Source organism: Ilyomonas limi, from assembly GCF_005233845.1.
In the GTDB taxonomy this organism is placed as follows: Bacteria; Bacteroidota; Bacteroidia; order Chitinophagales; family Chitinophagaceae; genus Ilyomonas; species Ilyomonas limi.
This window is the reverse complement of the sequence record NZ_SZQL01000007.1, coordinates 173,015-230,685: the sequence shown is the minus strand read 5'-3', so window position 1 is coordinate 230,685 and position 57,671 is coordinate 173,015. Positions and strand designations below refer to the sequence as shown.

General features: G+C 40.6%; 44 protein-coding genes and 1 other RNA gene (2 of these 45 running past the window's edge). 24 read left to right on the top strand and 21 right to left on the bottom strand.

All coding sequences use genetic code 11. The features are described from left to right. Together FC093_RS11035 and FC093_RS11030 are read right to left on the bottom strand one after the other, a co-directional pair. Positions 1 to 118: the beginning of an NAD(P)/FAD-dependent oxidoreductase gene (locus tag FC093_RS11035; protein ID WP_137261830.1), read on the bottom strand. Its footprint begins 941 nt before the window's first position; only the first 118 of its 1,059 coding nucleotides appear in the window; the start codon lies at positions 116 to 118; its stop codon lies beyond the left edge, outside the window. A 141-nt stretch (positions 119 to 259) separates the two neighbouring features. Further along, positions 260 to 1,024, bottom strand: a complete 765-nt coding sequence (locus FC093_RS11030) for an oxygenase MpaB family protein (protein ID WP_137261829.1) — start codon at positions 1,022 to 1,024, stop codon at positions 260 to 262. 289 nt (positions 1,025 to 1,313) lie between these two features. Between FC093_RS11030 and FC093_RS11025 the strand changes: the two genes are divergently transcribed. From FC093_RS11025 to FC093_RS11015, 3 genes are all read left to right on the top strand, one after another. Further along, positions 1,314 to 1,802, top strand: coding sequence for an RNA polymerase sigma factor (locus FC093_RS11025; protein ID WP_137261828.1), 489 nt, complete (start codon positions 1,314 to 1,316; stop codon positions 1,800 to 1,802). A gap of 23 nt (positions 1,803 to 1,825) precedes the next feature. Further along, a complete protein-coding gene (locus tag FC093_RS11020) occupies positions 1,826 to 2,902 on the top strand; it encodes an anti-sigma factor (protein WP_137261827.1) in 1,077 nt (358 codons plus the stop codon). 73 nt (positions 2,903 to 2,975) lie between these two features. Continuing rightward, positions 2,976 to 3,881 (top strand): outer membrane beta-barrel protein, encoded by a 906-nt coding sequence (locus FC093_RS11015; RefSeq protein WP_137261826.1) that lies wholly within the window; start codon positions 2,976 to 2,978, stop codon positions 3,879 to 3,881. A gap of 271 nt (positions 3,882 to 4,152) precedes the next feature. On the opposite strand, the gene FC093_RS11010 is transcribed toward FC093_RS11015, so the two are convergent. From FC093_RS11010 to FC093_RS10985, 6 genes are all read right to left on the bottom strand, one after another. Then, positions 4,153 to 5,790, bottom strand: coding sequence for a UxaA family hydrolase (locus FC093_RS11010; RefSeq protein ID WP_137261825.1), 1,638 nt, complete (start codon positions 5,788 to 5,790; stop codon positions 4,153 to 4,155). A gap of 249 nt (positions 5,791 to 6,039) precedes the next feature. After that, positions 6,040 to 6,879 carry an amidohydrolase family protein gene (locus FC093_RS11005; RefSeq protein WP_137261824.1) on the bottom strand — a complete coding sequence of 280 codons (840 nt, stop codon included), beginning with the start codon at positions 6,877 to 6,879 and terminating at the stop codon, positions 6,040 to 6,042. A 299-nt stretch (positions 6,880 to 7,178) separates the two neighbouring features. Then, positions 7,179 to 7,598: an NADH-quinone oxidoreductase subunit A gene (locus tag FC093_RS11000; protein WP_137261823.1), complete on the bottom strand. Its 420-nt coding sequence runs from the start codon at positions 7,596 to 7,598 to the stop codon at positions 7,179 to 7,181. A 102-nt stretch (positions 7,599 to 7,700) separates the two neighbouring features. Further along, positions 7,701 to 9,386, bottom strand: a complete 1,686-nt coding sequence (locus FC093_RS10995; RefSeq protein WP_137261822.1) for a tetratricopeptide repeat protein — start codon at positions 9,384 to 9,386, stop codon at positions 7,701 to 7,703. A gap of 65 nt (positions 9,387 to 9,451) precedes the next feature. Next, entirely contained in the window at positions 9,452 to 10,384 is a 933-nt protein-coding gene (locus FC093_RS10990; protein WP_137261821.1) for a PstS family phosphate ABC transporter substrate-binding protein, read from the bottom strand. Beyond that, positions 10,384 to 10,629 (bottom strand): hypothetical protein, encoded by a 246-nt coding sequence (locus FC093_RS10985; protein WP_137261820.1) that lies wholly within the window; start codon positions 10,627 to 10,629, stop codon positions 10,384 to 10,386. The genes FC093_RS10990 and FC093_RS10985 overlap by 1 nt, the downstream gene beginning before the upstream one ends. 334 nt (positions 10,630 to 10,963) lie before the next feature. Here FC093_RS10985 and FC093_RS10980 point away from each other — a divergent pair, with 334 nt between their 5' ends. Further along, entirely contained in the window at positions 10,964 to 13,786 is a 2,823-nt protein-coding gene (locus FC093_RS10980; RefSeq protein ID WP_137261819.1) for a M1 family metallopeptidase, read from the top strand. Between the two features lie 3 nt (positions 13,787 to 13,789). Next, positions 13,790 to 14,710, top strand: a complete 921-nt coding sequence (locus FC093_RS10975; protein WP_137261818.1) for a hypothetical protein — start codon at positions 13,790 to 13,792, stop codon at positions 14,708 to 14,710. Here FC093_RS10975 and FC093_RS10970 read toward each other — a convergent pair. Continuing rightward, positions 14,699 to 15,367, bottom strand: coding sequence for a 2-C-methyl-D-erythritol 4-phosphate cytidylyltransferase (locus FC093_RS10970; protein WP_137261817.1), 669 nt, complete (start codon positions 15,365 to 15,367; stop codon positions 14,699 to 14,701). The two genes, FC093_RS10975 and FC093_RS10970, sit on opposite strands and share 12 nt — an antisense overlap. 169 nt (positions 15,368 to 15,536) lie before the next feature. Between FC093_RS10970 and FC093_RS10965 the strand changes: the two genes are divergently transcribed. Together FC093_RS10965 and FC093_RS10960 are read left to right on the top strand one after the other, a co-directional pair. Continuing rightward, positions 15,537 to 17,540 (top strand): ABC-F family ATP-binding cassette domain-containing protein, encoded by a 2,004-nt coding sequence (locus FC093_RS10965; RefSeq protein ID WP_137261816.1) that lies wholly within the window; start codon positions 15,537 to 15,539, stop codon positions 17,538 to 17,540. 156 nt (positions 17,541 to 17,696) lie between these two features. Then, positions 17,697 to 18,116 carry a hypothetical protein gene (locus tag FC093_RS10960; protein ID WP_137261815.1) on the top strand — a complete coding sequence of 140 codons (420 nt, stop codon included), beginning with the start codon at positions 17,697 to 17,699 and terminating at the stop codon, positions 18,114 to 18,116. Between the two features lie 306 nt (positions 18,117 to 18,422). Here FC093_RS10960 and fsa read toward each other — a convergent pair whose 3' ends face one another. From fsa to FC093_RS10945, 3 genes are all read right to left on the bottom strand, one after another. Then, positions 18,423 to 19,079 (bottom strand): fructose-6-phosphate aldolase, encoded by a 657-nt coding sequence (gene fsa, locus FC093_RS10955; RefSeq protein ID WP_137261814.1) that lies wholly within the window; start codon positions 19,077 to 19,079, stop codon positions 18,423 to 18,425. A 190-nt stretch (positions 19,080 to 19,269) separates the two neighbouring features. Next, an RNA gene (gene ffs, locus FC093_RS10950) (signal recognition particle sRNA small type) lies at positions 19,270 to 19,369 on the bottom strand. Between the two features lie 51 nt (positions 19,370 to 19,420). Continuing rightward, positions 19,421 to 20,704: a type IX secretion system plug protein gene (locus FC093_RS10945; protein WP_137261813.1), complete on the bottom strand. Its 1,284-nt coding sequence runs from the start codon at positions 20,702 to 20,704 to the stop codon at positions 19,421 to 19,423. 454 nt (positions 20,705 to 21,158) lie between these two features. Between FC093_RS10945 and FC093_RS10940 the strand changes: the two genes are divergently transcribed. The 6 genes from FC093_RS10940 (at position 21,159) to FC093_RS10920 (ending at position 25,934) form a co-directional block, all read left to right on the top strand. Continuing rightward, the gene (locus tag FC093_RS10940; protein ID WP_137261812.1) at positions 21,159 to 21,521 is read left to right on the top strand and encodes a YciI family protein; all 363 of its coding nucleotides are present in this window, start codon (positions 21,159 to 21,161) and stop codon (positions 21,519 to 21,521) included. Then, positions 21,521 to 21,901 (top strand): sigma factor, encoded by a 381-nt coding sequence (locus tag FC093_RS24225; protein WP_240743266.1) that lies wholly within the window; start codon positions 21,521 to 21,523, stop codon positions 21,899 to 21,901. Before FC093_RS10940 ends, FC093_RS24225 begins: the two co-directional genes overlap by 1 nt. Positions 21,902 to 21,907: 6 nt before the next feature. Next, positions 21,908 to 22,744: an RNA polymerase sigma factor gene (locus FC093_RS10935; RefSeq protein WP_240743265.1), complete on the top strand. Its 837-nt coding sequence runs from the start codon at positions 21,908 to 21,910 to the stop codon at positions 22,742 to 22,744. A 258-nt stretch (positions 22,745 to 23,002) separates the two neighbouring features. Then, the gene (locus FC093_RS10930; RefSeq protein ID WP_137261811.1) at positions 23,003 to 23,518 is read left to right on the top strand and encodes a hypothetical protein; all 516 of its coding nucleotides are present in this window, start codon (positions 23,003 to 23,005) and stop codon (positions 23,516 to 23,518) included. Between the two features lie 58 nt (positions 23,519 to 23,576). Beyond that, positions 23,577 to 23,813 carry a hypothetical protein gene (locus FC093_RS10925; protein ID WP_137261810.1) on the top strand — a complete coding sequence of 79 codons (237 nt, stop codon included), beginning with the start codon at positions 23,577 to 23,579 and terminating at the stop codon, positions 23,811 to 23,813. Positions 23,814 to 24,548: 735 nt separating this feature from the next. Next, the gene (locus tag FC093_RS10920) at positions 24,549 to 25,934 is read left to right on the top strand and encodes a sulfatase-like hydrolase/transferase (RefSeq protein ID WP_137261809.1); all 1,386 of its coding nucleotides are present in this window, start codon (positions 24,549 to 24,551) and stop codon (positions 25,932 to 25,934) included. A gap of 316 nt (positions 25,935 to 26,250) precedes the next feature. Here the strand turns inward: FC093_RS10920 and FC093_RS10915 are convergent, their stop codons facing one another. From FC093_RS10915 to FC093_RS10890, 6 genes are all read right to left on the bottom strand, one after another. After that, positions 26,251 to 27,306, bottom strand: a complete 1,056-nt coding sequence (locus FC093_RS10915; RefSeq protein WP_137261808.1) for a flavin reductase family protein — start codon at positions 27,304 to 27,306, stop codon at positions 26,251 to 26,253. A 275-nt stretch (positions 27,307 to 27,581) separates the two neighbouring features. Then, the gene (pyk, locus tag FC093_RS10910) at positions 27,582 to 29,078 is read right to left on the bottom strand and encodes a pyruvate kinase (RefSeq protein ID WP_240743264.1); all 1,497 of its coding nucleotides are present in this window, start codon (positions 29,076 to 29,078) and stop codon (positions 27,582 to 27,584) included. Positions 29,079 to 29,122: 44 nt separating this feature from the next. Beyond that, the gene (gene pfkA / locus FC093_RS10905) at positions 29,123 to 30,106 is read right to left on the bottom strand and encodes a 6-phosphofructokinase (protein ID WP_170971059.1); all 984 of its coding nucleotides are present in this window, start codon (positions 30,104 to 30,106) and stop codon (positions 29,123 to 29,125) included. Positions 30,107 to 30,410: 304 nt separating this feature from the next. Continuing rightward, positions 30,411 to 31,295 carry a T9SS type A sorting domain-containing protein gene (locus FC093_RS10900; protein WP_170971058.1) on the bottom strand — a complete coding sequence of 295 codons (885 nt, stop codon included), beginning with the start codon at positions 31,293 to 31,295 and terminating at the stop codon, positions 30,411 to 30,413. A gap of 283 nt (positions 31,296 to 31,578) precedes the next feature. Continuing rightward, complete coding sequence (locus FC093_RS10895; protein ID WP_137261806.1) at positions 31,579 to 32,673, bottom strand: hypothetical protein; 1,095 nt, start codon at positions 32,671 to 32,673, stop codon at positions 31,579 to 31,581. A 233-nt stretch (positions 32,674 to 32,906) separates the two neighbouring features. Next, complete coding sequence (locus FC093_RS10890; RefSeq protein ID WP_137261805.1) at positions 32,907 to 34,157, bottom strand: DUF2130 domain-containing protein; 1,251 nt, start codon at positions 34,155 to 34,157, stop codon at positions 32,907 to 32,909. Positions 34,158 to 34,447: 290 nt separating this feature from the next. Between FC093_RS10890 and FC093_RS10885 the strand changes: the two genes are divergently transcribed. Both FC093_RS10885 and FC093_RS10880 read left to right on the top strand, forming a co-directional pair. Continuing rightward, on the top strand, positions 34,448 to 34,846 hold the full coding sequence (locus tag FC093_RS10885; RefSeq protein WP_137261804.1) for a nuclear transport factor 2 family protein: 399 nt from the start codon (positions 34,448 to 34,450) through the stop codon (positions 34,844 to 34,846). A 576-nt stretch (positions 34,847 to 35,422) separates the two neighbouring features. Then, complete coding sequence (locus FC093_RS10880; RefSeq protein ID WP_137261803.1) at positions 35,423 to 36,034, top strand: c-type cytochrome; 612 nt, start codon at positions 35,423 to 35,425, stop codon at positions 36,032 to 36,034. An 85-nt stretch (positions 36,035 to 36,119) separates the two neighbouring features. On the opposite strand, the gene FC093_RS10875 is transcribed toward FC093_RS10880, so the two are convergent. Then, complete coding sequence (locus FC093_RS10875) at positions 36,120 to 40,091, bottom strand: T9SS type A sorting domain-containing protein (protein ID WP_137261802.1); 3,972 nt, start codon at positions 40,089 to 40,091, stop codon at positions 36,120 to 36,122. Positions 40,092 to 40,742: 651 nt separating this feature from the next. Between FC093_RS10875 and FC093_RS10870 the strand changes: the two genes are divergently transcribed. Next, a complete protein-coding gene (locus FC093_RS10870; protein WP_137261801.1) occupies positions 40,743 to 40,982 on the top strand; it encodes a hypothetical protein in 240 nt (79 codons plus the stop codon). A 282-nt stretch (positions 40,983 to 41,264) separates the two neighbouring features. Here the strand turns inward: FC093_RS10870 and FC093_RS10865 are convergent, their stop codons facing one another. Beyond that, complete coding sequence (locus FC093_RS10865; RefSeq protein WP_137261800.1) at positions 41,265 to 41,723, bottom strand: hypothetical protein; 459 nt, start codon at positions 41,721 to 41,723, stop codon at positions 41,265 to 41,267. Between the two features lie 635 nt (positions 41,724 to 42,358). Here FC093_RS10865 and FC093_RS10860 point away from each other — a divergent pair. From FC093_RS10860 to FC093_RS10845, 4 genes are all read left to right on the top strand, one after another. Next, positions 42,359 to 43,054: a hypothetical protein gene (locus FC093_RS10860; protein ID WP_137261799.1), complete on the top strand. Its 696-nt coding sequence runs from the start codon at positions 42,359 to 42,361 to the stop codon at positions 43,052 to 43,054. A 440-nt stretch (positions 43,055 to 43,494) separates the two neighbouring features. Beyond that, a complete protein-coding gene (locus tag FC093_RS10855; RefSeq protein ID WP_137261798.1) occupies positions 43,495 to 43,983 on the top strand; it encodes an Lrp/AsnC ligand binding domain-containing protein in 489 nt (162 codons plus the stop codon). A gap of 84 nt (positions 43,984 to 44,067) precedes the next feature. Then, positions 44,068 to 45,882: an ABC transporter ATP-binding protein gene (locus tag FC093_RS10850; protein ID WP_137261797.1), complete on the top strand. Its 1,815-nt coding sequence runs from the start codon at positions 44,068 to 44,070 to the stop codon at positions 45,880 to 45,882. Between the two features lie 27 nt (positions 45,883 to 45,909). Further along, on the top strand, positions 45,910 to 46,866 hold the full coding sequence (locus FC093_RS10845; protein ID WP_137261796.1) for an ion channel: 957 nt from the start codon (positions 45,910 to 45,912) through the stop codon (positions 46,864 to 46,866). 43 nt (positions 46,867 to 46,909) lie between these two features. Here the strand turns inward: FC093_RS10845 and FC093_RS10840 are convergent, their stop codons facing one another. Next, positions 46,910 to 47,617 (bottom strand): porin family protein, encoded by a 708-nt coding sequence (locus FC093_RS10840; RefSeq protein ID WP_137261795.1) that lies wholly within the window; start codon positions 47,615 to 47,617, stop codon positions 46,910 to 46,912. A 722-nt stretch (positions 47,618 to 48,339) separates the two neighbouring features. On the opposite strand from FC093_RS10840, the gene FC093_RS10835 reads away from it, so the two are divergent. The 4 genes from FC093_RS10835 to FC093_RS10820 all read left to right on the top strand — a co-directional run. Then, positions 48,340 to 51,531 carry a SusC/RagA family TonB-linked outer membrane protein gene (locus tag FC093_RS10835; RefSeq protein WP_240743263.1) on the top strand — a complete coding sequence of 1,064 codons (3,192 nt, stop codon included), beginning with the start codon at positions 48,340 to 48,342 and terminating at the stop codon, positions 51,529 to 51,531. Between the two features lie 12 nt (positions 51,532 to 51,543). After that, complete coding sequence (locus FC093_RS10830; RefSeq protein ID WP_137261793.1) at positions 51,544 to 53,457, top strand: RagB/SusD family nutrient uptake outer membrane protein; 1,914 nt, start codon at positions 51,544 to 51,546, stop codon at positions 53,455 to 53,457. A gap of 103 nt (positions 53,458 to 53,560) precedes the next feature. Further along, positions 53,561 to 56,941 (top strand): VCBS repeat-containing protein, encoded by a 3,381-nt coding sequence (locus FC093_RS10825; protein ID WP_240743262.1) that lies wholly within the window; start codon positions 53,561 to 53,563, stop codon positions 56,939 to 56,941. A 263-nt stretch (positions 56,942 to 57,204) separates the two neighbouring features. Then, on the top strand, positions 57,205 to 57,671 hold the beginning of the coding sequence (locus FC093_RS10820) for a vanadium-dependent haloperoxidase (RefSeq protein ID WP_137261792.1). It continues 880 nt past the right edge of the window; 467 of the gene's 1,347 nt are visible here — the first part of the coding sequence; its start codon is at positions 57,205 to 57,207; the stop codon falls past the right edge of the window.

The following is a 57,671-nucleotide window of genomic DNA, read 5'->3' as shown; positions in this document are numbered from 1 at the left end:
TGGCAGTATAGGACTGTGGCGTATCTATCACCAGTACGGTTTTGCCCTGCTGCTGCAAATAATAACTCAAAAAAGTGCCGCTAATGCCTTGCCCGAGAATAATATAATCAACCTGCATACGGCTGCTAAGAAACGCAATATTTTGTTGAGAATAGTCAGTTGTGAATGGACAATTAGGAATAAGGAATTACAAGTATAAAAACACTTTGGACTATTATTCACAATTGACAACCTGTCTGCCAACGGGCAGGTTCACCATTCACAAGTTCGCTGCATCCAATGCTTTTATCTGCGCCTTATAAGCGGGCGGCAGCACCAGGCTCTTTAAGAACCAGTCTAACCTAAACAGGCGGAAAAACTTGTAAATTGCTACAATAGGCGACAACAAGGAAAAGTTCTTCAGGTGCAGTAACTTTTTTACCTGCGGCGGTACTACCAAAGCTTGCCCTTCTTTCAGCAAGAAAAAACGAAATGAGCCCAAATGCTTTTTATATTGATTAAATAAATCTGTAGTGAAGTGACTGTAAGCCAAATGATTGTTTAAATGATCTTCGCGCATGAGGAGCCAGGCCGGTAAGGTTGCAGGCAAATCTTTTACGCCCATGCGTGCGCCCACTCTGTAAAAAGTATCAAATATTTCAGCTTTTTCTTCGTTGGTTAATTTTCGCTGCATTACCTCAAAAGCACGTATTGAATAATCTATCAGCATAAACAATACATCGCGGTATGCCCAATCAGGAATTTTCATTTCGCGCCTGGCTTCTACAGCAGAATGGATGTATGCCATTTTATCTATTACCGCATGTGCTTTTTCTTTCTCCGAAAAAACAATCAGTTTTGCGTACGCCACGGTAGAAAACAGCCTGCCCAATGGGTCGGCTGGCAAGCGTCCGGTAAAATAGAGCCAGTCCACGGCCTTGTTCAGGGCAAACTCGGCAGCGGCTCCCGCAAAAATGAACATAATAATATCGCTGCTGCCCCAAATGGTGCGTACTACAGAATTTTCTTTTACAAAATATTCCATTCTCAAATTAACGAACAACAGCCCAAAATATATTGTTATTTTAGTAAGTAAAACAGCATTACGCCAGCTATCCGCACGTCGTTTCGCCTGTACCAAATACCGCCATTATATACTTGTATTGAATAATTTTGTTTTTTTAAGCTACTGTTGTGTGAGTAAAGGATTACAAAGGAATTATAAAGAACACTTCGTGATTTTAAAGTAAAACCTGAATAAATTTTGAATAAAGCTGTAACAAAAAATGCCATCAAACGTATTATTTTAAAACCTGTACTACCCACACCTGTTTATGACCGACAAAGAATATAATGAATGTGTAAGCCTGTATGCAGATAATGTGTACCGGTTTATTGTAAAAAATCTGCGGCACGAGGAAGATGCAAGAGACGTGGTGCAAACGGCATACGAAAAGCTGTGGCGAAACAGGGATATGGTGGAATATGCTAAAAGTAAATCGTACTTATTTACGGTAGCATACAACCAGATGATTGATCATTTGCGCAAGAACAAACGGGTGGAGTACAAGGAGAGTTTTGGCGGCGATACGCAGGCTACGCATCAACCGGTAAGCAGTGATACAAAAAAAATATTGAATGAGGCATTGAACAGATTGAGCGAAACACAGCGAAGCCTGGTGATGCTGAAGGATTATGAAGGATATAGTTACGAAGAAATAGGAAAGATTATGAGCCTGAACGAAAGCCAGGTGAAGGTGTATCTGCACCGGGCAAGGCTTATATTGAAAAGTTATTTAGTGAGTAAAGAACATGTACTGTAAGAACAATAAAACGAGGTAGCACGATGATTAACTTAAGCAATTACGAAGAATATTTTCTACTGTACATAGATAATGAACTGAGCAAAGAACAATGCGAAGCGGTAGAAACTTTTGTGCTTCAGCACCCGCACCTTGCAGCAGAACTGAATATGTTGCGGGAAGCTAAGTTGCCATTGGAAGATGCCATTGTATATAGTAATAAAAACGCTTTATATAAAACAACAGGCAGCAGTATAAATAGTAGTAATTACGAAGAATATTTTTTACTGCATACCGATAAGGAATTATCTGTAAATGAAGAAGCTGTGGTAGAGCAATTTGTATTGCAGCATCCGCAATTGCAGGAAGCGTTTTTACTGCTGCAGCAGGCAAAGCTTACGCCTGAAGTTATAGCATGTCCTGATAAGCATAGGTTGTATAAGCAACCTGCTAAAAGGATTATTCCGCTGTATATTACAAGAATGGCAGTTGCAGCAGCAATAATGGGTGTGATAATATTGACAGGAAATTATTTGATAAACAACGATCCGCAGCCGCAGGTGGCAGTTAATACGCAGCCTATTCAACATCAACCTGTTGAAAAAAATACAGCATTAGAAAAAGAACCGAATGTGGTTTTGCCCGAAAAGAAAAGCAATGATAATAATATTGTTGTTGCAAAAAATGAAGTAAAGCAAAGTGTAAGTGCGCCGGCGAAATCAACTGTAAACACTGGTAAATCAACTGTATTGCCCGATACGAAACAACAGGAAACGGAACAAATAGTAGTTGCGCAGATTGAACCGCTGCCTATAAAGCAACCTGCACCACCTGCGCCGGAAGAATTGGTTGCAAATAACAGCACCACGCCTAAACAAAAGCAACCAACTGTATTGAAGCCGTTGGAAGAGGTAGATGAAAATGCGGTTACATCAACCGTGGCATATACATCCAACGATTATACAACAACAAAACCCGCTGTGTATAAAGAATTGAATACAGAGGAAGATGACCGGATATTGTATGTAGGTTCGTTGCAGTTGAATAAAAATAAAGTAAATGGTTTATTAAAGAAAGCAACGCACCTGCTGGGCGGCAAAGCAAAAGAACAGAACCTTTAGGAATAGTTGTTGACTGTTATTTTTACAACATTCAACACATACATTGTACACATTTTTTCAAATCAACCATATTATGAAGAGAACTTTTATGGCGCTGGCAGCTATGCTGCTTGCTGCGGGCACCTTTGCACAAACTACCACCGATAGCTCGTATAATGCAGTGGCTGATACTACCGGCAGGGGCGGCCCAGATACTTTGCGGGTGGGCAATTTTATAATTGTAAAGCAAAGTAGAAACAGAGGTGCCAATAGTGAAGAAACCAACGGGAAACATCGCATGATTGTTGTTCTTACGAGTCCGCACGATTATGATTCTAATTATTACTCCAGGCACAACACTTTTACCACTAACTGGCTGGTATTTGATCTGGGCTTTGCCAATATAAATGATAAAACCAACTATGCGGAAGCCAACAGCAGCGACTATTTGCATAGAGCCAGCGGAGATGCAAAGCCTTTTGGTAAAAGCGATTTTAAACTGCGCACCAAATCGTCCAACGTAAATATTTGGGTGGTGACGCAACGGTTGAATATTGCAAAGAATGCTTTAAACCTGAAATATGGTTTAGGATTAGAAATGTTCAACTTCCGCTATGAGAATGATATTAGTTACAATAAAACGCCGGCTTATGTATATCGCGATACGGTAGAATTTTCAAAGGATAAATTGTATGCAGGCTATATTACCGCTCCATTGATGATAAATATTAATCCTTGGCCAGATAAAAAACGGCTTACGATAAGCTTTGGTGCAAGTGCCGGCTATCTTGTAGGCAGCCATACGAAGCAAATAAGTGATGAGCGCGGAAAACAAAAAACACGTGGCGATTTTGACCTTAATAAATGGCGCTTTGCTTATGTAGCCGAATTGGGTATAGGACCAGTACGATTATATGGTTCGTACAGCATCAATCCGCTGCACGGGCACGATTTAAAACAATATCCTTATGCAGTGGGCTTACGTTTTAGCAGTTGGTAAATTAAGCTGCAAGTTGTGAGCCATACGCCGCAGGCAGAAATTATGTAAAGGCTGCTACTTAATAGCATACATATATGCTGCCTGCGGCGTATAGCTGATACAATGAAGTGATTGAGTGGTGCAAACGTAACCTGTATGGTTCAGTCACCGACACAGTTAGCATCCAACAATATTTTCATTGCCTAAAATCTAACCAGTTATTAGCTAATTCGTCTTATAGCCAAAATAAGTTTTATTGCTAAAAATATTTTCCAGGCTCATTTTCTGATCATTACAACGACACTCCTCTAAACCACGGAATAAAGTCGTCCTGGTTCAACTGAACGGCTTTTGGTATCACTTCGCCGCTCGCCGCTTTTATGCAATATTCCAGTATTTCTTCACCCATTTCCTGTATAGTTTTGGTGCCTTCTATAATGCTGCCGGCATTAATATCTATAATATCACTCATCCGTCGGGCAAGTTTGGAGTTGGTTGCCACTTTTATCACCGGGCATATAGGGTTGCCGGTAGGCGTGCCCAGGCCGGTAGTAAATAAAATAAGTGTGGCGCCGGCTGCCGTTTTGCCCGTAGTAGCCTCCACATCGTTGCCGGGCGTGCACACAAGACTAAGTCCGGATTTGGTGGCCGGCTCGGTATAATTGAGTACATCGCTCACAGGTGCGGTTCCCCCCTTTTTGGCAGCACCTGCGCTTTTTATCGCATCGGTTATTAATCCGTCTTTGATGTTGCCGGGCGAAGGATTCATGTAAAAGCCGGAGCCCGCTGCGTGTGCCTTACTATCGTAGGTTTGCATTAAATGAATAAACTTTTGTGCAACAGCTTCATTCACACAACGATCCACTATACTTTGCTCTACGCCGCACAGTTCAGGAAATTCGGCCAGCAGCACTTTTCCGCCTAAAGCAACAACCATATCGGCACAATAGCCTACCGCCGGGTTGGCAGAAATACCACTGAAGCCATCGCTGCCACCACATTTTACACCCAGTACCAATTTATCTAAAGAAGCGGGTTTACGCTCCTGCTTGTTTAATTCTGTTAAGCCAATAAACGTTTTATAGATAGCCTGCCTTATCATGGTTTCTTCACTCTGCATGGACTGCTGCTCAAAGGTGAGCAAAGGTTTATCGAATGCAGGATTTGCCGCTTTTACGTCTACCAATAACTCCTGCATCTGCAAATGCTGGCAACCCAGGCTCAGTACCGTAATGCCACCCACATTGGGATGATTGGCGTAGGCTGCCAGCAGTTTTGCCAGCACTTCCGAGTCTTGTCGTGTGCTGCCACAACCGCCCTGATGGTTTAAAAATTTAATGCCATCTATATTCTTAAAAAAGCGCTCCTGGTGATGATTGTTGGTGAATGCGATATCGGGCGAAAGTGCTTCTCCTTCTTCATACGCTTCTACCAGTTGCCGCGTAAATGCTTTGTACTTGGAAGTAACCGCATAACCGAGCTCGTTGTAGAGCGCTTCGCGGATCACATCGAGGTTACGGTTTTCGCAAAAGACGGTAGGGATAAACAGCCAGTAATTGGCCGTGCCCACCTTTCCATCGCTGCGGTAATAGCCGTTGAAAGTACGGTTTCTAAACTTCGATACATCGGGGGGCTGCCATTGGTAATGCACACCACGGTATGCATAACCGCCTGCTGCATGGTGTGTGTTTTCGGTAGTCATGCGGGCGCCTCTTTGTACAGGTTGTACTGCTTTTCCCACGAGCACACCGTACATAATTATCTCATCGCCAGGCTGCAGGTCTTGCATAAAAAATTTGTGCTTGGCAGGTATATCTTCCAGCAGAAAATACTCTTCATCATTAAAAACAATGATTTCATATTTCTTTAAATCGTCTAGTGCAACCAGCACATTGTCTTTAGGGTGTATATGAATAACACGTTGTTTCATGGGATATCAACTTAAAAGGAATAGAGGCTTATAGCTACATTCAAGATGGTTTATGACATGCAGGCATGAATAGGAAGCAAATAATATTGCATCATTAAAAGCGTAGCTTGCGTTTTTTCTCTGTCAAATGTAACCCCTTTGTGCCGGGTATATTTTACAAGCCTTACCTGATGTTTGTGATATTTTATCTTCTTACTTTTTGCATTTTTTATGCCGTTTAATGTGAGGCAAATAATTGGTTTAATGGTTTTAATCTTCAGAAAGGTTATAAAAGGAAATGGCATTGCCGCCGAAAAACAGTTGTTGCTCTACAGTGCTGAACGATGAAAAATACGCTTGTACAATATTCAGTACCTCTTTGTACGAAGCAGCTAAAAGGCATACCGGCCAGTCGGAGCCAAACATAATTCTATCCATCCCAAAGGCATCTACAATCACATCTAAGTAAGGTATAAAATCCTGGTAAGTATGCGTGTGCCAGCCTGCTTCGGTAACCATGCCCGAAACTTTGCAATACACATTGCCAAAAGCTGCAATTTCTATCATGTGTTTTTTCCAGTGCAACAGATCCTGCAGCTTTATATTGGGCTTGGCAATATGGTCTATTACAAAACGTTGCTGCGGAAAACAGGCAACCAGCTTTTTGGCATAAGGCAGGTGTCGGGGATAAATAAGAATATCGTAGGTAAAGTTGTATTTGTGCAGCAGCGAGATGCCATACATAAATTTAGTGCCCAACATAAAGTCATCTTCCGGCTCGCTTTGCACAATATGCCGGAAGCCCTTTACCAACCTGAATTGCGAAAAATATTCGAGCCGTTCTTCTATATTACTTGCCTGCAGGTTTACCCAGCCTACTACACCTTTGATGAAGGTATTTTCGCTGGCGATTTGCAACAGGAATTTTGTTTCTTCTTCACTCTGGTCGGCTTGTACAGCCACACAGCCATCTATGCCATTGACTTTTAGCAAATGATGCAAATGATTGGGCAAAAAATCTTTTCGTATAGCAGACATTTCATCGGTCATCCAGCTATCGCGTATGGGATTATACTTCCAAAAATGCTGATGCGCGTCTATGGTGAGCATAGGTAAAAACTTTTGCCAAAATTACTTGACTAAAGGTCGCGATAGTTACTATTTTTTAGATGGGGATTATAACTGATATTTTGCGATGAGGCTAATGGAAAAATCCTCTGTGCATAACTCAGGTGCCTCTGTGGTGAAAAAACGTACTTGCATAAAAGCGTATAGTTATTCAACTGTTGAAGTGAGTGATGGCGCTTTTAGCGCCACAGACTACACCAATAGCTACATGGTAGCACTACAGCTCGTACCAGAAAAATGATAACGGGTGATATTACTGGCGGGTAATTGTATAAAGGATGCTAATCCTCCCAAATAAGTGCACCTTTTTTGATGATGTAAATGAAGCCAATGAGAAAGAAAGATACAAACAGCAACACTTCACCAAAGCCCTGCCAGCCTAAATCGCGGAAATTGACTGCATAGGGATAAAAGAAAATCACTTCCACATCGAAAAGTACAAACAAGATGGCAACTAAAAAATACTTGATAGCCATAGGCTGACGCGCCGTGCCGTGCGATTCGATACCACTGGTGAAGTTTTCGAGCTTATCGGCTGTTCTTCTTTTGGGTCCCAGCAGGTGCGAGCCGCCAATCATTACTGCCACAAAACCAATTGCAAACAGCAGTTGTATGCCAATAGGGAAATAATCGGCGGCAGTGCCGGTGGCAGTAGCGACGGCTGTAGTATTAGCCTGTAAAAGTGCATTGATAAGCTGCATGAGATACGGTTGTTGTGCAAAAATAAGTGTTGGACGTACATAAAAAAACTCCTCTTTTGTAAAGAAGAGGAGTTTTCATTGATGATTTATAACTTGTATAGATTACTTACCGCCCGATTTTGGCTTGGTAGCCGAAGGTTTGTCTGCAGGTTCCTTCGCTTTATTTGCTGCTTTTTCCAGCTGCTGAACAATATTTTGATATTGCGTATTGTCGGGTGCATACTGTACTGCCTGCCTGAACTGAGCCAGAGCACTGTCTAAATTTTGAGCAACATTGGCATAATAAGTTCCCTGCAAAGCGTAGTAATAAGCAATGGTAGCTGCATTTTTAGCTGTATCCTGCTTCAAGTATTCAATATACTTAGCGGTAGGCTCTACAGCAGCGGCGCCTGTAGTATCTTTTAGCTTTGCATTTTTTAAAGCAAACGTATAAGCATAAGGCTGATCGGGATAAGCTTGCATGTAGGCATTAATAATAGAATCGGCAAAAGTGGTATCATTTGCCATGATAGCTGCATCAGTCAGATCGTAATAGTCTCTGCTGGATGCTTCTTTATTCAAAGCAAAGCTTTTCCTTCTCCATTCCAGTCTTTCAACAGGGCGGTTTGCTTTTTTGTAGATGGAGGCAATCGTATCAATGTACTTTTGCTGGTTTTTTGCTACCGTATCAGCCTGCATAGCTTTTGTGAGATAGTTTACTGCTGTATCTTCCAGTCCGGGAAACTTAGAATATACTTTACCAGCCAGCATGTAATAATCGGGGTCTACGTCGGTACCGTTAATACGTGCACTGTCAAAGTATTTATCTAAGTAAGATTTTGCCTGTGCAGAATCGCCCAAACGGTCGTAGTTATAAGCATACAGGATGTTGAGACCAGGATAGGTAGCACACTGACCGGCAGCCATAGAATCTGCCTGGGCTTTGGATTCTTCATATTTGCCGGCGCGGAACAGGTAATCGGCTTTGAAGAAAGCAGTTCTGCAATCCTGATCAGCATATTTTACATAATTGTTCAGGTATTCTTGTGCTGCATTTACGTCGCGGTTTTTGTAGTAGTCAAACCAGTCGAAATATACCGGAGCAAAAGTCTGGTCGGCTGCTACAGCTTTGGAGTACCATTCTTCCATAGAAGGCTTGTTGTCCTGGCTTTTATATACATTACCTATCCGCTCGTAAGCTGCGGCATAATTGGGGTCTATAGCAGCCGCATTTTGAAATGCCTGTACTGCCTCGCCACCTTTGTCGCTGCCCATCTTAAGGTAGTTGATACCCATATTAATGTATATATCCGGGTTTTTAGGATCAATCTGGGCGGCTGCTTTTAGTTTATCTATAGCATAAGCCGGATCGCCTATCTTGGCACTACCATAAGCGTTGGCACGGCCAATCGCATTCAGGACATCGGGATTTTGCTTTCCTCTTTTACCATTAGACATGGTAATAGCCTGCTCAAACTTTTGCTTGGCTGCACTGGTATCGCCATTAATAAGGTCTATTTGTCCCATACCCACCAGCACGTACGGATCGTTGATGCCACTGTTTAATGCATTTTGATACAATTGCTTAGCACCTGTTACATCTTCGGAGCCGCGCACAAGCATAGACTGTCCCAGCCAGTAAATGGCGCGGCCATCTTTGGGATTTTTATCAACTACTTTTTGAAAGGCTGTTCGGGCGCTTTGGGTTTTGCCGTAATACAAATCCTTTATGCCCTCGTCAATAGACTGGGCTCTTGTACAAACGGTTGCCAAAGCCAAACCCAACACTAAAAACAAAGTCTTCTTCATGTTTCTCATTTTTTTATACTGGTTAAAAATCGTTTTCGTTATTGAATGTTCCAATAAAATGTTATTTATATATCACTTTTTCTAAGGTTCAAGTCTATTTTTCCGGGTACAAGATAAGACCGTCTGAAGATAAGTTGTCCACGCTCGAGGGACATAAAAGTGACAAATCCTGTACCAAGTCCCAATGAGTTTTCTTTTAAAATATAATACAAAGGTCGCACCAAAGGATACCACGTATATTGAATACTTTCGGGCGAAGGTTTTGCATAAGTCTTTGAGTCGCAGGGCTTGCACTCCAGCAGGGCAAATTTTATCTTTTTGCTGTCAGTTACCTGCTGCGGATCGTCCATATTTCCTACCCAACTCGAGCCTACAAAGCCTACTGCATTTTTGTTTTGTGCAATATAATCTATCACGCCATGGCTTCCGCCTTCAACCGCCCGTACATTTTTGCCAAATGGCTTGCCATGCAGTATGCTATCCTGCAGGTAGCGAACGGTACTGGTGGCATTGTTGCCATCTACCACCACCTGAATTGTTGCAGTATCGGCAGTCAGCAATTTTTGCAATTGTTCAACCGTAAATAAGCTGTCTTTGCTTTCGTTATTTACAATTACGCTTACTGCATCATACGCCAGAATATCCTGCTTTGGCCTATAAGACAACTTATCTTCCATTGTTCCTATTTGCGCCGCCGTAAGTGATTTTGCTACAATCACCATCCGTGTGCTATCGCTGTTCAAATCCCTGAAGCAATCGGCTTCTGATTTATACTCGGCAATAATATGCGTACCGGGGTAGGAAGATTCGTACACTTTGATTTGTTCGGTAATAACAGGTTTAAATGTTTCATCAACACTTATATGAATAGTACCCTTTTGTGGTGAGTCGTACACCTCATCGTAAGACTTGGAATTGTTGCTTTTGCAGGCTGATATACACCAGCAGCACAATACAATCAATAATATTAATACAATGTTATTTTTTATGTGCTCCATTAATATTCCTTTTTAAATCCTCTGTACAGGCGGAAAAAACCGTACAGTAAACATAATCCACCAAAGAGATACCGCAACACCGGATCAATAGGACTGACAAACTGGTCTATAGCATCTATGCCCAGCTTATCGCTAAATAGCATAACTACTGCCATTGCCAGTATTAATATTCCCATCGAAATATTATATACCATTCTAAGTTGTGAGAAACTTTTTTGTCGCCGGTCTTTATAATCATTCTTCATTAACAAACAACGTTCAAAACTGCTGTAAAGCAGCAAATTAACATAATTTACGGATGCAATGTAAGCAACTGCATACGAGAATAAAAAGGGTTACTAAATTTTTTTTTACTTTTTTCACATTCTGGTACAGATGCAAAAAAGAATAATCTCCATAAAATAAGGTTTGTATTTTTTACCACTGTTTTGTTAAATACTTGCATATGTACCGGCGATGCATAAAAATTATCTGTTTAAATAGCAGGCAGGGCTTGTTTAAGCACACCATTTTTTGAAATACATTTACCACGTGCAATACCAACCAAAAATCTTACTACTATTCTTATTATTTTGTATAATGAATTGCTGCAAGCTACAGGCGCAGCAAGGCGATTGGCAGCAAAGGGTAGATTATAAAATAAATGTATCGCTCGATGATAAAGCAAAGACACTCACCGGTGAGGAGACTATTTATTATACTAACCATTCGCCGGATACATTAAAGTTTATTTGGTTCCATTTATGGCCTAATGCTTACAAAAACGATCAAACAGCTTTCAGTGAGCAATTGCTCCGCAATGGCAACACCACATTTTATTTTGCCGATGAAGCACAGCGGGGATACATCAATCAACTCAACTTTAAAGTGAATGATGAAGCGGCAAATTTTATTAGTGACAGCACGCGTACAGACGTTGCAAGATTGATGTTGCCGCAGCCATTAGCACCAAAGCAAACCATTGTTATTACTACACCTTTCCACGAAAAACTGCCGTACAATTTTTCGCGCGGCGGCTACGAAGGCGAAACTTTTCAGATAACGCAGTGGTATCCTAAACCGGCGGTGTACGATAGCAAAGGCTGGCACCCGATGCCTTATTTGGATCAAGGAGAGTTTTACAGCGAGTTTGGCGATTTTGATGTAACGATAACAGTGCCTCAAAACTATATCATAGCTGCTTCGGGTAATTTACAGAATGAAGAGGCGTTGAGAAAGTTAAAAGCACTCGGTACGCAAAGTCCGGAGGTACAGGATAATTATAAGTTATGGCAGCAATCGTTGCGGATGCAGGCCATCCGTGAAAGAAGGCCGTTTGATGAAGTAATGCCACCTGCTGCATTGGCATTTAAAACATTACACTATAGGTTAAATAACGCACACGATTTTGCGTGGTTTGCATCCAAATTGTTTTTGGTGCAATACGATACGGTTCAGCTAGGCAAACAGGTAATAGATGCGTTTACTTTTTACAATCCCTGGGATAAAGAAAGGTGGAAAAATAGCCTGCAATATGTAAAAGACGGCGTGCATTTTTATTCGGATAAATTAGGAGAATATCCGTATGATGTAGTAAGTGCGGTACTTGGAAAAAGCAGCAAAGAAGCAGGTGGTATGGAGTACCCAACCATTACACTTTTGGAGATGAGTGATGCAGGTAAAGAACTGGATGCCACCCTTGTGCACGAAGTGGGACATAACTGGCTGTATGGCATTCTTGCCAATAATGAGCGCGACCATGCCTGGATGGATGAAGGCATGAACACCTATTACGAAAACAGGTACATTAATAATAAATATGTACGAACGGAGAGAAAAGGTTTTATCAGTAAAAAATTGCCCGATGATGAAGATACATTGCTGCTTCATACATTGATAAAACTGCATAAAAACCAGCCCGTAGATATAACATCAGACAGCCTTACGCAAATGAATTATGGGCTGAGTGTATATAGCAAAGGCGGCATGTGGATGAAGCAACTGGAAGAAAAATTAGGTACTGCTTTGTTTGACAGCAGCATGCATCAATACTATAATGAATGGCAATTTAAACATCCGTATCCGGCAGATTTTAAAAAGAGCGTCGAGGCTGCAAGTAATATTAATATTGATACCTTATATCAACAACTATTTACCACCTGCTCCCTTTATCCTGCAACAAAAAGACAGTTAAAAACAACAGGTTTATTCAATTTAAAAAACACGGATAAGTACAATTATATCTCACTTACGCCTGCTGGTGGCTATAACTACTACGATGGAGTAATGGTGGGCGGATTGATACACAATTATCAATTACCACTAAACAATTTCAACTTTTTGATGGCGTCTTTATATGCCACGCAAAGCAAGCAATGGAATGGTGCTGCACGTTTTTCTTATAGCATCTTCGATGAAAGAAAATGGCTGGAGTTTGCGGTAAGCGGTATGCGGTACAACATCAATGCATTTACGCAATACAATGGCGATAAGCTGTTCTTTACCTTAAACCGCATTGTTCCTTCTGTCAAATACCGGTTGTATAATAAAGATTTACGCGCTACCCGGCGTTGGACTTTTCTTTTAAAATCTTATATTCTGAATGAAGAAAGTTTTGGCGATTTTAAAACGGTAACCACCACAACAGATACGTTTTATGTGGCTAATAAAAGAAGCACAACTACTAATATCGCGCAATTAAATATCAGTGTAAGCGATAACCGCAAATTGTATCCTTATGATGCTTCACTAACTATTGATGCAGGGAAAAGTTTTATGCGTGCAGGCTTTACCGGCAATTATTTTTTTAATTATAAAAAAGATGGCAAAGGCATTAATGCAAGATTATTTGCAGGCAAGTTTTTTTACCTGCAACCAAAAACATTATTATCTAAAGGCGAGAATGACCGCTATCTTTTAACGCTCACTGGCCCACATGGTTATGAAGATTTTACTTACAGCGATTATTTTATTGGCCGCAACGGGCAGGAGGGCGGTCTGAGCCAGCAAATAATGCAAAGAGATGGCTTTTTTAAAGTGGGAACACCCCTGCTCAACACTCCGGTTGGTAAGACTGATAACTGGTTAATGGCATTAAATATTTGGGGTGATATTCCAGATGAAATAAACCCGTTAAAAGTATTACCTTTTAAATTACCGGTGCAATTATTTGCAGATATTGGCACCTACAGCGATGCGTGGAGCGAGGATAATAACGGCGGCAGGTTTTTGTTTGATGCCGGCATAAAAATATCCATTATCCACTCCACTTTCAATGTGTATTTGCCACTTGTTTATAGCAAAGTATTTCGCGATTATTATAAGACTTTTTATCCTGAAAAAAGGGTTGCCCACACCATTGCTTTCTCCTTCAACCTGCAGCAGTTGCAACCCAATAAACTTAACCGCAATATACCTTTGTAAGCAATGGCGCACGCGCAGTTTGATATTATTCCATCGCATGATATTAATGCAGCTAAATGGGATAATTGCATTATCAATAGCAAAGCCAATAACATATATGCAAGGTATATGTATCTGCAACATTTGGCAGATAACTGGAGTGGTTTGGTGATGAATGATTATGCTGCTGTAATGCCTGTTGTATGGCGAAAAAAATGGAGTGTCCGCTATGCTTATAATGCGCCTTTCATACAACAATTGGGGTTGTTTGGTACATACAATGCAGAGGAGTTAGAGCAAGCTGTTGAGGTTGCAATAAAGTATATAAAATATGGCGATTTGTATTTTAATCATACGAATGCAGTACTGCACTTTTTGCCATCGGCAAGAACATCCACTAATTTAATTATTCCATTACATGCAGGGTATGAAAAAATAAATAAAAGCTATCATACTCATTTAAAGAACAAACTGAAGAAAGCGACCAATCAACTATTCCAATACTTGATTAATGATGATATTGAACTGGCTATACATACCTATCAGCAATTATATGCGCAACGTTTTCCATCTGTAACAGCAGATAATTACCAGAGATTGATGCATGTTGCAAGGCAGTTGTATAACCAGCAATATTGTTTTGTAAGAAGCGTAACAGATAAAGAAAACAACTTACTTACAATAGCTTTATTCTTTAAAAATGAAAGCCGGATTTATAACATATTGCCTTCTACAACAGCAAATGGCAGAAAGCTTTCGGCTATGCACTTTTTAATAGATAATGTGATAAAAGAGTTTGCCGGCAACCCGTTTATCTTCGATTTTGAAGGTTCGGATGTGCGGGGTATCAAAGCATTTTATGAATCGTTTGGTGCAGTTAATGAGCCGTATTTTCATTTGCATTATAACCATCTGCCTATACCCATTAAATGGTTAAAGCGCTAAACGTTCACTTATAATTTTTTCTGCAAACCATAAGTCCGCCGGTCTGGTCACTTTGATGTTTTCATATTCACCTTCAATTAAACAAACTTCTTTGCCATAAGCTTCCACCACGGTTGCCTCATCGGTAAAATGCGCATTGAACGGCTGCTTAAAAGCCGGTACAATCAGCTCGCTCCTGAATGTTTGCGGCGTTTGTATCAGGCGTACTGTTTGCCGGTCAATCACTTTATGTTTCCCCTCCATTTCTATCCGCAAACTATCTATTGCTGTTACAGCCGGTATGGCGCTCCCCAACATGGCAGCTTGTTCGCCGCAGCGTTGAATTAAGTTTGGAGATACCAAACAACGTACACCATCGTGCACAAATACAAGGCTGTTTTCCGGCACTAATTTCAATCCGTTTTGTACCGAATGAAAACGGGTTTTGCCACCGGCAATCGTAGTTATTCTTTCGTTTAATAAAGACTGAATGACATCGGTATCAATATATGTTGCGGGTAATACCAGTATAATTTGCAGATCGTCGTAAGCCTGCAAAAAAGCTTGTATAGTGTACCACAGCAGGGGCTTGCCATGCAGCAGCAAGAATTGCTTTGGCGTACTGCTTTTCATTCTTGTGCCAGCGCCGCCTGCAACAATAACTGCAAATTTTTTCATTCCACAAAATAAAGCAATCCAACTGCAGTTTTCTTTACAACTCAATACTTCAGTTGTAGGTTAAAGTAAACTCCATCTACTACATTCATTTTATGCTAATGGTATTAAACTTTTATTATGCAGTTTTATACCTCATCCTCGTTAGCTTTGCACCGCAATTTTTTACAACATGTTAATAGGTTTAAACAACGTTACGTTTGAGTTTGGTGCGCGCGTGATTGTGCAGGAAGCTACCTGGCACATACATCCGGGCGAGCGGATTGGGTTAATTGGGTATAATGGTACCGGCAAATCTACTTTGCTTAAGGTGTTGGTGGGCGAATACCAGCCATCATTGGGAACGGTTGAACGTGGTCGCGGCACTACGATTGGTTATTTGCACCAGGATTTATTGAGCTTTGATACTAATGATTCTATACTCGAGGTGGCAATGGGCGCTTTTGAAAAAGTGAAACAACTGGAAAAGGAAATAGAAGCCTTGGGAATTGAGTTGGAAAGAACGTCGGATGAAAAACTGTTGGAACAATACACCGATAAACTGCACGAGCTGGAAGTGTTAGGCGGTTATAATATTCATCATAAGACCGAAGAGGTTTTACAAGGTTTAGGCTTTGAAAATAGCCAATTAAATCGTCCGTACAAAGAGTTTAGCGGTGGCTGGCGTATGCGCGTATTATTGGCAAAAATGATATTGCAGCAACCTGATGTATTATTATTAGATGAACCTACCAACCACTTAGATTTACCTTCTATAGAATGGCTGGAAAAGTACCTGATACATTACAAGGGAAGTGTGGTAATTGTAAGCCACGATAAGTATTTCCTCAACCGCATGGTTACAAAAATTGTAGAACTCTACCAGCAGGAGTTGCACATTTATTCAGGCGACTATGAATTTTACGAAAAAGAAAAAGCAATGCGCATCGAGTTGCAGCAGCGTGCTTTTGAAAACCAGCAGGAATATATTCGCCAGCAGGAACGTTTTATAGAACGCTTTCGCAGTAAAGCCACCAAAGCTGCGGCTGCGCAAAGTGCTATTAAGCGTCTGGATAAACTGGAGCGCATTGAGAATGTAGAAATAGAACGTCCTAACCTGCGCATCAACTTCCAGGTGGACAAACAGCCAGGAAAAGTATTGACTACACTGAAAGATGTAAGCAAGAGTTTTGGCAACCTCAACATTGTAGAGCATACCAGTGCAGAAATTGACCGTGGCGATAAGATAGCTTTAATTGGTGCCAACGGTAAAGGTAAATCTACGCTGTTGCGCATCATTGCCGGCACCGATCCAAACTTTGAGGGTGAGCGCATTTGGGGACATAATGTAGAAGAAAGCTTTTATGCACAGCACCAGTTGGAAGCGCTGGATTTAAACAATACCGTACTGGAAGAATTACAGGCTTGCGGCAGCGGCAAAACCGAAATGGAATTACGTTCACTTTTGGGTTGTTTTCTATTTAGCGGCGATGATGTGGAGAAGAAGATAAAAGTATTGAGTGGCGGCGAAAAAGCAAGAGTAGCCCTCGCAAAAGTAATTGTAAGCAAAGCCAATTTTCTCCTGCTTGACGAACCTACCAACCACTTAGACATGCACAGCGTAGAGCTGCTCACCGATGCATTGAACAAGTATGAGGGCAGCATTATTTTCGTGAGCCACGACCGTTACTTTATTGCCAATGCAGCCAATAAAATATGGGAGATTGTTGACCATCAAATAAAGGAATTTAAAGGCACTTATACCGAGTATGTAGAGTGGAAAGAACGCATGGCAAAACAAGGAAGGAAGGAGGACAGTAATAACAAAGATGACAGTAGTAAGATGACAGATGGCAGAGATAAAGAACAGAAAAATAAAGCTAACAATCAACAACAGCCTGCTGCATCTGTTAATCGTCAGCCATCAGCGGTCAGCGCTGTACAAAGCCGCGAGCAGCAAAAAGAACTGCAGCGGTTGCAAAAGCAATTTAGCAGGGCAGAAGAAGAACTGGAAAAATTAAAGCAGCAGCAACTCAGTATAGAAGCAGCAATGGCAAATCCGGAAGTGTATGCAGATAAAAACAAGTTTACAAAGTTGGAAACAGATTATAAAAATGCACTGCAAAAAGTGGCAACTGCCACTAAGGAATATGAAACATTGTTTGAAAAATTGATGGAAATGGAAGAGCAGGCTTAAAAGACCTGTTTTTATAACTTTTTTAAAGCGGCTTGGCATTGCGAATGCTAAGCCGCTTTCCTTTTTCTTGTTAGTGGGTAGCAGATAGCAGCGAGGTTTTGGCTTTTCATTTTTTTACTTTCTGTATCTTTCAATATCAAAGTGTAAATTTTTTGTATGAAGCGATTGGTTGGTTTGATGGTTTTAGTTACTTGTTTTGTTATTCATGGCAAAGCGCAACAGATAGAAAGTATTGAGTTTCACCTGTACACTGATAGTCTTAAAAAAGGGGTACATAACTATATTAATGTAGATGGAAAGTTGGGCGATGGCAATTGGCGTCCGCTAAATAGTAAATTAATACAATTTTCGTCTAATGCAGGTACCTGGGATGGTAACAATTTAATTATTGATTCTTCTTACAATAAAGATTCGGTAGTAGTAACGGCTGTGTTGAAAGGTAATACTGCTTTACAAAAGACAGTCACTATTTACATGAAGAGAAATTTAGTTGGTGAACGCCTGAAGACAGAAGAAGAACTGATGAAGGAGTGGGATAATAATAGTGGAAAAAAGGGGAGAAAAAGAGGGAATTAAATTGGATTGTCATTGTGGCAAAACAATTTGTACTAAGTTTTAAAATCAATATTGATGGCTTGTTTTGATTGTGTTACCATCCGCAGATTGCTTCGCTACGCTCGCAATGACCGAAAACGCTGACAGGTTTCAAAACCCTGTCAGCGTTTTAGTTTGAAGACTGTAAGCCTTGTTGCATAATGCACAGGTGTTGCAGTGAGTGACACACCAAAAGCTCCACAGCAGCACCGCAGCTCGTCACCAAAAAGAACCAGGCGCAAAAGCAAAGCTTTTGCGCCTGGTTGTATGTATTTAAAAGATAAAAGCTCATGGATGCATTTTCTTGGCATCCTCCAAAAACTTGGCAAGGCCAATATCGGTAAGCGGATGTTTGAGTAAGCCGAGGATGGACTCCAGCGGCGAAGTAACCACATGCGCGCCTGCTTCGGCACATTGTACAATGTGGTTAGAATTGCGTATAGAAGCGGCGAGCACCTGTGTTTCAAAACCCTGAATAGCATAGATGTTTACAATCTGCTCTATCAGCTGCACCCCGTCCCAGCCGGTATCATCTATACGGCCTATAAAGGGTGAAATATATTTGGCGCCGGCTTTAGCAGCTAATATGGCTTGCCCGGCAGAAAAACACAAGGTACAGTTGGTTGCAATACCATTATCGGTAAACCATTTAATGGCTTTTACGCCATCTTTTATCATTGGTACTTTTACCACAATATTAGGATGTATGGCAGCCAGCTTTTTGCCTTCGGCAATAATATCATCAAATTTCACAGATACTACTTCTGCGCTGATATCGCCGTTCACCATATTGCAAATGGTCTCGTAGTGTTTTGTAATAGCGGCTTCGCCGGTAATACCTTCTTTCGCCATCAGCGATGGGTTGGTAGTTACACCATCAAGAATGCCTAAATCATGGGCTTCTTTTATCTGATTAAGGTTGGCTGTGTCAATGAAGAACTTCATTATTGTTGATTTTTAATTGTTAATTGTCAATGGGTTAAACTGAATGATCAGTTTCAACGCTGGCACAAATGTACTAATAGCAAAGTAAAACTATTAATGCGGAACCGCAATTAGGCAGAATTCATTTTTGTTTAAAAGCGAGCGGAGTTATATGCGTGAAAGCTAATGAGCAGTAGTTCAATTAAATAAAAAACGGCAGGCTACTTACATCGCACCGCTACAACCGCTTACTCTTGCTACCTTCCGGTCCTGGGAGGGTTCAGCAGGAGCTGGTCGTATAAGACCTGCCGCGCGCAAAAATAAGTATTGCACCATAAAAAACAAATGCAATTTTATAATCTTTACAATCCGGTACGCGATGCGCGCGAATTAATGGTATAGGCGCCTACGAGTTCATCGGCACGGTCGCTAAAGGCACGGTAATATACCAGGATGGTGTAGTTGTTTTCGGTTTCCCAATAGTTACCTTCGGTAGCGGCAATATTAATGGGCGCTTTTGAATTGCCTGCGTCTTTGGTGCCAAACATATAGGTATAATAGCCTTGCTTCAGCAGTAAAGAAGTTTCGTACACACCCAGGTTGGCATTAAACTGTAGCTTAGTGCTATCGTTGTACTCGTAGTTGGTCATTTGCCCCATAATATACAGGTTTTTACCGGAGTAAGGCTGGTTGTTGGGCGGGATGAACAAGAAATGTACCCGTGCATAATCGCCCTGCAAAAAAGGATTATTTACATCGGTGCCGCCAACCTGGTAAAAACCATTCAAATCTTCATACCAGATGTAACGCTGGTTGTTTCGCTCGCCATCGGGCGCTACCTGAATTTCTGTGGGCGTTACCTCGCGGTTAGCACTTTTAATACGGTCGCTCAAAAACCTGAAACTCCGCAAATCAATCCAGCGGTATTCTTTTCCCGCGGGAAACAGAAAATCTTTTTCTCCATTATATTCAAACACATTCTGCCGCATAAAAGCGGGTTGCGCGTTCATTACCGCGTTGTCCCACCTGTAGTTTTGCAACACCACTACTTTTATCTGCTGTAACGGGTTCAGTACATTCAGCTTTGTTTTATCAATACTAAACTGCACTTTCTGGTGCGTTCTGAACAACTCGGTATTAAACGGCTGTTGTATTTGCGCAGCAACAGGCACAAGTTTGTTTACAATAAGTAATCTTTTTGTAAAAGCCAGCTTGCCCGTATCGCCATTAAGAAAAACTTTAAGCAGATAGTTGCCGGTGAGTTTGGGCATACAATTCTTTTCGGGCAGCAATGCCTGGTAATGAATGTATTTTACACTGGCAATAGATGATGCACGGTATTGCGTAATGCGGTTTTGCGTAAAGCCATCGAGGTAATCAAACGGACTTAAATCTACCGGCTGCCAGTCGGCATTGCAAAGCTGGTAGGTGTAGCTGTAGTTTTTTACCGTGCCATCCAAATCATCAAAATGCAGTTCGGTAGCACCCATTGCGCCATGCTGAATAATAGGATAGCCAAACTGGTTGCCGGTTAAAAACAATTGCACCGTATGGATGTTTGACATATATATTTTGTCGGGCTGGCGCTGCGCAAAAAGAGGCAGGTGAAAAAGAACACAGCAGGCAATACCAATCAATTGCTTCATGGAGGAGGTTTACAGTAACAAATTTTAAAAACTAAAAGTAAGGAAGATTGCTGAGGTGGGAAAAGGTTTAAAAAGGAGTGCCGGGCGCCAGTGAAAGTAGTACAACAAATAGCTGCTGCAATGTTGAAGTAATGCACATTGCAGATACGTGTGCTTATATTTGGGCATACAAACAATTGCTTATAGTATGGTTAAATACTTGTTCATTTTTATAATATTTTTCTGTGGTTGCGTGTATGAGGATAAGGATGATTATGGGTTTAAATGAAAATAGAAAAGTTTAGATCTGATGAATACTTTTCAGTAAATTATTTTATTCATAAATGACAGCACAACGGTTCTTTAAGAAGAATTCCGGTAAAAAATATTTCCGCCTTTTTGTCCAATTTACAATAAGCTCATTTGTTATTGAAGTATAAAATTTATTTCAATAACCATTTAAATTGAAAACAACATGGAAGAGTATGCATTAATTATGAGGCATGAAGATGGCAGAAAAGTAGCCTCGCCCGAGCAAATTCAGCAATGGATGAAACAAACCATGGATTGGATTGGCGGCATTGCTGCCCAAAACAAATTTGTAAGCGGCACTGGTTTGCCATTTGACAATGCAAAAGTAATCACCACCAAAAGCGGTAAACCGGTTGTTACTAATGGACCCTTTGGAGACATTAAAGAAACCATTGGTGGTTTTATTGTTGTAAAAGCCGAGTCGGTGGAAGAAGCAGTGGAATTTGCAAAGGGTTGCCCTGTTTTGCAGGGTGAAGGCAATAGTATGGAAATAAGAAAAATAGCAAAGGAAGAAAACGCTCACTAATGCAGCCGCAGGAATTGATACCGCACTTGTTCAGGACGGAATATAGTAAAATATGCGCTGTCCTGACAAGGTTTTTTGGTATTGAATATTTGGAAGTAGCTGAAGATATTGCCAGTGAAACTTTTTTGCTGGCGCTGGAAACATGGAGCTACAAAGGCATTCCGCAAAACCCGGTTGCATGGTTGTATGTGGTTGCTAAAAACAAAGCAAAGAATCATATTCAGCGCAATAATCAGTTTGATGAAAAAGTTGCAAAAGCAATACAAAACGATACCCCTGTCCATACTTTCATCATTGATTTATCCGAACAAAACATTGCCGATAGTCAACTACAGATGCTTTTTACACTTTGTCATCCTGCCATTCCGGTAGAAGCATAAATTGGTTTGTCGCTTCGTATTTTATGTGGTTTTGGTATTGATGAAATTGCAACAGCGTTCTTAACCAATAAAGAAACAATAAACAAGCGGCTATTCAGAGCCAAAGAAAAATTGCGTGCAGAACAAATAGCAATACAACTGCCGGCCGTTAATGAAATGGGTAAACGCGTAAATGCTGTTTTAACAACGCTGTATTTATTATTTAATGAAGGTTATTATTCCGAATCGGATGATGCCATCATTCGGGAAGAACTGTGTACAGAAGCGATGCGACTGGTGTATCTATTAATGAATAACAAACAAACAGATTTGCCTGAAGTAAATGCTTTGTATGCGTTGATGTGTTTTCATGCTTCGCGTTTTCCTGCGCGAAAAAATGGAAATGGAGAGATGGTGCTGTATGAGCAGCAAGATGAAGCACTGTGGAATTATGAACTGATTGCTACAGGTGCATATTATTTAAACAGCGCATCGCAGGGCAATTATATCTCCAGATATCACCTGGAAGCAGGCATTGCTTACTGGCATACAATCAAAGAGGATACAGGTGATAAGTGGGAAAATATTCTGCAACTTTATAACCAGTTGCTGCAAATAGCATATTCTCCTATAGCCGCGCTCAACAGAACCTTTGCACTTGCAAAAGCAAACGGTAAAGCAGTTGCCATTGCAGAAGCCGAGAAGCTAAGACTTACCGATAACCACTATTATTTTACACTACTTGGCGAATTGTACACAAACATTGATAACAATAAGGCAAAACACTATTTTGAGAAAGCTATCCCGCTTGCAAAAACAGCAACGGATAAACGGATATTAGTACAGAAAATGAATGATCTTTGATTGAAGGTTTTCTTACCCTTAATACCGGTTTTAATATATTGACTACTTCAATTTCATCTTAGCAGGAGTCGCTATTTTAAGAGTATGCCACACCATAACCCGGATAGCTTTAATAATAAATCCCTATAAAAATTATAATTTTTTATTCCTCCGGATTTTAAATTATCACACGGATAATTTATATATATTTGGTTCTCAATCGTCAAATTTTCACCAAAGCTCCCACCTTTTAACCACGCACAATAAAACCTCTGCAATATGAAAACGTTAATGGCGAGCGGTAAAGAATACACGCTCTATCACACCACCGGCAAAGTACTATCTTCCAGCAAAAACCTGTCAACCACAGTAAGTGCAACCGGCGGTGGCAACACGCCGGTAAATATGCGATCTACAACTACCGTGCACGACCAGATATTTTTGATGGACAATACCGGTAAAGAACATTCTTTTCAGCTCCAGGATTTTGATGTAGCCTGCCGCGAGGGCAACGAAGTAACGGTTGTATGGGCCGTGCAAAAGGGTAAAAAAGCTGGTGACTATATTGCAGCAACTAATCATACTACCAATCAGAACTTCTTTAATATTGGTGCGCTAAGAAGAATGTACCGCCCAACGTGGCTGATACCTATTGCCTTAACAGTAGTTTTTTTGTATATGGGAAGTGGTACTTCTATTTTATTGGCATTTGCAACCTGGATTGTATTTATAGCTTACACAATTAGTAAAGCAAACAGCTTTAAGAAAGAGTTTAATACCGGTATGTACTCTTAAGCGTTCTGCTTATTTTGCCTTTACAAATTTTCTGTGCTTATAAGATCTGCCGCAATAAATGAGAGCAAAAGAATGGCTTTGCAGACGTGACCCCACGCATGGAAAAGCTAACAGAGAAACGTGTATTGGCAAACGCATGGAAATGTCTCTTGCAAACAACACAACGTGGGCGCTGTGGCAGCGCTTTATGCCCCGGCGAAACGAAATAAAAAACAGCATTGGCATAGCTTTGTATTTTATACAGGTTTATGCGTCTTTGTATTTTGATAACTTCAATCCCGTCAGCACATTTTAAAAATGGGCAGCTAAAGAAGTAAGCGATTTTTGATGCTATTTCGGCTGTACAAGTTGCAAGCATTGAACTGTGAGCTATTAGCTAACTGTAATTGTATTATTTAGCTGAAAAAGGATTGTATTCTTATTTAAGTTCCTCATAAAAGAACATCATAATAACTGCTCTCTGCTTTTCTCTGTGCACTGCTAAAAAGTATAGGATTAAAGCTGGTGCATTCCTGTAATTGCCGGTTGTGCCTTGCCAAAATTTAAAATAAAGCAGGCACCTGCACTTTGCTTTTTGCGAAGCTGTAAACTATACTTAAATAAAGTCTTACCCATTTGTTGAAGCTTTCAAACCCTGGCGACGCAACGATGGACATAAACCAATAAGCTGCTGTATAGCAACAGGCTTGCGAGGGATGCAAATAGAAAGGCTTATAAGACCAAAAAGATGTTAAATATTTTTTGGATATATTGCTAACCCTTTTGTACTTTTATCGCGTATTTTTTTGTAGAAGTTTAACCTGAAACCCGGTTTTAGTGCTTATGGTTTTTTGTTTGCCAACAATATATTACAAAATAGTTTGAGCTGATATAATTAGTAAAATCGTGGTAGGTTAAATGCACCTGATTTGAGGAGATTGCAAAAGTGATATAGGTATAACAACCAAGAACTTGTTTTATTGTGTAATAAGATTAATTAATAGAAGCATATATTATTACTCATTTACTAAACGAGCTAAATAGCGAAAAAATGAAGAAACTAACTCTAATCCCCTGTGCATTGCTGCTGCTATGCTTATCTTCCTGCAACAAACCCGGGTTTGATAACAAAGAACTGCCAGCCGGAGTGGCGCAGGATGCTGTTAAATCGCAGACGCTGCGTAGTAGAAAACCCAATATTTTATTGCTGGTTGCTGATGATATTGGCTACGAAGTGCCTGCCTATACGGGCGGCCAGTCGTATCAAACACCTAATATTGACAGCTTAGCCCGGGTTGGCCGGCAGTTTTCAGATGCCAACAGCACTCCACTCTGCTCGCCATCGCGCCAGTCTTTCCTTACCGGTAAATACAACAATCAAAATTATACTACCTGGGGAACTATGTTGAGAGACCAGAAGACAATTGCCAATATGCTAAGGTCTAATGGCTATGCTACTGCCGTTTCGGGCAAGTGGCAATTGGATGGCGGCGATGTAGCCATAAGAGGTTTTGGCTTCAGCGATTATCTGGTGTTCTTACCGTATAACGGCGGGGATGAATCTGAAGAAAATAAGGGGCGATATAAAGATCCTACCTTGTATCAAAAAGGAGCTTACTTACCTCAAAGTGCAACCCAGGGCAAATATGCCGATGATATGTTTGTAGATTTTACATCCCGTTTTATAGATAGTGTAAACAGGAACACATCCAAACCCTTCTTTGTATATCATTCTTTTTCGCTTTGCCACATGCCGTTTTCACCTACACCAGACAACCCGGATTATGCAACCTGGGATTTTGCCGGCGGCGCATCTAGTAAAAAATATTTCCCTGATATGGTGAGGTATATGGACAAAGAAGTGGGTAAACTGATGGACACGCTGAAGGCGAAAAATTTACTAAATAACACCATTGTTATTTTTTGTAGCGATAATGGTACACCAAAGAGCATTACTTCTACCTGGAACAATACAAGTATTGATGGCGCAAAAGGCCTGACCAATGTTTACGGCACCCACGTGCCTTTTATAGTGGCAGGACCTGGCATTAAGCCCGGTATTAAAAATAACATTATTGATTTTACCGATCTGATGCCAACAATGGCAGATCTGGCAGGCATACCGCAGCCTACCACCTTCGGACATCTGGATGGCGTTTCTTTTTATGGCGCTATTTACGACCTTCCTTTTACAGCGAGAGATTGGACGTATATATATTATAAGCCATTATCTTCTGCGGGTGATAAACGCTTTAAAGTATTTGCAAGGCAGGCGCAATACAAAAAGTATGATGAAACTGATGTCAATCACTTCTATGATATAATTAATGATCCACTGGAAGAGCATCCTATTACAAACCCTACGCCGGAGCAAAAGAAAATAAAGCAGCAACTTAATAATGTAATAAATACACAAGAACAATATAACCTGCAATGACAGCAATAAAGAGTAGTTTGTACAGGCAGGTAAAACTGAATTGTAAAGCGATTCTCTGGTTAAGTTGAACAGAATTGATAAACAGTCATCATCTTTGTAAAAAAGGGATGACTGTTTCTGTTTTAGAGCTATAATATCTATTTGCCGAAAAAGCGGACACGTTTTGTCTGGCTGTTATCATAGCAGTATTGTTGAGAACGTTATTCAGAAACAACTAAAAACCGGTGAAGTAATACGAGTATGAATAGTAGCACAAAATTGCCCTTACCATTTACAGCCCTTTGCTTTTAAGACAATCATTTTAAATCAGCCATTCTCACGCATGCAGTTCCACATCGCCAAACACTGGATGTCCCACACAGGTGAGCACCAAACCTTGCTCTATGTCTTTTGGTGTTAATACTTCATTGTACGACATCCATACTTCGCCTTTGGTACAGCGCATGGTGCAGTTGCCACACTTGCCGGCCTCGCAACTATAAGGCAGTGCAATGCCTTCTTTTTTAGCCGCTTTCAAAATTGTATCAGGATAATTGACAATAACACGATAAGCTTGTCCGGCAAAATAAATATCTGCATTGTATGGTTGTTTGTCCGGCGGTTCTGCTACTGTGTTTACTTTTTGCGTATTAAAGTTTTCTTTCTTAATATTTTCAGTGGGAATATTTAACTCTTGTAATGTATAAATGCACATCCGCATGTAGTTTACCGGTCCGCATACATACGCTAGTACTTGCTGCACAATAGCTTTCTTGTATTGATTAACCAGGCTGAAAATAAAGTCTCTATGCAGGTGAGCACGATAGATATTTTTGTCTGTACTAAATAAAAATTCAATGATTAACCTGTCTGTAAATTGTTGTTGTATTTGTCGTAGCTCGTGTAAAAAAGCGGTACTTAACTGCGAATGACTGCTGTAAATAAGTACTGCATGAATATGCGAATGCTGATGTAGTATGGTTTTGATAATCGAGTAAATAGGCGTAATGCCGCTGCCCGCTGCAAAAAAGAAAACCTGTTTATAGTCTTTTATATTTTCGGGTAATGTAAATAAACCTGCAGCACCAATCGTTTCCAGCACATCGCCCGGCTGTACTTTATCAGTCATAAAACGGGAGAACAGACCATTTTCTATTCTTTTTACACCAACAGCTAATGGCTCGTTAAGCACAGGGGATGAGGTAATAGAATAAGACCGCCGCGTTTCTATACCGTTAAAGTAGTGAATGAACGTAAGGTATTGACCTGCCTGGTAGTGGATACGATTGGCTGCATCTTCCTCAAATATAAACGTCTTAAAGCCAGGAGCTTCTTCTGTAATACGTGTAACCGTTAGCTTTTTTAATAATGGATTATTTATTGGTAGCTCCATACAGCCGAAGGTAAGCAACCGGGGCTTTATAGTAAACTATCACATGTATGATTTTTAGTTGGATAGTGTAATGTTGCTTTGCACTGCTACGCACCAGTCCTGCACAGGTTATCCCTCATTTTGGCGGCAATACCATGGCGCCGCATAAAATTTCTATAAGATGTGGTAAGATTAAAGGAAATTCACCATCAATGTAATTGTACAAATTTGAAAAGCAAAAGCCCTGGCATACATCTGCACACGTCAGGGCTTTTGCTTTTCAGAAATCTAATTTTTTACTTCACCTTTGTTATCTTAATCAAATTGGTAGGTAAATGCAGTTGTACCGGCGTGCTACCAGTATTAACAACAATATCACCTGTTTTTAAGAAGCCTCTTTCCTGCAAAATATCAATCTGGTCATTAATAATGTCATCGAGGCTGTTTTCTTCATCGTAATAAAAAGCCCGTACACCCCAGCTAAGGCTAAGCTGGTTGACAAGATGGCGTTTTTTAGTAAAAATATATAGCGGTGCCAGTGGGCGATAGCTGCTTAATACAAATGCTGTAAAACCACTTTGTGTCATACCGATAATGGCATTGGCATTAGCATCATGGGCCAGCTTGCAGGCATTATAAATAATAGCATCGCTGAGGAAAGAAGGTGAGTGCGGCTGTGGCTTCAGGTCTTCTTCACGGTTATAGCGATATTCCGTTTTTTCTACTTCCAATATTATTTTGCGCATGGTTTCCACCACCAATACAGGATAATTACCGGTAGCTGTTTCAGCACTCAGCATTACAGCGTCGGCGCCTTCCAGCACTGCATTGGCAACGTCGGTTATTTCGCTGCGGTTGGGCTTGGTACGGTCAATCATACTTTCCATCATCTGCGTAGCCACAATTACCGGTTTGCCGCGGTGTATGCACTTGCGCACGATTTCGCGTTGTGCCATTGGTACTTTTTCTACCGGCAGTTCTACACCCAGGTCGCCGCGTGCTACCATTACCCCATCGCTTTGGTTTACAATGTTTTTAAGGTCGGCCATGGCAGAAGGCATTTCTATTTTTGCCATTACCTTAATGGTGCTGTCTTTTTCTGCCAGGCGTTGTTTCAGATCTATAATATCTTCGGCTTTGCGTACAAACGACAGGGCAATCCAGTCAACATTTTGTTTTACTATAAATTCAAAATCGTTGATGTCTTTTTCGGTCATTGCCGGCAGTGATATAGCAGTATCTGGCAGGTTTACACCTTTTTTGGGTAATATTCTGCCACCATAAGATACAGCTACGCGTACATCACCATCTTTAGTTACCTCTATTACTATCACTTCCAGCTTGCCGTCATCTATCAGTATCTTATCGCCCACTTTTACATCGTTGTGCAGGTCGGGGTAGGAGACATAAATCTTATCTTTATTACCCACCACTTTTTCGGTAGAAGTAAAGGTGAGAATATCACCCGGTACTATATCCAGTCCTCCGTTTTCCATTTCGCCCACGCGCAATTTGGGACCTTGCAGGTCGGCTAAAATTGCCACATTGTAAGGCTCTTTGGTATTCATCTCGCGTATATAGCCGATGATGCGTTCTTTATCTTCGTGGGTGCCATGCGAAAAGTTGAGCCGGAATACATTTACACCCGCTTTTACCAGTTCCAGCATTTTGTCGTACGTATCGCAGGCCGGGCCTACCGTAGCAACAATCTTGGTACGGTGAAAAGTATGCTCTATGCCTGCCTGTTTATCCATTTCTTTGTGCAGGTATTTTTCTACATTCGTTGACATCATTCAATGATTTCGTTAAGTATGTGTTGTTTGAGCAATAATAGTGCTTAACTGGCTAATATCTTTACTATGCGCAGCCAGTCGGAAGAGATGGATTGTTTTTCCCGGATAGCTATTTCCAGCGGTGTATAGGCTATTTCGTTGTTGAGCACGCCTACCATTACATTGTGTCTGCCTTCCATCAGGCTTTCTATAGCGTGATATCCCATCCGGCTGGCGATCAACCTGTCCATAGCAGAGGGGGAGCCGCCTCTTTGTATATGCCCTAAAATAGAAACGCGGGTATCGAGGTGCGGCAACCGTTCTTTTACAATTTTTGCTATCTGGTTGGCACCGCCAAACTCATCTCCTTCGGCCACCACAATGAGGTTGACCAACTTTTTGCGCTTTTCTTTTTCGCTTAGCGAAGCAATTACTTCTTCAATATTTGTTTCTGCTTCGGGTATTAATATGTTTTCGGCGCCGGTAGATATACCGCTATGCAAAGCAATATAACCTGCATGCCGCCCCATTACTTCTACAATAAATAAGCGGTCATGCGCATCAGCAGTATCCCTTATTTTATCTATGGCTTCTACGGCTGTATTTACTGCCGTATCAAAACCTATAGTAAAATCGGTGCCATATAAATCTTTATCAATAGTGCCGGGCAGCCCGATACAAGGAATATTAAATTCGGTACTCAGTTTGAGTGCGCCGGTAAAACTGCCGTCGCCACCTATCACCACTACGCCGTTAATACCTCTTTTTTCCAGATTGGCTACTGCTTTTTGCCGGCCTTCGTACGTAAAAAACTCTTTGCTTCTTGCTGTTTTTAGGATGGTGCCGCCACGCTGTATAATGTTGGCAACCGACCTTGAGTTCATTGGAAAAATATCATCTTCCAGCATCCCGTTGTAGCCGCGCATAATGCCAAACATCTCCATCCCGTAATAAATACCTGTTCTTACCACTGCCCTGATAGCTGCATTCATCCCCGGCGAATCGCCGCCTGACGTTAATACTGCAACTTTGGTTATTTGCTTTGACATTTTATAAAAATCTGATTAGCCCGTTGAATAAAATTCAGGCAGAACGTAAAAAATTTATAAATGATTAGGTTGTCTGTTTATAAGCGCCAAAAGTAATAATTAATCAATAAAAAGAACGGTGAAATGGAAATGAAGCATTTTATTTTTAAATAAGGCTTTATGGCCGACTTAAAGATTGCTTTATATCATTGATTCTTGTATAAATGATTTTTTATTTGAATACATGCAAAACGAAACATCCGGCGCACGACACTGAATCGCAAAGCCGGATGCTCTTACAATAGAAACCTAAACCATCCAATTTTTATTGTACTACTATTTGCCTTGTTTCTCTTTTGCCATCCATGGTACACCGGAGCACATACGTACCGGCGGCCAATGCCCCTGTGTGAAAATGAGCATTATTGATGCCTGTTGTAGCTGCCATCTCGGATTGTTTTATCAAAGTGCCTTTAGCATCGTACAATTGCGTAAGCATTTTGCCTGGCTTATCGGCATAAAACTGCAGCATTAAATGGTCGGTGCCATTTACCGGATTGGGCATTACCTGACGGAGTAAACCGGTTTTGGCAAATATATTTTTAAACGATTGTATAGCCGATGAAGTATGCGAACCATCTTTATCTACTACATCAATATAATAATATAAATACTTGTCGCCCGGCGAAACTGTTTTATCTGTAAAACTGTAGGTATGAATGTCGCTGCTATTTGTTGCCTGCACCTGTCCTATATTGGTAAAGTTTGTACCATCATTACTTCTTTTAATGGTATAAAAAGCAACATTTTGCTCGTTGGCTGTGCGCCACAGGATACTAGCATCTTTGCCGGTAGCAGTAACGCTAAAGGCTGATAAGGTTACCGGCAAAACCGACGATACATTGATGGTGCCTATCATATTAGGATGGACGGAGCAAAAATAGGAATAGGTGCCTGCAACTGTAAGTTTGTACTTAAAACTTGGGTCAGATGAAGTCATTGGTGCATCCCATGCATTTGCACCGGCTGGCACACTGGTAGAGGTGGTGGTATGAAAACCACTTACCCACGTCCATTGTATAGTATCGCCCACACTGGCATTTACCGTGGCCGGCGAAAACTGGAAATTGGAGACATCTACATTGTATGTAGTAGCATAAATCAGGTTGATAGAAAGCAGTGCGAAGGCTAAGAGTAAAAACTTTTTCATAGTGCTTTGTTTAAAAAGTGAATACGTGCTGTTATGAAAAAAGTTGCTTTTATGTGCAGGAAGGGAGTAATTATTCATGAATTGGATTAGGGTTTTTATATTTTCTGTATAAGGTGTAATTGGGATTTCGTCATGCCGGCGATAGGAGGCATCTTTAGAAGTAATTATCGTCAGGATAGGGTAGAGGTTTACAAATGTGAGGACTTCGCCGTTCTCCCGCTGGTTGAAATAATGGTGTAAAATGATTATTATAAATAGCAATTATAAACAGCTTCTATAAATGCTAATCGCTAAACTTACTTTGCGTTTTAGGCACCAGTAACAGGCTTTTCCGAAGTGTTTGTTTTAGATGCGTTTTCAACAATTGCCCCATGGTTTGGGCTTTAAAATAAGCTAACTGATTGTGATGTTCTGCAAGCTCGGTTTTTAGTTGCAAAATCTTTTCCTCTTTCGATATTTCATCGTTATTCATGGCATCCAGCAATTCCATTACGCGATAGCGGGAAGATACCAGCCGGAATGTCATCATTGTGCGCTCTTCTGCCTGGTATTGCCTGATGGAATTGGTATCCAGATGTTTTTGCGCCAGCGCTACAAACTTATTATTCTCCTTAAAAAACTGTGGCAGGTACAGGTTTTTTCTGCCTTCGTAGCATTGCTGGTCAAAGTCTATGGCGCGAATGCGGTATTGAACGTCTTCTATATCGGGTGTCATGTTTACAATAAAATTGTAGCTGCGCATATCGCCAAGCAATCGTACAAAACAACGCTCATTGAATTTTACAAACTCTTTGGCAAGCCTAATTTTATTAGTGGTAGGATTTTCTAAATATTGCTGCAAAAAGAGGTCGCCAGGCACACCAGGAATGTGCTCTTCTACTAAAGTGTTGTTCGAAGTAAGATAGGTAATACGGTCGGGCGACAACAGATGCTCTAACTCCAGACCATAAATGCGGCTGGCATCGGCTTGCTTTATATAATAATGGTCGTAGTTGTCGTTGTACTTATTAACGATTCTTATCCTGAAAGGCTGGCTGTTGCCAAAGGCACAAAAATCAATACGCCTCACATCGAGGTGCTCGGTAAAGCTAAGGTCGCCTTCCGTTTTTAAAATGGCATAAATCTTTACCAGACTCTCGCGCAGGTAGTCCCATTGGTGCATATCGTACATCACTGTTTCCCAATAGGTATCTTTTCCATTTTTATCTATTAATGGTTTGGTATAAGTAAAACGATATAAATCCTGGTACGATGTCGGTAAGGCTGTTTCGCGCCCGTATCTTTCAAGATAGCGGCGCAACATATCCTGAACGGGAAAAATAGGCTTTTTACGCGAAGGACGAATGAGTTCTTTATTTTCACCGGCAACATCAAGCATTGTTGCAAGTTAGTTTTTTACTGCAAAGGTGCAAAGACGCAAAGGTATGTTTGAGCCAAAAAGACAAAGAGGAACACAAAGTTTTTTAAAGAAACAGACTTCTTTTTGCAATGTGAACACTTATTTACTTTACAAACAAAAAGGCTGAGCACTTTATATAAAGTGCTCAGCCTTCTTAATAGTTCTTTGTATAACTTCTTTACTTAGTGGCTTAGTAATTCAAAACAAAAACATCAGTCCACAGCTATCAATACTTCTTCTTCCAACAACGACAAATTTACCGCATCGCTGCCGGCAATACCTTCTATCGAGCCTTTGACATGCGCTGCATTCAGCAATACCTTTTCCAATTGTTTTTCGCGGGCTTTCCACAGTTTTTCCATCGTATCGCGCTCTTTTTGAATACTCATTTTCATACTTAAAAAACCTTCGCGGATGGCTTTCCATTGCTCACTAAACTCTACACTCGTAAGATAATCGTAGAGCATGTGCATTTTTTCACCTTTATTTTCCTGGCTTTTAGTAGCTGCAAATACTTTCATTACGCCGGTGCGCAGGATGGCTGCTAAACTTCTTACTTCTAAGAACGTGCAGATGTACACACCTTCGCGCTCGCCAAAACGCTCCATATCTCTCGGTAATACTTGTGTAACGATAATGGCAGCATCGGCACCGTGCGCGCGCATATCGGCTTTCAGCTTATCTATCCAGTCGATAGAAAAAGCCAATGTGCGCTTACTTTCGTAAATAATCTTGCCACATTCCTGCCCGTGATTATTGCAAATGATCTGAATGCAATCGGCGCCCCGCACGCCTTTGCCTACCGGCTCTATTTTATCAAACACAAAAGCAGTACGTAATATTTCTTCCAGCAATAATTCCTGCACTTCACCTTGCAGTTGCATGCTGCCCTGCTCGGCTTTTCGGCGCATTTCTTCTGCCAGCTTTTTCTGATCTTCCAGTTGCTTTTCTTTTTCTGCCAGCTTAAGCGTAAACTCCAATTCCATTTGCCTTATGCGTTGCTCTTCCATGCTTCTTATTTGCTCCTGCAGTTTATTGCGCTCATCTATCAGGCGTTTTTGCAGTTGCAGTTCCAACTCTTCTTCTTTATTTTTTAGCTCCTGTTCTTTTTGCAGATATTCTAATTCTTTCTTGCGTGATAGTTTCAGCTTCTCTTCGGCTTCGCTACAGGAGTCTTGCAATAGTTTTAATTGGTTTTCAAAATCGGAAGCAATGGTTTTGCGTAGTGTGGCTTCCATTGTTTGCTGCATGCGTTGTTTTTCTTCTTCTATGCGCTTATCAGCTTCTTCCTGTTTTTGTTGCAGTTGTTTTAATAACGCCGCTTCTTTTTGTTTAAACTCCTCGTCTTTGCGTTTTTGCCATTCTTTGGCTTTAGTAAGTAATTCTTTTTGCACCTCCTCGCGTATGACATCGTTTGGCTCAAACTGATGTCCGCATCCCGGGCACTTGATTTCTGTTGGCATAAGAAAGTATTTGTAAGTCAATATTACGAACAGTTTATTTACTAAAAGCGTTAGCAAGCCGTAATTTTTCCACATTTAAGTTACATCGGCTTTTCTTTCACCACGGAGCACAGGAGTAATAAGAGGTTTCGCGGAGTATTTAATAGAAAACACCGGCATTTAAATTTTAAAAATTTCTCTGCATAAACTCCATTTACCCCTGTTCTCAGCCGTAGAAGATACTGCCATATCTTCACGTTCTTTCCTTTTTCTGTTTTGTAAATTTGCAGCCCAATTAAAGTATTTAAATTATGAGTGTTGATATATTAACTATTGCCAAAAATTATTTGAAAGCACTGAAGCTAGGTAAAACCGGTAAGGATTTAGCTATTTTTTTTCATGAAGATGTGAAGCAGGTAGAAATGCCTAACCGCTTGAATCCCAATGGCAGTACGAGCGATTTAAATACATTGCTGGAACGGGCAGAGCAGGGGAAAAAGATTGTAAAAAGCCAGGACTATCAAATAAGGAATGCCATTGTACAGGATAATACGGTAGTGCTGGAACTGGACTGGAGCGGCGTTTTAAACGTGCACATTGGCACACTGAATGCCGGGCAAACAATGAAAGCGCACTTTGCCATGTTTATAGATTTTAAAGACGGCAAAATTATTCATCAACGAAATTATGACTGCTTTGAGGCGTTTTAGAATCAAATAATATTGTTGTGAACATACAATCATTTAGGTGCATGAAATGTTGAATTGATAAGACTGTTTTTTTATTTGTAAATCGGCTCCTGTTTTTCATTGTATATGATGCAGGCACAATAATACACAGGTTTTTACATAATTTTTCCATGTGGTTGCTTCTATGTGTTTATGATGCTGTTGTGGTAAAAACTGCCGCCAAGCAATTATACACTACCGTAAAATAATTTACATAAAAAGCGTTTTTCAATTTACATTCTGTTTATACGAGCTATTTTCAGCCTTTACAGGAGCTATTTTGCATTCACTTTTTATCCCTGAACTTTTATAAAAGTTATCCCATTTACACTGTTTTGTATAATGCTTTGCACAAAATGGTGGTAATTGCTTGCACCCCGGCTTCAATCGTTGCCCGAATTTTTACATTTCATCATTCCTTTCTTCCATTTCATGCACCGCTGCATTGACAAGGCGCGTGAACGAAAATACTTTTATTCTGGTTTTACAGTATTTCCCATTTATTCAACTAACGCATTAAACACCATCACAAACTACCACCATCAAAACCTTGTTACTATGAAAACAATAACTTTCCTTCTTTTTGTATGTTCGGCAATCATATATGTGCTTAGCAGTTGTAATATTACCAGCAGCAAGCCAGTGGCGCAAGATGATGCCCGCTATAGTAAGCAGTTGATTGCGCGCGGCGAATACCTGGTGAATGCCATTGGCTGTGATGATTGTCATTCGCCCAAAAAAATGGGCCCGCACGGACCTGAAGTAGATGCTGCTTTACGCTTTTCGGGCTATCCGGCGCAACGGCCGCTGCCACCTGCCGATAATGAAACTGTACAAAATGGCTGGGCATTGTTTGGTCCCGATCTTACGGCAGCAATTGGCCCTTGGGGAGCAAGCTTTGCAGCAAATATTACATCGGACGAAACAGGGATTGGCAAATGGACAGAGGCGCAATTTATAAAAGCTATTCGCGAAGGCAAGTCGAAAGGGTTAGATGGAGCGCGTACTTTATTGCCGCCTATGCCATGGCAAAATTTCAGGAAGTTGAATGACGAAGATTTAAAATCCATTTATGCATATCTTAAAACAACCACACCCGTAAAAAATATAGTGCCATCGCCCATCCCGTTAAAAGATATCAAGTTTAAAAAAGAAGTGCGTAAAGTGTAAGGTTTAGTTTCATAAGGAAGGAAAATAAAAAGAGTCCTGCCACAAGCAGGACTCTTTTGTTATAAGAGAAAGGATTAAAACCTCATTATTGAACGATGGCTTTTATTACTTCCGTAGTGCCATCTGCTGCAGTAGCTTTGACGAAGTAAAGACCACTTGCCAGTGCATTTTTCAGTTGTACTGTAAACGTTGCTGTACCGCCATTGTAGTGAACGTTTTGAGTAAACAGTTGCTTACCACTGCTGCTTACCAGTTCAAGCCTGTAGGTGCCTGCTGTTTTATTGCTAAACTGTATCTGGAATGATTTGCCTTTAAGCGGATTGGGATAAATACGGAGACTACTTACTGCATTATTGCTGATGGTTACAGGCATTACAGTAGTGTACGTTGTTTTGCCGGATTTATCCACACTTTTAATGCGATAATAACTATCTCCATCAAACGGTGTAGCATCATTAAAACTGTAGCTGATGGCGCCGGTAGCTTTTACCTCACCTGCTTTGGTGAAAGAGGTACCATTGGCAGATTTTTCTATTTCGTAATACTGCACCTCTGTTTCATTGGCTACTTTCCATTCTACCTGTACTGTTTTTCCTTTGGCATACGCTTTAGCGGAGCTAAAAGTAACCGGCAGTACAACACTGTTTTGCAGTACAATACTAAAGCGGTTGGCTGCTTTGGAAAGTGCATCGGCCGTGTTTATGCTGATGGTAAAGCGGTTGGTGTCGGACGGGTTGATTGGATAGAATTGCTTTACATAGCTATCATACAGAAAAGCGTTTTTACCAAATGCCTGCGGTATAATTTCCAACTGGTAACTGGTAGTTTTGGTGCCGGTTAAATACAGGTGCAACGTATCGTTTGCAACAGGCATTACACGCCTTTCGATAGTAAGTAACATATTATTGCTTAAAATACCAAGGTTTTCGTACAAATTGCTAAGCTTATCTACATCTTCTTCATCTACGCTGTTGCTGTATGCATCGTTAAAGCGGTAGAGAACACCATCGGCAATGCCGGTTGTACTATCGTCGTTAAAAACATTCAGGTTGATTTCTAACATTCCATCCTGTGTCTCGCGTGCTGCTGCACTTCGGCCAAATGGATTAGTTACTGTTTTAATGTTTTTAGCTTCTTCGTTAATACTGATTTTGCCGATAGTGCCGGTAGTATTGCTTTGTATAAAAAACGCCTGATAAGGTTGAATAATATTAGTCATGGAAGATGTTGGGGTTGCTTTATAGCTGCTGCCTGTCCAGTCGAGCGTTACATAAGCACCTACGCCTTTGCTGCCTGCTAATGAAGGATCCCACACACGTATCGTATGCTTTACATTGGAAGCATTGTTGTACATTTTTTCAAAATCAATAGGACTTGCATAGGGGTTTGGCACTAAAGTAAAACCAGTATTGTTCACTATTATATCTGCCTGTTGCCCTTGGTTGAGATAACCGGTAGTACGCAATATAGTTGGGCTGGGTGTGGTGGTGTTGGTAGTATTGGTGATATCGTAAGACCTATCGCCACGTACAAAAAACAGGTAAGCAGGGTAGTTAGTAACCGGCGTTTTGTTGGTAGCCGGTATGCCGTACCATTTGCCCGTATTAAAGTAATACATGCTGAATGTTTTTTGTGGATTTTGATCAAAGCCGTCTGCAATACTGCCATAAGTAATGTGTGTGCCATAGCCGGGTTGCGGGTTATCGGTGCTATTGGTAGCACCTTCCTGCCAGGCTGCATTGATGGTAGGCGCATCTACCGCTGTAACCGGGGCGCACATAATGCGCCATGCACGGCGTGCAGGCATGTATCTCTCAATAGTCGCTTTGCCGTTGATAGTGCCGTACGACTCTGCTACAATAGCAGTACCAAGTGCATCACTTTTTAGCGTAAGCAAATTGGAAGTCTCGAAAGTACCGCTATTTACCTGTAGCCAGCCCGGATTGCTACCCGCTGTAATATTCAGCGCATGGTGGAGCGTTACTACATGTGCGGCAGTGGTAAGATATTGCAATACATTGGCACCGGGTTTAAAATAAAGGTCGGATGCGCCGGCATATTTGCTGTTGCTGATGCCGTGAACAGTAAGGCTGGAAGTAGCAGAGCCACTGAAAGCGCCGGCATCAGCCGAGCGGATAATGCGTCCAACATTAAGGGTACTGCCCGGGGTTATATTTACAATGCCATTTGCCAGATCGAGCGTGCCTGCCATCGTTATATCATCGCCGGTTTCAATCTCAGTGCGGTTGGCAACCACAAAGGTGTGTTCTTCCCTCGTAAAGTTAACTGGTGTACTGCCAGTACCATTCGTATTGATACCCCAGGTAGTTACTTCATTCAAATTGCCGTTTGCTTTTGAATATAAAATGATAGCAGGTTTAAGTACAGCCGAATTGCTTACACAGGTGCCGCCAGTATAAGTGACCAGTGCGGTGTATTTTCCCGAATCGGCAAGGTTAACTTCCGGTATGTTGTAAGAGAGCAAATTAGCGTTAAGGATACTGGTACTGTTTTTATACCATTGGATTGTAGTTTCACCGGAGGTTTGGATGGTAAACGAAACTGCATTGCCAGTGGCCACCCTGGCATTAATGGGTTGCACTAGAATAATATATTTAACACCGGCTGCATTACTAATAGTAGTGCCATACGAGTTTGTAAGTGCTACGCTATATACATTGGCTGTATCGTCCGGTGTAAGATTGGTTGCTGTATAACTGCTGGCAGTAGCGCCTGTAATTTCATTACCATTTTTGCTCCACTGATAACTGATGCTGCTATAAGGGCTGCTGGCAACTACATAAAAAGTTGCTGATGTAGTACTGCTGTTGCACAAATAGGCTGTTTGTGGCTGTGTAGTAATGACTGGCGACGCAGGATCGCCGCAAGCTGTGGTGTTAACATCGGTAACGGGAGTAATTTTATTTTTAGTGGTATAAAGTGGAGTTGTATTTTGAACGTCAAAAATATCATTGACAGAGCATCCGTTGCCAAGAGAGCAGGGAGTTGCATCGTAAAAATTAATGTGGTTAGCTGCACTGCCGTTAAAGGAAGTTTGGTTTTTGGTTGTATTAGTAAAATAGAAATTTCCGCCACCAGTAATGCTTCCGCTTGTGTTATGATAATCGTAACCTTGCACAAAGCCATTTGGTCCGTTTACAAATACTCCCTGATTGAAAAACAAATACCCTGGAGCTGTTGTAGTTAAGAGCAACTTTCCATTATTAGTTACAGTTCCATTATTATTGCTAAAATCTTGTCCGCAAATTATAGTGCAATAATTAACCAGTGCGCCATCTTTATTGAGTGAAATGAATCCTTGCGTATTAATAATTCCATAGTTGGTAATATTGCCATCATTAATAGTTAAGTCGCTTGTATTCTTGAGGTATATATAGCCACTATTATAAAAACGGGCATCATTTTGTATTACTACCGAGCCATTAAATTTTGCAGTGCCTTTGTTAGAAAAATTAACAGTGGCAATATTTTCAGCACTATTAAATGTCATAACACCTGTAGAAAGATTATTAATAGCGAAAGTTCCGGTATTGAATTGTACTAAACTGGAAAAGGTAAAATTACCGCTGTTGTTCAGCGTTATAGCACCGCTGTTAAAGTTGAAATTGCTGGAAGCGGTATATGTTCCATAGTTATTGATAATAGCACCATTTTTAAAATTGTAGATGGTGCTTTGAGTTATTGCTCCATAATTAATAATCGTAAGTGGAAAATTATTTACATTACTGCCAATGAGGTTAAGCTTTGAAGTGCCATCTACGTAAATACTTCCTCCGGCCACAGGAGAATTAAGATTACTGAATTTAAGATTAAGCGTAGAGCCATTAGTTATACAAATAGAAGAAGTTGCAGAAAAATTATTTTGTATGGTAACAGTATAGCTTTTGCCATCATTGATCACAAACGAACGCCCTGTAGATAAATCAAAATTGCCGTTTTGGTTTTTGTAAGTTGGGTCAGTGGGGCAGTTTTGTGCAAATAATATATTAGATACCAGTAATAAAGCAGCGCCTAAAAGAGTAAATAATTTTTGCATACCGATTGAAGTTTTGGCTGTTAAGTTTTGGTTGATAAATTGGATTTCTGAGTGGGAGTAATCTCAAAAGGGATTGGGTATTCGCCATTTATATATGAATTATTCCTCTCAAATATTCGGCGCAGATAAAGCGAAGGATGTGCCAGAAAAAATACTGCTGAATATCAATTATTTAGTGACAAATCTAAATACTATTATTTCCCATTATGGGATAAAGGTTTAATGAATGGAGATAAGTCCTATAATAAAAAAGAAGTTCCAACTAGTTAGGGTTGTATCAAAAAAGTACTATAGAGCCATAAATGTTAATACGGTAGTAAATAACCGGGATAATAAAATGTTTGCAACTGTTAATCACTGAGAAAAGGAATAAGCAGAAAATAGAGGTGATGTAAGGCGATTTAGCGGCAATCTGATTGCCCACAGGTGTACATTTAAAAAATAAGAAAGATGCCGGCTGCTTACCCGCGGGCAACCGGGTGTTTTGCAGCTTGCCATTGCAAGAATTTTTACTACGGTAATTTTTGCCTGATTACTGGCAACCAGACTCTTTATTTCCGGTGGCTAACCAATTGAAAAACATATAAATAATAAACCGTACAACGGGTGTAAAAATGAATTAACTTTATGCTATAATCAAAAATGTACACTATGGTGACACCTCTACTTTCTGAAAACGTAAAAAAAGCAAAAGCAAGGTACCAATCCATTACGCATGAGATTGCGGAAAACAAAAATTTACCTGAGTTATTAAGGGAGTTGGACGAGGCAATAATTGCAGCAGATGATTTGCTCGTAAAAGCGATCCTGAAAGGGAGCCCACATATTGGCTTAGAAGCCTTGAAGAATGAACTCTGGTATCTTAAGTTTCAGATACTGGAAAGAGATTAATGCCAGCTTCTAAGGGGGTAAAACAGTTATTTGGAGTGGTAGTGCTTTAGTTGCTTAATTTTATTGCTTGCTCTATGCTAAGCAACAGGGCTTGCTTGTCTTTACATTTTTAAATGCATGTATTTGTGAGGCATGTTGTAAATGATGCCTTTTCAAAGGTGCAGATAGCACATCTAATATCAATCTTAATAGATGAGCCAGCAATAGAAAAGCTGGTCCAGGACCAGCTTTTCTATTGCTGAAGGATTTAATAAAGTGTTTTACAAGTATGCTTCTCCGTTTTTATTGTTGTTTGGTGAATACCAATATATCGTCTGCACCGTCATGATTAAGTGAAATCTTAGTATTTGTTATGGTCACTACATCCCAGGCTCTGTCAATTTCTTTCAGTGCATCAGTGCCTTCAATGTCCAATTCAAGTTTGGTATTGTTATCTTTCATTTCCCAGGTGCCAACATATGTGCTGCCGTCCACTTTTGCAACTAATCTGCCGGTGGACCTAAAAGTAAATACATATCCCTTGAAAATGCGTGTGCTAGGGATACTGTCATCAACAAATTTGGTTACTGTGTAGTTCCCCGCTGCAGGTGAGGTGCGTGCTGCTGCAAGCGCACTGGTTTCCATTACATTGGTTTGCAAGCTTGCATTAGTACTTGCCGGGCTGGATATCTCTTTTTTTGAACAGGATTGCACCAACAATAGTGCTACAGCAGCAGTAGCAATTAAGACTAAATTTCTCATAAGTAAATGGTTTTTTTGAACAGGAAAAATAATTATTTACTTAATACGAAATTGCTTTTTAATAAAAATAAACGGGAATGCTGTTGTTTGAAGAACAAAAGAACTGGGGAGATTAAGAAAGAAAGTAAAATGAGGCAGTGCTTTACTTACTTTGAATCTTTTGAAAGAGTGATTTATTTTTGCTATCAGCTTTAAAGTGAAAGGAGCCACGGATGGCACTTCGTAACAATTTCTCTTGTACAGTATCTGCTTTTTTAGCAGCTAAAAACAAAAAAGCGGTTAAACATGCCATTACTGAACATGCCTGGTGGCTGCTTCTGGTGCTATTAAGAAATTATATGTACCTATCTAAAGTATAAAAGTAGGATAGTACTCTGTATTGCCAAAAAATTTAGTAAATAATTCTATACACCAACGTGGTTTATAGTATATAAATAATAGAAAATACTTTTTGATTGCTGTTGCTTAACTTTTAAAAGGACAGAAAGACATAGGGCAGTTACTATATTTTTTAAATTGCATCTACTATTAAGCATGCTTATAAACCCGGTGAGGATCTTATAACTAGTAGTCATATTATAGATCAAGGCTACTAATAAGTTTCTTATTTTTATCTTTTAAAATATAAAGCAAACATGAAACTTAAAGTTTCATTTATCCTAATCTGTCTTGTGCTTTGTTGTCATACAATCGCTCAAAATCAAAGGTGGATTGTACAGGGTAACGATGATATTAATTCAAGCATACCTGATTCTGTTAAATACAAATATTCTTCCTTTACTTCCGGGCGCGTTACATTTAAAGATGGTACTAAAGGCAGCTCTTTTCTGAATTATAACTTATTGTTGGGTGAGGTGCAGTTTGTAAGTCTAAAGGGTGACACGCTTTCTTTAGCTAACGAGAATACTATTAGGAGCATTTCAATTAACCAGGATACATTCTATTACGACAATGTATATCTCCAGTTTATCGCAGGGAATACAAGTGCAAAGCTTGCAAAAAGTGAAAAAATGAGGCTGGCAGATATAAAGAAAAGAGGAGGATTCGAGAATTACACATCTTCAGGCGGTATTGAAAATTACAGCAGCTTAAACATTGGCGCACGAACACTACATCTGACAGAGAACAAGCAGTTGATTTTTATAACACACATTTTCTATTACATCGGTGACCCATATTATCACTTTTTACCTGCTACTAAAAGGAATGTGCTGAAAATGTTTAGTAAGAGAAAAGGCTTAGCAGCTTACTTAAATGAGAATAAGATAGACTTCTCCAAAGAAGAAGACCTGAAGAAACTACTTGCGTATTTAAATACTATAAGCCAATGAGTTTTAAGGCGCTTTATTATAAAAAGATTTGCTATTAAGGATTACAATAGAATAATGAATTATTATCCTTTATTGTCTCCAATACATAAACAAAAAAGCCTTTAGTAATTGAATATCAATTTACTAAAGGCTTTTAATAGCTGTAGGGGTAGGACTCGAACCTACACGAGGCAGTTAGCTAAACACAAAAGCTTGGTGGTCAACCCCGGTCGGCCGAACGCGAGTTTGGTCGGCTCTATGCTTAGTTTGTCCTGTTGTCCTCACCCCCGAGACGAGAGGGCATGTCTGCCAAAGGATTTCATCACCCCACAGTATATAAGAACTCGTTTGTGGGTGCAATATTAAAACATTCTCCTGTATTATTGCAATAAATTCAAGATAAATTTTTAAAGTTTAGATTCTATTTAATAAATTGCAACTTCACTTGGAAAATATTTAATATGCAAGGTCAAACAGGCACTAAAGTTAACTTAGATAAACTCGATTTCCAAATTATTCAGGAAATGATGGGAAACGCTGAGATTTCGTATGCCGATTTAGGCAAAAAATTGTTTGTTTCCGGCGGTACCATCCATGTACGCATTAAAAAACTGGAAGAAGCCGGTATTGTAAGAGGTACCAAACTCAACGTGGACATTAAACAATTAGGCTATGACGTAATTGCTTTCATTGGTATTTTCCTCGAAAAAAGTTCGCTCTACGATACCGTGGCAAAAGAACTAAAAAAGATACCAGAGATTGTACGTCTCAACTATACCACCGGCAATTACAGCATGTTTGCCGAGATTATTTGCAAAAACATTCAGCAGTTGCGCTTTGTACTGCACGATGAGTTGCAAAAGATAAAAGGCATTGAGCGCACCGAAACTTTCATATCGCTCGAAGAGAGTTTTATACGCGATGTACGGGTAACCAAAGCCAGCGAGTGAGCCATTGTCTAACAATTATTTAAATGATTCGCTTTTGGTAGCCCTCAACGATTGCCGCTTCGGGCTTACCTTTGCACACTTACCATGAGTGAAGCAGCTAAAAAAAAGTTTTTCAATGTTACTGCCCTAAAGCGTGTATTTACTTTTGTGCGGCCGTATCGCATGCAGTTTTACAGCAGTTTGGTAATGGCGGTGTTACTGGCCATTTTTGCACCTGTTCGCCCATATCTTATTCAGCTTACCGTGGATGCTGCAACCAGCAAGGCATCGCACGTCCCTGGCTGGCTCAACTGGTTTTTATTTAACACCAGTATTACCCAAACTGAAAAATTTATCGTAGCTGTTACCGTCTTTCAGGTGATATTTATTTTTGTAGAAACGGCAGTACGGTTTTTATTTGGCTTCGTTACTTCCTGGATGGGACAAAGCGTGGTAAAAGACATGCGCATTACCGTGTATGAAAAAATTGTAGGACTGAATTTAAAGCAATTTGATAAAACGCCTATCGGCACACTCACCACACGTACCATTAACGATATTGAAAGCATTAATGATATATTTTCAGATGGTTTAATTCCTATCATCTCCGATTTGCTTTCTATAATTATTACCCTTGCAACCATGTTTTGGATTGACTGGCGACTTACGCTGGTGAGTTTGATTCCTTTTCCTATTCTCATTTTAGCTACTTATTATTTTAAAGAAAGTGTAAACAAGAGTTTTATCCAGGTGCGCAATGCAGTAGCGGCGCTCAATGCTTTTGTGCAGGAGCACATCACCGGTATGGCAATTGTGCAGGCTTTTGCAGCAGAGAACAGAGAATATCAAAAGTTTAATGCCATTAATAAGGAACACCGGAATGCCAACATCAAAGCCATATTTGCATATTCCATTTTTTTTCCGGTGGTAGAAATTGTATTGGCAGTAAGCATTGGCATTTTGGTGTGGTGGATTGCCGATAAGCAACTGGAAGCAGGCTTGCTGGTGTCATTTATCTTATATTTAAATCAAATCTTCCGCCCGTTGCGGGTGATTGCCGATAAGTTTAACGTGATACAGATGGGCGTGATTGCTTCGCAAAGAGTGTTTGCGGTACTGGATAATCCGGATTATGTAAAACAACAAGGCACTTACGCACCGGCAACCGTTACCGGTAAAATTGATTTTAATCATGTATGGTTTGCGTATAATGATGAGCATTATGTATTAAAAAACATCAACTTTTCTATACAGCCCGGTGAAACCGTGGCTTTGGTTGGGCATACCGGCAGCGGTAAAACATCTATTATTAGCCTGCTCAACCGTTTGTACCATATACAAAAAGGTAGCATTTTACTGGATGGCGTAAATATAGATGATTACAAGCTGGATGCCTTGCGCAGTAGAATTGGTGTAGTGTTGCAGGATGTATTTTTATTCTCCGGTTCGGTAATGGAAAACATTACCCTGCGCAATCCTGCCATCACCGAAGAGCAGGTGATACAAGCGGCTAAGCTGATTGGTGTGCACGATTTCATTATGCAATTGCCCGGCGCCTATCACTTTAATGTGATGGAACGGGGCAATACGTTGAGCCTTGGCCAACGGCAATTATTGTCTTTTATCAGGGCTTTATTATACAATCCATCCATACTCATTTTGGACGAAGCTACTTCGAGCATAGATACCGAAAGTGAGCTGCTGATACAACACGCGATTGATACATTGATAGCCGGACGAACCTCTATTGTAATTGCACACCGCTTATCTACCATCCGCAAAGCCGACAAAATAATTGTGCTGGATAAAGGGGAAATAAAAGAAATGGGTACGCACGAAGAACTGCTGGCACTGGGCGGATTTTATTCAAAATTGCACAACATGCAATTTCAAAAACAAAAGACGGCTTTAACTGCTTAATAAACCTTTGCTAATATTCCTTGTATTATGGCATCTATAAGGCGAAAAAGAACAGAGGCGCTTGCCAGTAATAATGATACTGGTTTTGGCAGCAATGCCAGTGGGTATGGCGGTCGGTTTGTAAATAAAGATGGCAGCTTCAATGTAAAGATCGAAGGTGCTTCTTTCACGCAACGGTTAAGTGTATATCACAGCATGCTCAATATGCCGCGGCGGAAATTTGCACTTGCTATTGTACTGTTTTTTGTACTTATTAATATATTATTTACCTGTATTTATGTGGCAATGGGCGCAGATAATTTTGCAGGTTTTGTGGCCACCACCGAATGGGGTAAAATAAAAGAGCTGTATTTTTTTAGCACCGAAACTTTTACAACAGTTGGCTATGGGCGCATCAACCCGGTGGGCGATGGTGTAAATTTAGTAGCTTCTTTTGAGGCAATGCTTGGTTTTTTGTCTTTTGCAATTGCAACTGGTTTAATATATGGGCGTTTTGCAAAACCAAGAGCTTATGTTGTTTTTAGCGAACATGCAGTGATAGCGCCATTCCACGATAAGTTGGGATTAATGTTTAGGGTGGCACCCTACAAAAACGGGCATATTCTTACCGATGTGCAAATACGGGTAACAATGGCTATGCAGATAGAAGAAGATGGGAAATTGACTGCCAGATTTTATACTTTAACGCTCGAAAGAAATCGTGTGGATAGCCTGATGATGAACTGGACAGTGGTACATCCGTTGGATGAAGACAGCCCTTTATATGGCTACACGCCAGATGATATGAAAAATGCTGATGTGGAAATATATGTATTATTACGCGGCTTTGATGAAGTGTATGCGAATACTGTTCAGCGACGCACCTCTTACACCTTTGATGAGATTGTACACAATGCTAAGTTTTTACCTATGTACCACGAGAGTGAAGATGGTAAGACCACTATATTTGAATTGAATAAATTAAACCACTACCAGCAACTGTAAATAAAAAGACCTGTAACTAATAAAGAGTACAGGTCTTTTTATATTAAAACTTCAGCGCCAGCCCACCGTTTACAATATATTTTCCATAACCCGCCTCCATAAAGATGCCCGCTCTTGGCGATAGATTGAATTTGGCACCCAGCGCTGCCTGATAGGCGAGCATAGAGGGCTCGGGAATGCCCGGCATTTTTGCTCCTGATGCATCGGTATAATCCTGCTTCCACTTGTTAACACCTACCGCTGTGCGCAGGTATGGCGAAACGGCCCTGGTACGCGTAGGTAAATAACTAACCACATTCAGCATGAGGCTCCAGTTTTCATAATTGCCGGTCATATCGGGTATGTTGGTATTGTTATCCATTGCAAAATAGGGCTGGCTTACTTTGCCATACGTGCCCAGCATGCCTATACTCATATACCGGCTAAACTGATAATCAATGGCGCCGGTAAATGGTCCGGTTTGCGTGCTCACATTGCCTTTGTACATATTGTAAAAACCAGCAAAATGCATATAGTCGAGGTTGGGATAGCTGTAACCAAAACTGAGGTTGACACTCGGCTGAAAAGGGGGCAACTGTGGGCGCTGCCGGTACTGTCCATATTGCGCTCTTGCCGGCGGCCGGCTTTGCATACGAACTGGCGGCCGCCGGTATCCATAACGCGGACCACCAATAAATATTCTTCCATATACCTGCGCCTCTGCGCCCATGCCTGTAACCACCAACAGGCAGATGAAGAAAATCTTTTTCATGTATTATTTTTTCTAACAGATGGTTTTGCAAAAAATAAGTTTAATGCTGGCTGGTTTTGTTTGATATAATAAGTTTAATGAAGCTAATACACCTCTGGTTATGGGTCTCCGTATATAATGGCAATAAGAAATTAATAGTATGCTCTAAAGTTTTTGCTATTCAGTTGGAAAAACAAATAGTTTAAAGGCAGATTTGCTGCCACTTTTGGTTATGTTAGTTTATTATACAATTTAATAACATAACCGTATTTTAATCAAACCTTACCTTATTTAAACAATGTAGTAACAGCTTAATATTATTATTAGTTTGATGTTTATTTTTAGAAAGTATTGGTTAAAATAAAAAATGTTAAAAAAACATTTATTCTAAGGTTTTAACTACTTTTAACATGTCGTATTAAGATTATTTTATTGTGATATCCTTATTCAAAAGATTAGTACAAGATTGGTACAGATATTCTGAACATAGATCGCTTTTAATGACTATTACTTTTAATTAAACTAAAATTGACTCCTTATGAAAAAGCTACTTTTACTACCAAGACAAACTTAATGATGCTTGTTTTTTATTGCTCTTTTTAATTAAATCGTATCTGTGTTGCCGCGGGTGTTTTGTATGCCTGTTGCATTACAGATATTGCTGCGTTGTACTTCAAACCTAAATTAATTCCACACTTATGCATTATTTTCTCCTTAGAAGAGCTAAGCACCTATTTGCATGTATGCTGTTTACCATAGGCATCAGTGCAATTGCGCTAGCTCAGTCTGTTACTGTAAGAGGAAAAGTAACAAACGAAAAAAGTGAAGCTGTTCCTAACATTTCCGTACTTGTAAAAGGTACCCGCAACGGCGTAACCACAGATGACAATGGCAATTTTGTAATTACAGTGCCCAACAGTAATTCCACACTTGTTTTTTCTTCCATTGGTTACCAGTCGCAGGAAGTACCCGTAGGAAATCAATCTACCATTAATGTAGTACTGAAGGCTGCCGAGGCCGGCCAGTTGGATGCAGTAGTGGTAGTGGGGTATGGTACCCAAAAGAAAGTAACCGTTACCGGCGCAGTGGCGCAGGTAAAAGGTGCTGAACTGGAAAAATCGCCTGTTGTAAACCTTTCCAACTCACTGGCTGGTCGCTTACCGGGCGTAACAACCATACAATCTACCGGCGAGCCGGGCTATGATGGTTCTGCCATTCAGATCAGAGGCACCAATACCTTGGGCAACAGTTCTGCATTAATTGTAATAGACGGTATTCCTGATCGTGTAGGTGGCCTGGATCGCATCAACCCGGCAGATATAGAAAGTTTTTCTGTGTTAAAAGACGCCTCGGCCGCAATTTATGGCGCAAGAGCAGCTAACGGCGTTATTTTAATTACTACTAAACGTGGTAAAAGCGGAAAGCCTATCTTGTCTTACGATTTCAACCAGGGTTGGGCACAGCCCACACGTATTCCAAAGCTGATGAATGCGGTTCAATATGCCACTGCTAATAATGAGTTAGTATTATTTAATAGCGTACCATCAGACCAGTGGAATGCAGCCTGGGAAGCTTTTAAAACAACCGGTACTTATACCCGTACTGATAACGGTGCTACTGTAGATGCTGCCTACCAGCCAGATGATATACAAAAATATGCTGACGGCTCCGATCCCTGGGGACACCCTAATACCGATTGGTACGGCGATGCGCTTAAAACCTGGGCACCACAATCCAAGCATAATGTGCAGATAAGTGGTGGTTCGGAGAACGTAAGGTATCTTGCTTCTCTGGGCTATACGGATCAGGATGGTATTTATAAAAATTCAGCTACCGGCTACAAGCAATATGATCTCCGCTTAAACCTGGATGTAAAAGTTAACAAGTTCATCAATGTTTCTTTAGGATTAAGCGGTCGTGAAGAATACCGTTTCTTCCCTACAGAAAGTGCCGGTTCTATATTCAGAATGCTGATGCGTGGCAAGCCAACAGAGCCTGAAGTATGGCCTAATGGTCTGCCCGGTCCTGACATCGAAAACGGTCAAAATCCAATAGTGATTACAACAAATGCTACCGGTTACGACCATGATAAGCGCGATTACTTTCAAACGAATGGAAAAATAGAAATTAATATTCCGGGTATAGAAGGATTGAAGCTGACAGGTACTGCATCTGTTGATAAAACTTTCTACAACAGAAAACTATGGCAGACACCCTGGTACCTGTATTTCTGGGATCATTCTACATACGAAGATGATGGCGTAACACCTGTATTAACCAAATCGGTACGGTCAACTTATACAGACCCGAGATTAACGCTCTCCAACAGAAATGATTTGAATATATTATTAGGTGGTATGCTGAACTATGACAAAAAAATAGGATCACATACTATCAACCTGCTGGCTGCAGTAACGCGTGAAACGGTGAGCAGCGATAACTTTAATGCTTTCCGCAGGTATTTTATTTCTCCGCTGGTTGACCAATTATTTGCTGGTGGTGATCAGCAAAAAGATAATACAGGAAGTGGTTATGATCGGGCCCGTTTAAGCTATTTTGGGCGTGTAGCTTATAACTACAAAGAAAAATACTTAGCCGAGTTCTTGTGGCGCTATGATGGTTCTTACATCTTTCCAAAAGATTCCCGTTTTGGCTTTTTCCCTGGTATCCTTGCAGGCTGGAATATTTCGGAAGAAAACTTTTTTAAGGATAATGTTTCTTTCATGAATTACCTGAAGCTAAGGGCTTCTTATGGACAAATGGGCAACGACCAGGTATATTATAATGGTACTTTACAAGAATATCAATATCTTAATACCAATGGTTTCTCAACTTACGTCTTAGATGACCAGGTTGAAAAAATTCTGTATGAAACACATTTGGTGAATCCGAACTTTACTTGGGAAAGAGCTAATAATTCTGATATAGGTTTGGAAGGTGCTTTGTTTAAAGGTAAAGTCAATTTTACATTCGATTATTTTTATAATAAAAGAACTAAAATTCTGTGGCAAAGAAGTGGTTCTACCCCTGCCAGTGCCGGTATTACTTTACCTCCCGAAAACTTTGGTAAAGTGGAAAACAAAGGCTGGGAATTTAGCATAGGCTATAATGGCTCCTCGCACGACTTTTCTTATTCAGTAAGTGTGAATGCCGGTTATGCAAAAAATAAAATCCTGTTCTATGATGAAGCTCCTGGTGCTCCTTACTGGCAGAGAGCTACCGGTCACGGCTTTGGAACAAATGGTGCTAACTTCCTTGCTTATGAATACGATGGCGTATTTAAAGATCAGGCAGATATTGATAAAAATACACTGGATTACAGTGGCGTTACCAATGAGCTTCGTCCCGGCGACATGAAGTTTAAGGATATAGGCGGCCGCGATGCTAATGGTAATCCAACCAAGGTACCTGATGGTAAAATTAATGGCGACGACCAGATAAGACTTGATAAAAACAGAGATCCCAGGTTTACAGGTGGTCTTAACATTAATCTCCGTTACAAAAACTTCGACCTTTCTGCTTTGTTCCAGGGCGCTGCGGGCGGTTTGCTGTACATCGGTACCGAGTCGGGCGATATAGGAAACTACTTAGAGTATGCCTGGACACATCGTTGGAGCGTTGATAACCCCAGCAGTGTAGATCCGCGCCTGGCTAACCGTGGAGATACGTATTATACCGGCGGCGGTTATGGAAATAATACCTATTGGCTAAGAAGCAGCGATTATATACGCCTGAAAAATATAGAACTGGGCTACAATGTGCCTACAGACTTTACCAAAAGAGCAGGCATCAGCAACTTCAGAGTGTATGTAAATGCATTTAATTTAGTTACCTGGGATAAAATGAAGATATATGACCCTGAATCAACCAGCAGCGATGGTCATTATTATCCGCAATCGAGAGTGCTGAATGCTGGTGTTAGAATCACTTTTTAAATACGTATGGACATGAAAAAAATAACAGGTTCTCTTTTTATCGTACTACTGCTTGCAGGCGGAATTACATCCTGCAAGCGGGACTTCTTAGATACGCAGCCACTTGATCAGGTGCCCTCCAATCTTGTTTGGACTGATGGAGCGCTGGCCACAGCTTTTGTAAACGGCGTATATAACGACCAAAATACACAAGGTCTTGGTATGGGCGGTTTTGATGAGCAAATGCTGGCTTCGCTAAGTGATGAAGCTGTATTTACACATGCCGGTCGTGGTATCAATACTATTAATGAAGGCTTATTAAGCCCGGAAAATACAGGATGGGTTAGTAATACTTACGACTGGAATGTGATGTATAAGAAAATAAGAGCCGCTAACAGCGCTCTGGAAAATCTTGCAACAGCTACTTTTGATAATCAGGAGTTAAATGATCGTTTACGTGGCGAAACACATTTTTTACGAGGTTATTATTATCAGCAATTGCTTCGTTATTATGGTGCAGTTCCCATTATAACTAAAACCTATGGTTTGGGTGAAGATTATTCTGTTCCCCGTAATACGTACGAAGAATGTGTGAATTTTATAATAAGCGAATGTGATAGTGCTGCTTTATTGCTGGATGGAAAGCCTGGACTGGGTAAAGGCCGTGCAACCAAAGTAGCTGCCCTGGCATTGAAATCAAGAGTGCTGCTGTATGCTGCCAGCGATTTACACGATATTCCTACTGCCAAAGCAAAATCTCCGCTTATTGCCGCTTACCCCAACCCTGAATTTTTAGGTTATGTAAGTGGCGACCGTACTGCCCGCTGGCAGGCTGCCAAAGATGCTGCCAAAGCAGTGTTGGACCAGGGCGGTGGCGGATATAAACTCGATTTAGCTGCACCGGCAAGCCGCGATGAAGCCATTCAAAATTACATTTCTATATCAATGGGTGGTGGCAGCAAGGCGCCGGGTGTAGATGCAACTGCAGCGGTAGAATTGTTGTTCCAAAGAGATTTTGATCCTCAAAAAGATGAATATGCAGGCATCTATGTAGGTCTTGCAAATGGCCCCAATGGCTATCACAACTGGGCCGGCAACTCGCCGATACAAGAGCTGGTAGATGATTATGAAATGATGGACGGAACTAAATTTGACTGGAATAATCCTGCAGAAAAAGCAAATCCTTACGATAACAGAGATCCGCGTTTTTATGCCTCCATTTTGTATGATGGTGCCGGCTGGAAACCGCGTGATAAAATCTCCGGCAATGTAGATCCTGTAAATCAAATACAAGTAGGACAATATGATTTAAAGGTTAAAAATGCACAAACAGGGAACTATGAATTAAAGGTCATTCCTGGATTAGATACGCGCCAGAGTTCAATTGAAAACTGGAATGGTAGCTGGACAGGGTATTACATGAGAAAGTTTATTGATCCTGATCCGAATATTGTGGATAATACAACGCGTCAATACATTCCATGGCCTTTCTTCCGATATACCGAAGCGGTGTTTAACTATGCTGAAGCTTGTATTGAATTGGGGTTGGATGATGAAGCAAAGACGTGGCTGAACAAAATTCGTTTTCGTGCTGGTATGCCTGCAATTACCGAAACAGGCGATGCATTGCGGCAGCGATACCGTAACGAGCGCCGTATAGAAATGGCTTACGAAGAGCAGCGCTATCACGATGCCCGCCGCTGGATGATTGCTCCGGAAACGCTGGGAAGAAAAACAGTTTACATTAATGTAGTGGGTAAATTTAAACCAGGTAAGGAATTGAAGGACGTATATCATAAAGATGAATCTATCTATGATTATACTTATACGCCTACAGAAGTCAACTCGCTTGAAAACAGGATATGGGTAGATAAGATGTACTTTAGACCTATCAGCCGCGATGAAATGAATAGGAATGCTAAGCTTATTCAGAACCCGGGTTATTAAGATATAATAATTTATTTAGCTTTTATTTTAAAAATCAATGCCGGCATTTACCGCTGGCATTGATTTTTTTTAGTATCTCTGTTCCATATAAATTCTATCCGCTTTGTCACGCTTTACTTTTAGTGCTGCTTATAACTTGTTGTTGGCTTTTATTAGTTTGCTGTTTACTGCCTGTTCTTCACCTTCCGGAAACAATAAAGCCACCAAAAAAGATTCTATGTTTGCCTTATTGCCACCGGAGCAAACCGGTGTTACGTTTAATAATGTGCTGGAAGAAGGGTTAAATACCAATGTGCTGATGTATGAATACTTTTATAATGGGGGTGGTGTGGCTGCAGGCGATGTAAATGGCGATGGCTTGCAGGACCTTTATTTTTCGGGCAACATGGTTAATAACAAATTGTACCTGAATAAAGGAGGACTAAGATTTGAGGACATTACCGGTCAGTCCGGTGTTGCCGGCAGGCCTGGTCCCTGGAAAACCGGTGTAACCATGGCCGATGTAAACGGCGATGGAAAGCTGGACATTTATGTTTGCTACAGTGGTAAGCTACGTGCCGAAAAAAGGATCAATCAATTATTTATTAATCAAGGCAGCGACAAAGGTGGCATCCCGCATTTTGCGGAGCAGGCTGCGCAATATGGGCTCGCTGATTCTTCTTTCAGCACACAAGCCTATTTTTTCGATTACGACCGGGATGGTGATTTGGATATGTTGTTACTAAATCATAACCCTAATTCATTACCTGTATTAGATGCTCCCAGCACCGCAGCAGAACTGCAACAGGCAGACCCAAACATCGGCATCAAGCTATACCGGAATGATAAAAAGGTATTTAAGAATGTAACCGATGATTCCGGCATCAGCAGTTCTTCATTGACGTATGGACTGGGCGCAGGCATTGCAGACCTCAATAATGATGGCTGGCCAGATATGTACATTTGCGATGATTATACTGTACCGGATTATTTATACATTAATAATAAAAACGGCACATTTACCGACGTAAAAAAGACGGCTTTAGGCCATACCACACACTTTGGAATGGGCAACGATGTAGGTGATATAAATAATGATGGACTGCCCGACATTCTATCACTCGATATGCTGCCCGAAGATAATCACCGGCAGAAAATGCTGATGGCACCCGACAATTATGAGAAATATGATCTGATGCTTGCCAGCGGTTTTTATTACCAATACATGCGCAACATGCTGCAGGTAAATAATGGTAATGGTACTTTTAGTGAAGTGGGACAATTGGCAGGCATCTCTAATACCGATTGGAGCTGGGCTGCATTGCTGGCAGATTACGACAACGATGGCTGGAAAGATATGTTCATCACTAACGGTTATACCCGCGATTATACCAACATGGATTTTTTAAAATACATGAACGATTATATTCAAAACAATAGTGGTGATATACGGCGGCAAAATGTACTGGACCTGGTGCAAAAAATGACATCGAGCGATGTGGTAAATTACATGTTTAAAAACAACGGTAATCTCACATTTAGTAATGTAAGCGACAGTTGGGGCTTTAGCCTTCCATCTAATAGCAATGGTGGTGTATATGCTGATTTGGATAATGATGGCGCACTCGATTTAATCGTCAATAACATCAACAAACCGGCATTTATTTATCATAACCTTGCTACAAAAAACAGTAATAAATATCTGCAAATAAAACTGGAAGGTGATGGCATGAATACGCAGGGCATTGGTGCCAAAGTGTTTGTATATGCAAAAGGTGCTGTGCAGTATGCAGAGCAAATGCCGGCACGTGGTTATCAATCTTCGGTATCGCCCATTGTGCACTTCGGGATGGCTAATAATGTGCTGATTGATTCGCTGCGCATTGTATGGCTTAGCGGCAAGCAGCAATTATTAAAGGAGATAAAAACAAACCAACTGCTCACTTTAGAAGAGAAAAACGCCACCGCGCCTTATCATTACCATGCACCTTCAAATACTTTATTTACCGAAACAAAATCGCCCATTATATTTCAACAAACCTCCAATAATATCAACGATTTTAAACGCCAGCCATTAATGATAAATCCGATGTCTTTTGCAGGTCCCTGCATGATAAAAGGAGATGTAAATGGTGATGGATTGGAAGATGTGTTTATTGGCGGAGAGCCTGGTACGGCAGGAGCCATTTTTATACAACAAAAAAGTGGCACATTCGCAGCTATGGCGCAGCCGGCTTTGGATGCGGATAAAATGAGTGCCGATGCTGATGCAGCTTTTTTTGATGCCAATGGCGATGGTTTTACCGACTTGTATGTTGCCAGTGGCGGCTACCACAACTTTGAGCCGGAAGATCCGTTGCTGCAAGACCGTTTATATCTGAATGACGGCAAAGGAAACTTCACAAAAAGTACAGATGCCTTGCCTAAAATGCTTACCAGCAAAGGCTGCGTGCGGGTAACTGATATAAATGGTGATAATCATCCCGATATATTTGTAGGCAGCCGTGTGATTCCCGGCAACTATCCCGAAACACCGCAAAGCTTTTTGTTGATTAATGATGGCAAAGGGCATTTTACCGATCAAATAAAAACTATTGCACCGGTATTGCAAAGTGCAGGTATGGTAAGCGATGCTGCATGGATGGATATAAATGGTGATAACAAAGAAGACTTAATAGTGGTAGGCGAGTGGATGCCCGTATCTGTTTTTATTAATGCAAATGGCAAGCTGCAAAATGAAACAAGTAATTATTTTGATAAATCGTATAATGGCTGGTGGAACAAGCTATTAGTACATGATGTGAATGGTGATGGCAAGCCGGACTTGGTAATTGGTAATTTGGGGTTAAATACGCAATGTAAAGTAAGCAACAAAGAACCGGCAGAGATGTATTACAAAGACTTTGATGACAATGGCTCGGTAGATCCAATCCTTTGCTTTTATATTCAGGGTAAAAGTTATCCGTATGTAACCCGCGATGAACTGCTGGACCAGATGAGCACCATGCGTACAAAATATACCAACTATGCTGATTATGCAGACCAAACAATACAGCAGGTCTTTAGCAGCGATGATTTAAAAGATGCCGGTCATTTAACAGCAAATTGCTTAAGCACTATGTATTTTGAAATGGGCACCAATGGAAAATTTATCAGCAAGCCTTTACCCATACAAGCACAGGAGTCGCCCGTGTTTACCATTACGCCGCTTGATTATAATAGCGATGGTATAGAAGATTTACTCCTATGCGGCAATATTAACAGAGCAAGATTGCGTTTTGGTAAATACGATGCAAACTATGGTGTATTACTAAAAGGCAATGGCAAAGGCAGCTTTGAATATATTCCGCAATGGCAGTCGGGCTTTAATATCTGGGGCGATGTAAGAAGCGTACTTTCTATCAATAATACCTTGCTGTTTGGTATTAATCAGGCACCGTTGAAAGCGTATCAGTTTAAAAAACAAAATGATAAAAATATAACGGCAAAGGCGCAGCAACCGTAAAAGGTTGTATGTTTAATTAGTTCTAATAAAAAATTCCGGTGGTGTTCCGGAATGTAAGATGGTTTTAAAGATCTATGCTATTTAAAATAGCTTTTATTTGTATAGTATTGATAAATTTAGAAAATAAGAATGTCTGTTCACCTTATTTATGGTTCCTTTTAAGCCATCTTACATTTAAAAACACTACCAAAATTTCTTCGCGTTTCAGTGTCTTTGCGGTAAAAAGAATAAACATTTATTGCAGCATTGATAAAGTGCTTTTCATGAAAAAGATTCTTGTTTTTGCAGTAGTCGTGCTCTTGCTAAACAGCAGTTGCCAACAAAAAAGAGCTCCCCAATTAACCAGCGCTGACATTGGTAAGGTCATTAACCAAATGACCGAACTAATGATCCACGACATTACCAATCCGCCGCTGGCAGCAAGGTTTTTTAGTTATGCATGTTTAGCTGGTTACGAAGTTGTTTCGGAAAATAATACTGCTTTTAAATCCATGCACGGCATTGTGCGTGATTATCCGGCTATCGCAAGGCCCGATTCCATCAAAGGCTATTCATCACAGTTGGCTGCGGTGCTGGCAATGATAGAAACTGCCAAAAAACTGCAACCTTCCGGCTCGTTGCTGAACAAGTATGAGCAAACATTTTTAGACTCCTGCAAAAACATTGGCTTTAACGATGAAACAGTGGAGCAGTCGCTCCGGTATGCGCAGGTGATCAGCAGGTCTATATT

Coding starts and splice junctions, on each gene's coding strand:
- FC093_RS11030 (WP_137261829.1), bottom strand. CDS start 1,024: ATGGAATATTTTGTAAAAGAAAATTCTGTAGTACGCACCATTTGGGGC.
- FC093_RS11025 (WP_137261828.1), top strand. CDS start 1,314: ATGACCGACAAAGAATATAATGAATGTGTAAGCCTGTATGCAGATAAT.
- FC093_RS11020 (WP_137261827.1), top strand. CDS start 1,826: ATGATTAACTTAAGCAATTACGAAGAATATTTTCTACTGTACATAGAT.
- FC093_RS11015 (WP_137261826.1), top strand. CDS start 2,976: ATGAAGAGAACTTTTATGGCGCTGGCAGCTATGCTGCTTGCTGCGGGC.
- FC093_RS11010 (WP_137261825.1), bottom strand. CDS start 5,790: ATGAAACAACGTGTTATTCATATACACCCTAAAGACAATGTGCTGGTT.
- FC093_RS11005 (WP_137261824.1), bottom strand. CDS start 6,879: ATGCTCACCATAGACGCGCATCAGCATTTTTGGAAGTATAATCCCATA.
- FC093_RS11000 (WP_137261823.1), bottom strand. CDS start 7,598: ATGCAGCTTATCAATGCACTTTTACAGGCTAATACTACAGCCGTCGCT.
- FC093_RS10995 (WP_137261822.1), bottom strand. CDS start 9,386: ATGAAGAAGACTTTGTTTTTAGTGTTGGGTTTGGCTTTGGCAACCGTT.
- FC093_RS10990 (WP_137261821.1), bottom strand. CDS start 10,384: ATGGAGCACATAAAAAATAACATTGTATTAATATTATTGATTGTATTG.
- FC093_RS10985 (WP_137261820.1), bottom strand. CDS start 10,629: ATGAAGAATGATTATAAAGACCGGCGACAAAAAAGTTTCTCACAACTT.
- FC093_RS10980 (WP_137261819.1), top strand. CDS start 10,964: ATGAATTGCTGCAAGCTACAGGCGCAGCAAGGCGATTGGCAGCAAAGG.
- FC093_RS10975 (WP_137261818.1), top strand. CDS start 13,790: ATGGCGCACGCGCAGTTTGATATTATTCCATCGCATGATATTAATGCA.
- FC093_RS10970 (WP_137261817.1), bottom strand. CDS start 15,367: ATGAAAAAATTTGCAGTTATTGTTGCAGGCGGCGCTGGCACAAGAATG.
- FC093_RS10965 (WP_137261816.1), top strand. CDS start 15,537: ATGTTAATAGGTTTAAACAACGTTACGTTTGAGTTTGGTGCGCGCGTG.
- FC093_RS10960 (WP_137261815.1), top strand. CDS start 17,697: ATGAAGCGATTGGTTGGTTTGATGGTTTTAGTTACTTGTTTTGTTATT.
- fsa (WP_137261814.1), bottom strand. CDS start 19,079: ATGAAGTTCTTCATTGACACAGCCAACCTTAATCAGATAAAAGAAGCC.
- FC093_RS10945 (WP_137261813.1), bottom strand. CDS start 20,704: ATGAAGCAATTGATTGGTATTGCCTGCTGTGTTCTTTTTCACCTGCCT.
- FC093_RS10940 (WP_137261812.1), top strand. CDS start 21,159: ATGGAAGAGTATGCATTAATTATGAGGCATGAAGATGGCAGAAAAGTA.
- FC093_RS24225 (WP_240743266.1), top strand. CDS start 21,521: ATGCAGCCGCAGGAATTGATACCGCACTTGTTCAGGACGGAATATAGT.
- FC093_RS10930 (WP_137261811.1), top strand. CDS start 23,003: ATGAAAACGTTAATGGCGAGCGGTAAAGAATACACGCTCTATCACACC.
- FC093_RS10925 (WP_137261810.1), top strand. CDS start 23,577: ATGAGAGCAAAAGAATGGCTTTGCAGACGTGACCCCACGCATGGAAAA.
- FC093_RS10920 (WP_137261809.1), top strand. CDS start 24,549: ATGAAGAAACTAACTCTAATCCCCTGTGCATTGCTGCTGCTATGCTTA.
- FC093_RS10915 (WP_137261808.1), bottom strand. CDS start 27,306: ATGGAGCTACCAATAAATAATCCATTATTAAAAAAGCTAACGGTTACA.
- pyk (WP_240743264.1), bottom strand. CDS start 29,078: ATGATGTCAACGAATGTAGAAAAATACCTGCACAAAGAAATGGATAAA.
- pfkA (WP_170971059.1), bottom strand. CDS start 30,106: ATGTCAAAGCAAATAACCAAAGTTGCAGTATTAACGTCAGGCGGCGAT.
- FC093_RS10900 (WP_170971058.1), bottom strand. CDS start 31,295: ATGAAAAAGTTTTTACTCTTAGCCTTCGCACTGCTTTCTATCAACCTG.
- FC093_RS10895 (WP_137261806.1), bottom strand. CDS start 32,673: ATGCTTGATGTTGCCGGTGAAAATAAAGAACTCATTCGTCCTTCGCGT.
- FC093_RS10890 (WP_137261805.1), bottom strand. CDS start 34,157: ATGCCAACAGAAATCAAGTGCCCGGGATGCGGACATCAGTTTGAGCCA.
- FC093_RS10885 (WP_137261804.1), top strand. CDS start 34,448: ATGAGTGTTGATATATTAACTATTGCCAAAAATTATTTGAAAGCACTG.
- FC093_RS10880 (WP_137261803.1), top strand. CDS start 35,423: ATGAAAACAATAACTTTCCTTCTTTTTGTATGTTCGGCAATCATATAT.
- FC093_RS10875 (WP_137261802.1), bottom strand. CDS start 40,091: ATGCAAAAATTATTTACTCTTTTAGGCGCTGCTTTATTACTGGTATCT.
- FC093_RS10870 (WP_137261801.1), top strand. CDS start 40,743: ATGGTGACACCTCTACTTTCTGAAAACGTAAAAAAAGCAAAAGCAAGG.
- FC093_RS10865 (WP_137261800.1), bottom strand. CDS start 41,723: ATGAGAAATTTAGTCTTAATTGCTACTGCTGCTGTAGCACTATTGTTG.
- FC093_RS10860 (WP_137261799.1), top strand. CDS start 42,359: ATGAAACTTAAAGTTTCATTTATCCTAATCTGTCTTGTGCTTTGTTGT.
- FC093_RS10855 (WP_137261798.1), top strand. CDS start 43,495: ATGCAAGGTCAAACAGGCACTAAAGTTAACTTAGATAAACTCGATTTC.
- FC093_RS10850 (WP_137261797.1), top strand. CDS start 44,068: ATGAGTGAAGCAGCTAAAAAAAAGTTTTTCAATGTTACTGCCCTAAAG.
- FC093_RS10845 (WP_137261796.1), top strand. CDS start 45,910: ATGGCATCTATAAGGCGAAAAAGAACAGAGGCGCTTGCCAGTAATAAT.
- FC093_RS10840 (WP_137261795.1), bottom strand. CDS start 47,617: ATGAAAAAGATTTTCTTCATCTGCCTGTTGGTGGTTACAGGCATGGGC.
- FC093_RS10835 (WP_240743263.1), top strand. CDS start 48,340: ATGCTGTTTACCATAGGCATCAGTGCAATTGCGCTAGCTCAGTCTGTT.
- FC093_RS10830 (WP_137261793.1), top strand. CDS start 51,544: ATGAAAAAAATAACAGGTTCTCTTTTTATCGTACTACTGCTTGCAGGC.